Origin of the sequence: Microbacterium sp. K36 (assembly GCF_004794355.1) — a bacterium.
GTDB lineage: Bacteria > Actinomycetota > Actinomycetes > Actinomycetales > Microbacteriaceae > Microbacterium > Microbacterium paraoxydans_D.
Genome location: NZ_SSDN01000059.1, coordinates 1 through 46,379 on the forward strand (window position 1 = coordinate 1; position 46,379 = coordinate 46,379).

Annotated in this window: 44 protein-coding genes; 25 read left to right on the plus strand and 19 right to left on the minus strand. The window is 71.2% G+C overall.

Features of this window, described 5'->3' with window-relative positions; genetic code table 11:
• Nucleotides 1-188: 188 nt before the first annotated feature.
• The gene (locus tag DW296_RS05665) at nucleotides 189-1,121 is read right to left on the minus strand and encodes a DMT family transporter (protein ID WP_240743001.1); all 933 of its coding nucleotides are present in this window, start codon (nucleotides 1,119-1,121) and stop codon (nucleotides 189-191) included.
• A gap of 214 nt (nucleotides 1,122-1,335) precedes the next feature.
• On the opposite strand from DW296_RS05665, the gene DW296_RS05670 reads away from it, so the two are divergent.
• Entirely contained in the window at nucleotides 1,336-2,697 is a 1,362-nt protein-coding gene (locus tag DW296_RS05670) for an NAD(P)-binding domain-containing protein (RefSeq protein WP_136051449.1), read from the plus strand.
• Nucleotides 2,698-2,776: 79 nt separating this feature from the next.
• Here the strand turns inward: DW296_RS05670 and DW296_RS05675 are convergent, their stop codons facing one another.
• Nucleotides 2,777-3,460: a Pr6Pr family membrane protein gene (locus tag DW296_RS05675; protein ID WP_085604286.1), complete on the minus strand. Its 684-nt coding sequence runs from the start codon at nucleotides 3,458-3,460 to the stop codon at nucleotides 2,777-2,779.
• 240 nt (nucleotides 3,461-3,700) lie between these two features.
• On the opposite strand from DW296_RS05675, the gene DW296_RS05680 reads away from it, so the two are divergent.
• The 10 genes from DW296_RS05680 to DW296_RS05725 all read left to right on the plus strand — a co-directional run bounded on the left by DW296_RS05680 (nucleotide 3,701) and on the right by DW296_RS05725 (nucleotide 14,026).
• Nucleotides 3,701-4,987, plus strand: coding sequence for an adenylosuccinate synthase (locus DW296_RS05680; RefSeq protein WP_025104217.1), 1,287 nt, complete (start codon nucleotides 3,701-3,703; stop codon nucleotides 4,985-4,987).
• 5 nt (nucleotides 4,988-4,992) lie between these two features.
• On the plus strand, nucleotides 4,993-6,096 hold the full coding sequence (locus DW296_RS05685; RefSeq protein WP_136051450.1) for a lactonase family protein: 1,104 nt from the start codon (nucleotides 4,993-4,995) through the stop codon (nucleotides 6,094-6,096).
• Nucleotides 6,097-6,164: 68 nt separating this feature from the next.
• On the plus strand, nucleotides 6,165-7,553 hold the full coding sequence (locus DW296_RS05690; protein ID WP_136051451.1) for an MFS transporter: 1,389 nt from the start codon (nucleotides 6,165-6,167) through the stop codon (nucleotides 7,551-7,553).
• A 75-nt stretch (nucleotides 7,554-7,628) separates the two neighbouring features.
• A complete protein-coding gene (locus DW296_RS05695; protein ID WP_136051452.1) occupies nucleotides 7,629-8,207 on the plus strand; it encodes a biotin transporter BioY in 579 nt (192 codons plus the stop codon).
• A gap of 687 nt (nucleotides 8,208-8,894) precedes the next feature.
• Nucleotides 8,895-10,331 (plus strand): dihydrolipoyl dehydrogenase family protein, encoded by a 1,437-nt coding sequence (locus tag DW296_RS05700; RefSeq protein WP_136051453.1) that lies wholly within the window; start codon nucleotides 8,895-8,897, stop codon nucleotides 10,329-10,331.
• 135 nt (nucleotides 10,332-10,466) lie between these two features.
• Nucleotides 10,467-10,769: a DUF427 domain-containing protein gene (locus DW296_RS05705; RefSeq protein ID WP_136051454.1), complete on the plus strand. Its 303-nt coding sequence runs from the start codon at nucleotides 10,467-10,469 to the stop codon at nucleotides 10,767-10,769.
• 45 nt (nucleotides 10,770-10,814) lie between these two features.
• Complete coding sequence (locus DW296_RS05710; protein ID WP_136051455.1) at nucleotides 10,815-11,675, plus strand: ABC transporter ATP-binding protein; 861 nt, start codon at nucleotides 10,815-10,817, stop codon at nucleotides 11,673-11,675.
• Complete coding sequence (locus DW296_RS05715; protein WP_136051456.1) at nucleotides 11,672-12,355, plus strand: ABC transporter permease; 684 nt, start codon at nucleotides 11,672-11,674, stop codon at nucleotides 12,353-12,355. The genes DW296_RS05710 and DW296_RS05715 overlap by 4 nt, the downstream gene beginning before the upstream one ends.
• Nucleotides 12,352-13,071, plus strand: a complete 720-nt coding sequence (locus tag DW296_RS05720) for an ABC transporter permease (RefSeq protein WP_136051457.1) — start codon at nucleotides 12,352-12,354, stop codon at nucleotides 13,069-13,071. Before DW296_RS05715 ends, DW296_RS05720 begins: the two co-directional genes overlap by 4 nt.
• A 34-nt stretch (nucleotides 13,072-13,105) precedes the next feature.
• Complete coding sequence (locus DW296_RS05725) at nucleotides 13,106-14,026, plus strand: ABC transporter substrate-binding protein (protein ID WP_025104208.1); 921 nt, start codon at nucleotides 13,106-13,108, stop codon at nucleotides 14,024-14,026.
• Between the two features lie 168 nt (nucleotides 14,027-14,194).
• Here the strand turns inward: DW296_RS05725 and DW296_RS05730 are convergent, their stop codons facing one another.
• Nucleotides 14,195-15,421, minus strand: a complete 1,227-nt coding sequence (locus tag DW296_RS05730; RefSeq protein WP_136051458.1) for an AI-2E family transporter — start codon at nucleotides 15,419-15,421, stop codon at nucleotides 14,195-14,197.
• Nucleotides 15,422-15,483: 62 nt separating this feature from the next.
• On the opposite strand from DW296_RS05730, the gene DW296_RS05735 reads away from it, so the two are divergent.
• On the plus strand, nucleotides 15,484-15,783 hold the full coding sequence (locus DW296_RS05735) for a chorismate mutase (protein WP_136051459.1): 300 nt from the start codon (nucleotides 15,484-15,486) through the stop codon (nucleotides 15,781-15,783).
• Nucleotides 15,784-15,792: 9 nt separating this feature from the next.
• On the opposite strand, the gene DW296_RS05740 is transcribed toward DW296_RS05735, so the two are convergent.
• The 4 genes from DW296_RS05740 to DW296_RS05755 all read right to left on the minus strand — a co-directional run bounded on the left by DW296_RS05740 (nucleotide 15,793) and on the right by DW296_RS05755 (nucleotide 19,903).
• Nucleotides 15,793-17,499, minus strand: a complete 1,707-nt coding sequence (locus DW296_RS05740) for a long-chain-fatty-acid--CoA ligase (RefSeq protein ID WP_136051460.1) — start codon at nucleotides 17,497-17,499, stop codon at nucleotides 15,793-15,795.
• Nucleotides 17,500-17,566: 67 nt separating this feature from the next.
• Nucleotides 17,567-18,109, minus strand: a complete 543-nt coding sequence (locus DW296_RS05745; RefSeq protein ID WP_136051461.1) for a GNAT family N-acetyltransferase — start codon at nucleotides 18,107-18,109, stop codon at nucleotides 17,567-17,569.
• Nucleotides 18,109-18,702, minus strand: coding sequence for a short chain dehydrogenase (locus DW296_RS05750; protein WP_025104203.1), 594 nt, complete (start codon nucleotides 18,700-18,702; stop codon nucleotides 18,109-18,111). The genes DW296_RS05745 and DW296_RS05750 overlap by 1 nt, the downstream gene beginning before the upstream one ends.
• Before the next feature lie 103 nt (nucleotides 18,703-18,805).
• On the minus strand, nucleotides 18,806-19,903 hold the full coding sequence (locus tag DW296_RS05755; RefSeq protein WP_062766072.1) for an ROK family transcriptional regulator: 1,098 nt from the start codon (nucleotides 19,901-19,903) through the stop codon (nucleotides 18,806-18,808).
• Nucleotides 19,904-20,026: 123 nt separating this feature from the next.
• Here DW296_RS05755 and DW296_RS05760 point away from each other — a divergent pair, with 123 nt between their 5' ends.
• Nucleotides 20,027-21,190 carry an ROK family protein gene (locus DW296_RS05760; RefSeq protein WP_136051462.1) on the plus strand — a complete coding sequence of 388 codons (1,164 nt, stop codon included), beginning with the start codon at nucleotides 20,027-20,029 and terminating at the stop codon, nucleotides 21,188-21,190.
• Nucleotides 21,191-21,381: 191 nt separating this feature from the next.
• Here DW296_RS05760 and DW296_RS05765 read toward each other — a convergent pair whose 3' ends face one another.
• From DW296_RS05765 to DW296_RS05775, 3 genes are read right to left on the minus strand one after another with little or no spacing between them, the layout of a single operon-like run.
• Nucleotides 21,382-22,308 (minus strand): carbohydrate ABC transporter permease, encoded by a 927-nt coding sequence (locus tag DW296_RS05765; protein WP_205807853.1) that lies wholly within the window; start codon nucleotides 22,306-22,308, stop codon nucleotides 21,382-21,384.
• 2 nt (nucleotides 22,309-22,310) lie between these two features.
• Nucleotides 22,311-23,282, minus strand: coding sequence for a carbohydrate ABC transporter permease (locus tag DW296_RS05770; RefSeq protein WP_060923387.1), 972 nt, complete (start codon nucleotides 23,280-23,282; stop codon nucleotides 22,311-22,313).
• 31 nt (nucleotides 23,283-23,313) lie between these two features.
• The gene (locus DW296_RS05775; RefSeq protein ID WP_240743002.1) at nucleotides 23,314-24,564 is read right to left on the minus strand and encodes an extracellular solute-binding protein; all 1,251 of its coding nucleotides are present in this window, start codon (nucleotides 24,562-24,564) and stop codon (nucleotides 23,314-23,316) included.
• A gap of 275 nt (nucleotides 24,565-24,839) precedes the next feature.
• Between DW296_RS05775 and DW296_RS05780 the strand changes: the two genes are divergently transcribed.
• From DW296_RS05780 to DW296_RS05800, 5 genes are read left to right on the plus strand one after another with little or no spacing between them, the layout of a single operon-like run.
• A complete protein-coding gene (locus tag DW296_RS05780) occupies nucleotides 24,840-25,739 on the plus strand; it encodes an SIS domain-containing protein (protein ID WP_136051464.1) in 900 nt (299 codons plus the stop codon).
• A gap of 25 nt (nucleotides 25,740-25,764) precedes the next feature.
• Entirely contained in the window at nucleotides 25,765-26,754 is a 990-nt protein-coding gene (locus DW296_RS05785) for an ROK family protein (RefSeq protein ID WP_136051465.1), read from the plus strand.
• A complete protein-coding gene (locus DW296_RS05790; RefSeq protein WP_136051466.1) occupies nucleotides 26,751-27,695 on the plus strand; it encodes a 1-phosphofructokinase family hexose kinase in 945 nt (314 codons plus the stop codon). Before DW296_RS05785 ends, DW296_RS05790 begins: the two co-directional genes overlap by 4 nt.
• Nucleotides 27,692-28,624 carry a class II fructose-bisphosphate aldolase gene (locus DW296_RS05795; RefSeq protein ID WP_136051467.1) on the plus strand — a complete coding sequence of 311 codons (933 nt, stop codon included), beginning with the start codon at nucleotides 27,692-27,694 and terminating at the stop codon, nucleotides 28,622-28,624. The genes DW296_RS05790 and DW296_RS05795 overlap by 4 nt, the downstream gene beginning before the upstream one ends.
• A complete protein-coding gene (locus DW296_RS05800; RefSeq protein ID WP_025104193.1) occupies nucleotides 28,621-29,397 on the plus strand; it encodes a DeoR/GlpR family DNA-binding transcription regulator in 777 nt (258 codons plus the stop codon). Before DW296_RS05795 ends, DW296_RS05800 begins: the two co-directional genes overlap by 4 nt.
• Nucleotides 29,398-29,653: 256 nt before the next feature.
• Here the strand turns inward: DW296_RS05800 and DW296_RS05805 are convergent, their stop codons facing one another.
• The 4 genes from DW296_RS05805 to DW296_RS05820 are packed head-to-tail and all read right to left on the minus strand — an operon-like array spanning nucleotide 29,654 to nucleotide 34,847.
• The gene (locus tag DW296_RS05805) at nucleotides 29,654-32,101 is read right to left on the minus strand and encodes a CHAT domain-containing protein (RefSeq protein WP_136051468.1); all 2,448 of its coding nucleotides are present in this window, start codon (nucleotides 32,099-32,101) and stop codon (nucleotides 29,654-29,656) included.
• 48 nt (nucleotides 32,102-32,149) lie between these two features.
• On the minus strand, nucleotides 32,150-33,721 hold the full coding sequence (locus DW296_RS05810) for a S8 family peptidase (protein ID WP_025104191.1): 1,572 nt from the start codon (nucleotides 33,719-33,721) through the stop codon (nucleotides 32,150-32,152).
• A 50-nt stretch (nucleotides 33,722-33,771) separates the two neighbouring features.
• Nucleotides 33,772-34,227 (minus strand): hypothetical protein, encoded by a 456-nt coding sequence (locus tag DW296_RS05815; RefSeq protein WP_136051469.1) that lies wholly within the window; start codon nucleotides 34,225-34,227, stop codon nucleotides 33,772-33,774.
• Nucleotides 34,224-34,847, minus strand: coding sequence for an RNA polymerase sigma factor (locus DW296_RS05820; RefSeq protein WP_240743003.1), 624 nt, complete (start codon nucleotides 34,845-34,847; stop codon nucleotides 34,224-34,226). Before DW296_RS05820 ends, DW296_RS05815 begins: the two co-directional genes overlap by 4 nt.
• Nucleotides 34,848-34,966: 119 nt before the next feature.
• Between DW296_RS05820 and DW296_RS05825 the strand changes: the two genes are divergently transcribed.
• The gene (locus tag DW296_RS05825; RefSeq protein ID WP_136051470.1) at nucleotides 34,967-35,185 is read left to right on the plus strand and encodes an SCO4848 family membrane protein; all 219 of its coding nucleotides are present in this window, start codon (nucleotides 34,967-34,969) and stop codon (nucleotides 35,183-35,185) included.
• A gap of 217 nt (nucleotides 35,186-35,402) precedes the next feature.
• The gene (locus DW296_RS05830) at nucleotides 35,403-35,936 is read left to right on the plus strand and encodes a hypothetical protein (protein ID WP_136051471.1); all 534 of its coding nucleotides are present in this window, start codon (nucleotides 35,403-35,405) and stop codon (nucleotides 35,934-35,936) included.
• Nucleotides 35,937-35,951: 15 nt separating this feature from the next.
• On the opposite strand, the gene DW296_RS05835 is transcribed toward DW296_RS05830, so the two are convergent.
• Complete coding sequence (locus tag DW296_RS05835; RefSeq protein WP_136051472.1) at nucleotides 35,952-37,250, minus strand: MFS transporter; 1,299 nt, start codon at nucleotides 37,248-37,250, stop codon at nucleotides 35,952-35,954.
• 70 nt (nucleotides 37,251-37,320) lie between these two features.
• On the opposite strand from DW296_RS05835, the gene DW296_RS05840 reads away from it, so the two are divergent.
• Nucleotides 37,321-37,911, plus strand: a complete 591-nt coding sequence (locus tag DW296_RS05840; protein ID WP_025104185.1) for a winged helix-turn-helix domain-containing protein — start codon at nucleotides 37,321-37,323, stop codon at nucleotides 37,909-37,911.
• A gap of 1 nt (nucleotide 37,912) precedes the next feature.
• Here the strand turns inward: DW296_RS05840 and DW296_RS05845 are convergent, their stop codons facing one another.
• From DW296_RS05845 to DW296_RS05860, 4 genes are all read right to left on the minus strand, one after another.
• Nucleotides 37,913-39,031, minus strand: coding sequence for an FUSC family protein (locus DW296_RS05845; RefSeq protein ID WP_240743004.1), 1,119 nt, complete (start codon nucleotides 39,029-39,031; stop codon nucleotides 37,913-37,915).
• 171 nt (nucleotides 39,032-39,202) lie between these two features.
• Nucleotides 39,203-39,889, minus strand: coding sequence for a hypothetical protein (locus DW296_RS05850; RefSeq protein ID WP_136051474.1), 687 nt, complete (start codon nucleotides 39,887-39,889; stop codon nucleotides 39,203-39,205).
• Nucleotides 39,889-40,806: an ABC transporter ATP-binding protein gene (locus tag DW296_RS05855; protein ID WP_136051475.1), complete on the minus strand. Its 918-nt coding sequence runs from the start codon at nucleotides 40,804-40,806 to the stop codon at nucleotides 39,889-39,891. The genes DW296_RS05850 and DW296_RS05855 overlap by 1 nt, the downstream gene beginning before the upstream one ends.
• A complete protein-coding gene (locus tag DW296_RS05860; RefSeq protein ID WP_136051476.1) occupies nucleotides 40,803-41,192 on the minus strand; it encodes a GntR family transcriptional regulator in 390 nt (129 codons plus the stop codon). Before DW296_RS05860 ends, DW296_RS05855 begins: the two co-directional genes overlap by 4 nt.
• Nucleotides 41,193-41,392: 200 nt before the next feature.
• On the opposite strand from DW296_RS05860, the gene DW296_RS05865 reads away from it, so the two are divergent.
• The 4 genes from DW296_RS05865 to DW296_RS05880 all read left to right on the plus strand — a co-directional run bounded on the left by DW296_RS05865 (nucleotide 41,393) and on the right by DW296_RS05880 (nucleotide 46,298).
• Nucleotides 41,393-42,586, plus strand: coding sequence for a class I SAM-dependent methyltransferase (locus DW296_RS05865; protein WP_136051477.1), 1,194 nt, complete (start codon nucleotides 41,393-41,395; stop codon nucleotides 42,584-42,586).
• A gap of 331 nt (nucleotides 42,587-42,917) precedes the next feature.
• Nucleotides 42,918-44,261 carry a quaternary amine ABC transporter ATP-binding protein gene (locus tag DW296_RS05870; protein ID WP_240743005.1) on the plus strand — a complete coding sequence of 448 codons (1,344 nt, stop codon included), beginning with the start codon at nucleotides 42,918-42,920 and terminating at the stop codon, nucleotides 44,259-44,261.
• Entirely contained in the window at nucleotides 44,261-45,220 is a 960-nt protein-coding gene (locus tag DW296_RS05875; RefSeq protein WP_136051478.1) for an ABC transporter permease, read from the plus strand. Before DW296_RS05870 ends, DW296_RS05875 begins: the two co-directional genes overlap by 1 nt.
• Before the next feature lie 169 nt (nucleotides 45,221-45,389).
• Complete coding sequence (locus DW296_RS05880; protein WP_136051479.1) at nucleotides 45,390-46,298, plus strand: glycine betaine ABC transporter substrate-binding protein; 909 nt, start codon at nucleotides 45,390-45,392, stop codon at nucleotides 46,296-46,298.
• The last annotated feature ends 81 nt before the right edge of the window (nucleotides 46,299-46,379 follow it).

Sequence of the window (46,379 nt, forward strand, 5' to 3'; positions counted from 1 at the left end):
GGCGGCGATCGGCGCGGCGGACGCGGGCGGCGGCGGGGGTGCGGAGATCGTCGGCGGGGTCTGCGCGTCGGCGTCGGTCATCGGTCTTCGTCTCCCTCGGTCACACGCGGGCCCGCACGGCGCGCCCCTCCGCCGACCAGCGTAATCGCATCCGCGCGGACCGACCTGGACCCGCGCGGGCGGCGCGCTCAGCGCGAGCGCCGCCCGCGCATGCGCGTGATGAGCACGCCGAGCAGGCACAGCGCGCCGCCCACGAACATGAGCGGGGTGGGCACCTCCCCGAGGATCAGCCACGACAGGAGGATGGCGAGGGCCGGGACCACGTAGGTCGTCGCTGAGGTCTTCCCCGCGGTGCTGCGCTGCAGCACGTACGCCCAGGTGGTGAAGGCGATGGCGGTGGGGAAGATGCCGAGGTAGACCACCCACAGCGTCGCGTCGAGGGGCGCCGTCTGCACGTCGGCGATCAACGCGCCGAGCCAGGGAAGCAGGGCGATCGTGCCGGCGGCCGCCCCGAGCCAGGTCAGCGTGGTGGCGTCGACCCCCGAGGTGAGCAGGTGTTTCTGCAGCAGGGTGCACCCCGCGTACATGACCGCGGCGAGAAGGGCCAGCAGGAGCCCCGTGAGGTCGGGGCCGGTGCTGCTGGTGGAGTTCATGCCGATGAGGACCACCCCGAGGAAGGCGATGGGGGCGCCGATCACCAGGGGGCGGGGGAATCCCTCCCGGAGGAAGAGACCGCTGAAGACGACGACCATGAGCGGCGCCAGGTTCACGACCATCGCGGCGGTCCCGGCGTCGAGGGTCCGTTCGGCACTGTTGAGGGCCAGGTTGTAGATGCAGAACCATCCGACTCCCCACACGGCGATCAGCAGCCAGTGGCGGCGCTCCGGGAGCCGGATGCCGTGCCGCAGCGCGATGATCGTCAGCACGAGGGTGCCCACGGCCATGCGCAGCAGCGCCAAGGCCCCGGGGTCGTAGTGCGGCCCCGCGCCACGGATCCCGATGAAGGCCGAGGCCCAGAGCACCACCGTCACCGCTGCCGCGAGCAGGACCAGGACGCCGCGCGATCGCGCCGGCGAGCCCTGCGGGTCGAGCCGCTCCGATGCCCTGATGTCCTGTCGCACCGTCCGATCCTGGCACCGGCCGCCGACATCGGCGATGCGCGGAAGCGACAGCCGTCGTCGCATTCCCGCCAGCGTCGCCGCGGGGCACTGCTAACGTCGAAGAGCAGCCACTGTCCGGGCAGGTCGAGCGTTCCGCTCCCACCGGGGAAGAACTGTCCTCCTCTCCCGGATACGGCTGCGCCCGATACATGACGGAAGAGTTTGAGGACGATACGTGACGAACAGTGAACGAGTAGCGATCATCGGCGCCGGCCCCTCGGGGATGGCGCAGCTGCGGGCCTTCGAATCCGCAGCCCGTGCGGGGGCGGAGATCCCCGAACTGGTCTGCTTCGAGAAGCAGGCCGACTGGGGCGGTCAGTGGAACTACACCTGGCGCACCGGGCTGGACGAGTACGGCGAGCCCGTGCACTCCAGCATGTACCGCAACCTGTGGTCGAACGGCCCGAAGGAGGCCCTGGAGTTCGCCGACTACACCTTCGACGAGCACTTCGGACGGCCGATCTCGTCGTACCCGCCGCGTCCGGTGCTGTGGGACTACATCGCCGGGCGCCTCGCGAAGACGCAGGTGCGCGACCTCATCCGCTTCGAGACCGTGGTGCGCTGGGTGGAGTTCGACGAGGACCGTGAGGTGTTCCGTCTCACCAGCGAGCACCTGCCGACCGGGCGCACGACCACGGAGGAGTTCGACCGGGTCGTCGTGGCCAGCGGGCACTTCTCCTTCCCGAACGTGCCGCACTTCGACGGCATCGAGACCTTCCCCGGATCCGTCGCCCACGCGCACGACTTCCGGGGCGCGGAGGCCCTCGCCGGACGGGACGTGCTCGTGATCGGGTCGAGCTACTCGGCGGAGGACATCGGCAGCCAGGCCTTCAAGATGGGCGCCCGCTCGGTCACCGCGAGCTACCGGACCGCGCCGATGGGCTACGACTGGCCGGAGGGCTTCGAGGAGCGTCCGTGCGTCGAGCGCTTCGAGGGCCGCACCGTGCACTTCGCCGACGGCACCTCGAAGGAGGTCGACGCGGTCATCCTCTGCACCGGCTACCTGCACAAGTACCCGTTCCTGCCCGCGGAGCTCGCCCTGTCCTCGCCGAACAACGTCTACCCCGACGGGCTGTACCGGGGCGTGCTCTGGCAGGGCAATCCACGCCTGGCCTACCTCGGCGCGCAGGACCAGTGGTTCACGTTCAACATGTTCGACGCGCAGGCCTGGTTCGTGCGCGACGTCATCCTCGGCCGGATCGCCCTGCCCGACGAGGGCGAGCGTGCCGCGTCCATCGCCGCGTGGCGGAAGCGGTTCGCGGAGATCGACTCGGCGGCGACGGAGATCCGCTTCCAGGCCGACTACATCCGGGACCTGCTGGAGTGCACCGACTATCCGGCGTTCGACCTCGATCGCGTCGTGGAGATCTTCCTCGCCTGGAAGCACGACAAGAAGGCCGACATCATGGGCTACCGCGACCGCGTGTACCCCTCGGTCATGACCGGGACGCTCGCCGCCGCACACCACACCTCGTGGCTGGATGAGCTCGACGACTCCCTCGAGCGCTATCTCGAGGCCGACGCGCTCCTCGTCTGATCGCCGACCCACCCCCTTCCGGCCGTCCCACCCCTTTACGAACGTTCGCAAGGGGGTGGGGCGCACGGGAAGGGGTGGGTCACGGCCTGGCCCGACGCCGCCCGATCCCCACGACGAGCGCGGCCGTGGCGAGGATGATCGCGGCGATGAGGAGCACCCAGAGGGCGACGCCGCCGTAGCCGCCGTTCAGCGCGGGATCGAGGAAGGGGTACGGGTACCACCACGGGTTCCCGGTCGCGGGTGCGGTCACGAGGTTCGCGCGGAGCAGGGTGTAGACGACCCACACGATCGGGAAGATCGCGGCGATCCCCACAGTGCCCCAGCCGAGCGCCCGACGACGCGGCGCGAACAGCACGTCGGCGAGCAGGACGAGCGGGATGACGACGTGCAGCACCTCGTTCGACCAGGCGACCGTGGCCCCCTGCGGCAGCGCGATCCCCCGGAGCAGCGTGTTGTAGACGACGCCCGTGACGATCATGTAGGTGCTCGCGCACACGAGCAGCGTTGCCAGCCACGTCGGCTCGACTCTGGCGTCGCGGTGCGTCAGCCCCCAGATCCCCCCGACGGCCAGCACCACCGCGGCCAGCACGTTGGAGAGGATCGTGAAGAAGCTGAAGAAGTTCGCGAAGACGGTGGGCAGGTGCGCGCCCCACGCGGTGTCCGCGGCGAGGGCGATCTCCAGTGTGCGCACGAGCTGCGCGACGATCGCCGCCACCGCGAGCGCCGCCGCCGAGAGTCGGATGTAGGGCCACCACCGCGTCATCGCCACCTCCGTCGCCACTGTAGCGCCCCCCCCGCGCCGTCCCCGTTACGCGCTCGACCCCGCGCCCCTCCCGGCGCGAGGCGGGGCCGAAAAGGTGCCTCCGCGGCCCCGGGAAGGTGCGTATTCCGTCCCGTATCGGCCTTCCCGGGGGCTGTCCGAGGCCTGCCGATAGGATGGGAGCGCCCGAAGAGGGCCAGCTCATCGGCCGGTGCAAACCCGGCGAAAGCCAAGGGGTTACCCATGCCAGGAATCGTTATCGTCGGCGTGCAGTGGGGCGACGAAGGAAAGGGCAAGGCCACCGATCTGCTCGGTGAGCGCACCGACTGGGTGGTGAAGTTCAACGGCGGCAACAACGCCGGGCACACCGTCGTCGTGGGCGATGAGAAGTACGCCCTGCACCTGCTGCCCTCCGGCATCCTGTCGCCCGGCGTGAACCCGGTCATCGGCAACGGCGTGGTCATCGACCTCGAGGTGCTCTTCTCCGAGCTGGAGGCCCTGTCCGCCCGCGGTATCGACGTCTCGCGGCTCAAGGTCAGCGCCAACGCGCACATCATCACCCAGTACCACCGCACACTCGACAAGGTCACCGAGCGCTTCCTCGGCAAGCGCAACATCGGCACCACCGGCCGCGGCATCGGTCCGGCCTACGCCGACAAGATCAACCGCGTGGGCATCCGCGTGCAGGACCTCTTCGACGAGAACATCCTGCGCCAGAAGGTCGAGGGCGCCCTCGATCAGAAGAACCACCTCCTGGTGAAGGTCTTCAACCGCCGCGCCGTCACCTGCGACGAGATCGTCGACGACCTGCTCTCCTACGCCGAGCGTCTGCGCCCGATGGTCGCCGACACGGGCTACCTCATCGACCAGGCCCTGAACCGCGGCGAGGTCGTCGTGTTCGAGGGCGGCCAGGCCACGATGCTCGACATCGACCACGGCACCTACCCGTTCGTCACCTCGTCCTCGGCTACGGCCGGCGGCGCCTCGACCGGCTCCGGGGTCGGCCCCGGCGCCCTCGACCGCATCGTGGGCATCGTCAAGGCCTACACGACCCGCGTCGGCTCCGGTCCGTTCCCGACCGAGCTGTTCGACGAGCAGGGCGAGTGGCTGCGCAAGCAGGGCTTCGAGTTCGGCACCACGACCGGGCGTCCGCGCCGCGTGGGCTGGTACGACGCCCCCATCACGCGGTACGCCACGCGCATCAACGGCATCACCGACCTCGTGCTCACGAAGCTCGACATCCTCACCGGGCTCGAGAAGATCCCGGTGTGCGTGGCCTACGACGTGGACGGGGAGCGGTTCGACGAGGTGCCGGTGAACCAGACCGACTTCCACCACGCGAAGCCGATCCTGGAGTACTTCCCCGGGTGGAGCGAGGACATCTCGACCGCGCGCACCTTCGAGGACCTTCCGCAGACGGCGCAGGACTACGTGCTCGCGCTGGAGGAGATGAGCAACACGCGCATCTCGGTGATCGGCGTCGGTCCGGAGCGCGATCAGGTGATCGTGCGTCACGACCTGCTCGACTGACCGGCATGACGCGGTTCTGGCTCGGGGGCTACGGCCCGGCGATGGAGGGCTCCGCCGAGGGGATCGGCGTGCTGGCGGGCGACGAGGGCCGTGAGGCCACGACGCTCGCCTACCGCGGACCCGTGACGCAGACGCCGTCGCCGTCGTGGCTCGCGACGCATCCGTCCCTCGACGTCGTGTACGCGGCGTTGGAGGGCGACGCCGCCGTGCAGGCGTTCGCGCGCACGGGGGAGCTGGCGCTGACGCCGCTCGGCGATCCGGTGGCGACGGGGGACGGCGTCTGTCATCTCGCGGTGTCGCCGAACGGCCAGACGCTCGTCGCCAGCTGCTACGGCGACGGGCGGGTCGTCCGTTTCGGACTCGCCGCGGATGGTCGTCTCGTGCCGGCTAAGGAGGATGCGGCGGCAGCCCTGCGTGCCGCCCTCTTCGGCGACGGCGATCCGGATGCGGCCCCGGCCACGCCCGCCGGGGACGGCATCGCGGCGGTCGACCCGTACGGCGCCGCGGGCCGCGCATCTCACGCGCACGCCGCCGCCTTCCTGCCGGACGGCCGTGTGGCGACGACCGACCTCGGCTTCGATCTCGTCCGATTCTGGCGCCTGCAGGGCCCCGGGCTCGTCCTGGATCAGGAGGTCGTGCTTCCGCGCGGCACCGGTCCGCGCCACATGGTCGTGCATCCGAGTGGTCACCTGCATGTCGTGACCGAGTACTCCTGCGAGGTCTTCACGCTCGCGGCCGCCGCCGACGGCACCTGGGGCGTGGTCTCCTCGGCTCCGGCCAGCCCCATCGCGCAGGTCGGCGTGGATTTCCCCGCCGAGCTCACCCGCTCCAAGGACGGTCGGTTCCTCTACACCGCCCTCCGTGGCAGCAACACCATCGCGGCGCTGCGGGTGCGCGGCAGCGGCGAGACCCTGGAACCGGTCGCGCTCGCCGACTCCGGAGTCGACTGGCCGCGACACCACCTCGTCTACCAGGGCAAGCTCCTCGTCGCCGGGCAGCGCTCCGACACCGTGACGCTGCTCGACATCGACGATCGCACGGGAGCCCCGCTCGGAGTTCGGCACGAGGCGCAGGCCCCCGCAGCGACGAGCATCCTCCCGCTCCGCTGACGCCGGGCCGGGCGTACGCCCCTCCGGGACTTGACCTCAACCTTTCTTGAGGTTCTAGCGTCGTCCTCATGACGACCGAGACCGGGCGCACCGCGCCGTCCACGCCCGCCCCGCCCCGCATCCTCGGCGGCGAGTACGTCTGGATCACGATCGGCGCGTGCGCCCTCGTGTTCCTCGGCGCCTTCGAATCGCTGGCGGTCACCACGGTGATGCCGGCGGTCAGCGCCGACCTCGACGGCGAGCGGCTGTACGCGCTGGCCTTCGCCGGACCGCTCGCGACGAGCGTGATCGGTATGGTGGTCGCCGGCAACTGGTCCGATCGGCGGGGTCCCGTGCTGCCGCTGTACGCCTCCGTCGCCCTGTTCACCGTCGGTCTGCTCGTCGCGGGACTCGCGCCGACCATGGAGGTCCTCGTCGCGGGACGCTTCGCGCAGGGGCTCGGCAACGGTGGACTCATGGTGGCTCTCTACGTCGTGGTCGCCCGGGTGTACCCGACGTCCCTGCATCCGGCGATCTTCGCGGGGTTCGCCGCCGCGTGGGTCATCCCCTCGCTGATCGGTCCGACGATCGCGGGTGCGGTCACGGAGGTGTGGAGCTGGCACTGGGTGTTCCTCGGGGTCGTGGTGCTCGTCCTGCTCGCGCTGCTGATGGTCGTCCCGGCCCTCCGCGGCCTCGCGCGCAGCGGAGACGCCACCACGCCGTGGGCTCTCGGGCGGCTGGGGTGGTCGGTGCTCGCCGCCTCCGCGGTGCTGGCCCTCGACCTCGTCGGAGAGGTCCCGGTCGCCGGTCCGTTTCTGTCGGCGGCCGCGGTGGTGGTCGCGATCGCGGCGGTGCGCCCACTCGTTCCTCGGGGCGCGCTCGTCGCCCGCCGGGGCCTGCCGTCGGTGATCCTGGTGCGCGGTCTGGGGGCCGCGGCGTTCTTCGGGGCGCAGATCTACCTGCCGTACCTGCTCACCGATCGGTACCTGCTGTCGCCGACCCTCGCCGGGCTGGCGCTGACCGGGGGTGCGCTCGCCTGGTCGGCGGCGGCGACCGTCCAAGGGCGGATGGGCGAGCGCCTGTCGAGCGTGACGGCCGTGCGGGTGGGGACGGCCCTCGTGGTCATCGGGATCGCCCTGATCCTGGTGATCACGGTCACGCGGGCCATCCCGCTGCTCGCCGCCCTCGCCTGGGTCGTCGCGGGTGCGGGCATGGGGTTGATGAGCCCGCGATCCAGTGCGCTCGTCCTCGCGATGTCCTCCCCGGCGGAACAGGGCTTCAACAGTGGGGCCATGACCGTGGCCGACTCCTTCGGCAGCGCGCTGGCCCTCGCCGTCACGGGTTCGCTCTTCGTCGCGCTCGGGGCCGTAGCCGGAGGGGATGCGTTCGCGGGAGTCTTCGCGCTCGCCGCGGTGATCGGTGCGGCGGCGGCCGTCCTCGCACCGCGCACGAGGAGCGTGCAGCCCGCTGCGGCGTGATTTGCGCGGGATGTACGGGCGCCCCTACCCTGGTGAACGGTGTTCAGGTGAACACCGTTCAGGAAGGAACACCCGATGGCATCCACCCCCCGCGACACCTCCGCGACCCTCGGCCGCGTCGCCGTCTTCGCCGCGCTCATCATCGTGCTCGGCACGGTCGTCGTCCCGCTGCCCGGCGGGGTGCCCATCACCGGACAGACGCTCGCCGTCATGCTGGCCGGTCTCGTCCTCGGCCCCCGGGTCGCTCCGTGGTCGGTCGCCCTCGTCCTCGTGCTCGCGGCGGTCGGACTCCCGGTGCTCGCGGGTGGGCGCGGAGGTCTCGGGGTCTTCGTGGGGCCCACGGCCGGGTACATGCTCGGCTGGATCGTGGGCGTCGTCGTCATCGGACTCCTGATGCGCACCGGTCGCCCGACCTGGTGGCGTACCGCGCTCGCGGCCTTCGTCGGCGGTGTGCTCGTCGTCTACGCCTTCGGCATCCCCGTCCAGGCTCTCGTCACCGGCGTTCCCCTCGACCTCACAGCCCTCTCGACCCTGGCCTTCCTCCCGGGCGACCTCATCAAGGTGACCGCGGCCACCCTCATCGTCGTGGCCCTCCGTCGCGCCTACCCCCGGGCCTTCGCCGACCCCCGCCCCGTCCCCTCCGTCGCCGCCTGACCCTCGGACCGTCCCGTCGACTCCGTCGGTCCCGTCGAGTCCGTCGGTCCCGTCGACTCTGTCGGTCTTGTCGGTCCTGGTCCGGATGCACGACCAGGACACGACTGCCGGCGGATCGCCCCGTCCCGATCGTGCATCCGTCTCCAGGTCGTGCATCAGGAACGTCTGACCTGACCCCTCCGCCCCAACCTCTGACTGGACCCCCAAGAACGCCCCGCTCGGGGACCGATTCACTCCCCGAGCCGCCGGGATACTTCCGGTCGTCCATGTTCCAGATGACGACCGCGGCACATCTGCCGGCGAATCGCCCCGTCCGGATCGTGCGGCCGTCCCCAGGTCGTGCATCCGGAACGTCGGACCCGGTCCCGACCCGGACCCGGTCCCGTAGCACGCCGGGACCGGGTCCCTGGATCCTGGTTCGAATGCACGACCAGGACACGACTGCCGGCGGATGGTCCGTTCCGGATCGTGCAGCCGCACTCCGATCGTGCACCCGGAACGCCGGCGGGAGGAACGACGGATCCGGATCCGGATCCAGGTCGTGCATCCGGAACGACCGATCCGGAACCGGAACCCGACGTCGGGAAGGACGGGCATATCGGCGGACGGGAACAACTCGCCCGTGACTCGACGTTCCTCATGAGCGAGACTGGGCCACGGACCGCCGCGGCCACGAGAGGGGCGAGCATGACTGCTGCCGACAAGACCGACGAATACGACCTCATCGTGCTGGGCGGTGGTCCGGTCGGGGAGAACGTGGCGGATCGTGCCGTGCAGGGCGGTCTCACCGCGATCATCGTGGAGAGCGAACTCGTCGGCGGGGAGTGCTCGTACTGGGCGTGCATGCCGTCGAAGGCGCTGCTCCGCTCGGCCCAGGCGCTCCGCGCCGCGCAGCACGTCGCCGGCGCCGCGCAGGCCGTGACCGGGTCGCTCGATGTGCGCGCGGTGTTCGAGCGTCGCGACTCCTTCACGAGCAACTGGTCCGACGACGGGCAGGTGAAGTGGCTGGAGTCCGCCCACATCGACCTCGCCCGGGGGCACGGCCGGCTGACCGGGGAGCGCGAGGTCACGGTGACCGATCAGGACGGCGGCACCCGGGTGCTGCGCGCGCGTCACGCGGTCGCCATCAGCACCGGTTCGGATGCGGTCATCCCGCCGATCGAGGGCCTGCGGGAGGCGTCGCCCTGGACGAGCCGCGAGGCGACCAGCGCCGAGGAGCTGCCCGACAGTCTCGCGGTCATCGGCGGCGGCGTGGTCGCGGTCGAGATGGCCACCGCGTACGCGGCGCTCGGCTCGTCGGTGACGCTGCTGGCGCGCAGCGGGCTGCTGGGCGGGATGGAGCCCTTCGCCGGGGAGCGCGTGGCCGATGGCCTGCGTGAGCTCGGCGTCGATGTCCGCACCGACACCGGCACGACGGCGGTGCACCGCGACGGGGACCGGGTGACCATCGCCCTCGACAACGGCGAGACGGTGACCGCGGCGGAGGTGCTCGTCGCGACCGGACGCTCTCCCCGCAGCGCCGACATCGGGCTCGACGCGGTCGGGCTCGAGCCGGGCCGCTGGATCGAGACGGACGACACCCTCCGCGTCCCCGGGCACGACTGGCTGTACGCCGTCGGCGACGTCAACGGCCGCGTGCTGCTGACCCACCAGGGCAAGTACCAGGCGCGCGCCGCGGGCGACGTCATCGTCGCGCGCGCGAAGGGCGACGCGGTGGACGACGCGCCCTGGGGCCGTCACGTCGCCACGGCCGACCACGCCGCGGTGCCGCAGGTCACCTTCTCGATCCCGGAGGTCGGGTCCGTCGGACTCACCGCGGCGGCGGCGAAGGATGCCGGGACCGCCGTCCGTGTCGTCGACTACGACCTCGGGTGGGTGGCGGGCGCGAGCCTGTACGAGGACGGCTTCGCCGGGCAGGCGCGCCTGGTCGTCGACACCGACCGCGACGTCGTGATCGGTGCGACGTTCGTCGGCCCCGAGGTCGCTGAGCTCGTGCAGGCCGCGACCATCGCGATCGTCGGCGAGGTCCCGATCGCCCGACTCTGGCACGCCGTGCCCTCGTACCCCACGATCAGCGAGATCTGGCTCCGGCTCCTGGAGGGCTACGGCCGCGACTCGGCCTGATCCGGGCAATCCGATTCCGGTCGCGTGACGAACAGAACGCGCATTGTGTCTCAGATTGACGACCCCGCGCGCAACCCGGTGCCGGATGTCGCACCCGTCTTATACGCTCGAACCCACATCCGAGGAGGCAGGACCATGAAGGCTGTACTCGCAGGAAACGTCATCGCCGAGGCCGACCAGGACGACCTCATCCGCATCGAGGGGAACTGGTACTTCCCGCCGGCAGCCGTCGCGCCGGACGCGCTCGTCGAGAGCCCCACGCCGTACACCTGTCCCTGGAAGGGCGAGTGCCAGTACTACTCCGTCCAGGTCGACGGAGAGCTGCACAAGGATCTCGCGTGGTCGTACCCGCACCCGTACCCGTCGGCGTTCGACCGGGTCGGCAAGGACTTCTCCGGCTACGTCGCCTTCGCCCCGGGCGTCGAGGTCTCGGCCTAATCCCGTACGAACGCACGTCCGCACGACCGTCGGAGAGACACCCTCATGATCGAGTTCCGCAACGTCACGAAGCGCTTCCCCGACGGGACGCTCGCCGTCGACGACTTCAGCCTCGTGCTGCCCTCCCGCAAGACCACCGTGTTCGTCGGCTCGTCCGGCTGCGGCAAGACCACCCTGCTGCGGATGATCAACCGCATGGTGGAGCCGACGTCGGGAGAGGTCGAGATCGACGGGGAGAGCGTGCTGTCGGGCGACCCGGTCGCGCTGCGCCGACGCATCGGCTACGTGATGCAGAACTCCGGGCTCATGCCGCACTTCACTGTCATCGACAACGTGGCCACCGTGCTGCGGCTGAACGGGGTGAAGCGCAAGGAGGCGCATGAGCGGGCCCGTGAGCTGCTGACGACGGTCGGCCTCGACCAGGGGCTCGCCGAGCGGTACCCGAGCCAGCTGTCGGGCGGGCAGCAGCAGCGCGTCGGGGTGGCCCGCGGACTCGCCGCCGACCCGAACATCCTCCTCATGGACGAGCCGTTCGGTGCGGTCGACCCCATCGTCCGCGCCGACCTCCAGCAGGAGACCCTGCGGCTGCAGCACGAGCTCGACAAGACGGTCGTGTTCGTCACGCACGACATCGACGAGGCCTTCCTCCTCGGCGACCAGGTCGTCATCCTCGACAAGGGCGCCCGGATCGTGCAGGTCGGCCGTCCGAGCGAGATCATCGAGAACCCGGCCGACGACTTCGTCTCCTCGTTCATCGGAGCCGACCGCGGTCGCCGTGCGCTGCATCTCAAGCAGACCCCGCGGGGGACCGTGGTCGTCGACTCCGAGGGCCGCACGCAGGGAGCGATCGTCGATGTGCCGGAGGGCGTGGTCGACGGTGCCGACGTGCTGAAGGCGGCCCCGTGAACTGGGTCGGCGACAACCTCGGGCTGATCCTCGAGCTCACCGCGGTGCACCTGCAGCAGAGCGCGATCGCGATCGTGCTCGGGTTCGTCCTCGCGCTGCCGCTGGGATGGGTGGCCTGGCGCTATCAGCTCGTGAAGGGTCCGGTCATCGTCCTCACCGGGCTGCTCTACACGATCCCGTCCCTCGCCCTCCTCATCCTGCTGCCCTCAGTGGCCGGGTACCCCGCACGCAGCCCCGCCAACCTCGTCATCGGCCTGACCATCTACGCGGTCGCGATCCTCGTCCGTGCGGTGTCCGACGGCCTGGACTCGGTCGACCCCGCGATCCGGCAGTCCGCGGTCGCGATGGGCTACGGCGGGTTCCGCCGCTTCTGGACGGTCGACTTCCCGCTCGCCGGGCCGGTCATCCTCGCGGGTCTCCGAGTGGCGGCGGTGAGCACCATCTCGCTCGCGACGGTCGGCATCCTCGTCGGCGTCACGAACCTCGGCTACCTGTTCACGAACGGCCTCCAGCGCCGCATCCTCGCCGAGGTCTTCACCGGCATCGTCGCCGTCGTCGTCATCGCCCTGGTCATCGACCTCCTGCTGGTCCTCCTCGGGCGGGCCCTCATGCCGTGGACGCGGGCGGCGACCACCCCCGCCGCCGCGCGGCGGACGATCACGTTGAGGACGGCCGCATGAACGTGTTCGCCGAGGCCTTCGCCTGGCTGTTCTCGCCCGACCGCTGGGTGGGGACCTACTCCCTCCCCGTCCTGTTCGGCCAGCACGTCTTCTACACGGTGGTCTCGGTCCTGATCGCCGCGGTGATCGCCGTGCCGCTGGGCTGGCTCATCGGGCACACCGGGAAGGGGCGGGAGATCGCGGTCGCCGTCTCCGGAGCGGCCCGCGCCATCCCGTCCTTCGGACTGATGGTCCTCCTGGTGCTTCTGCTGGGCGTGCTGCGCACGCCGCTGGCGGCGATCATCACGTTCGTGATCCTGGCGATCCCGTCCCTGCTCGCCGGCGCCTACACGGGTCTGGAGGCGGTCGACCGCCGCACCATCGACGCGGCGAGGGCGATGGGGATGACCGGCTGGCAGGTGTTCTGGAAGGTCGAGGTGCCGCTCGGCATGCCGCTGCTGGTCGGCGGCCTCCGCTCGGCGCTGCTGCAGGTCATCGCCACGGTGACGATCGCGGCCTACGTGAACCTCGGCGGCCTCGGCTGGCCGATCATCCAGGGCATCCCGCTCCGCCGTTTCGACCAGGTCCTCGGCGGCGCGATCCTCGTCGCCGTGCTCGCGCTCCTCGTCGATCTCCTGCTCGCGCTCGCCCAGCACGCCGCGGTGCCCCGCGGTGTGCGCACGCGTCCGCAACGACGCCGCGCGCGGGCGACCGCCCCCGCGGCTGCACCCGCCTGACCCACAGCATCGTCCCCCAGAGAAGAGGAAGTCCATGTTCACCGCACGAAAGTCCCGCCTCGCCCTTGCCGGCGGCGTCGCCCTCGCCGCCGCCCTCGCCCTCTCCGGCTGCGCCAACAGCAACCCGCTGGACGCCCCCACCGACGACGCCGGCGACGGTGGGGGCAGCGACACCATCGTCATCGGCTCGCAGGCCTACTACTCGAACGAGATCATCGCCGAGATCTACGCGCAGGCGCTCGAGGCCGCCGACTTCGACGTGGACCGTCAGTTCAGCATCGGCCAGCGCGACGCCTACATGCCGGACGTCGAGTCCGGGGCGATCGACCTGTTCCCGGAGTACACGGGCAACCTGCTCGAGTACCTGGACAAGGATGCGACCGCCACCAGCCCGGACGACGTCTACGCCGCCCTGAAGGACGCGCTCCCGGACGGCCTCACCGCGCTCGACTACGCGGAGGCGTCCGACCAGGACACCTACACGGTGCTCAAGAGCTTCGCCGAGGAGAACGACCTCACCTCGATCGCCGACCTCGCAGACGTCACCACCCCGGTCACGATCGGCGCGGCGCCCGAGTTCGAGCAGCGTCCGTACGGCCCGGCTGCCGCCAAGGAGGTCTACGGCGTCGACCTGGCGTTCTCGGCCACCGGTCCCACGACGCTGGAGTCGCTGCTCGCCGGCGAGATCCAGGTGGCGGACATCTACTCGGCCGACCCGGCATTCCAGACCGAGGACATCGTGGCGCTGGAAGACCCGGAGAACATCATCCTGGCCTCGAACGTCGTCCCCATCGCGTCCAGCGACGTGGCCGACGAGATCGCCGACGTGATCAACGGCATCAGCGCCAAGCTGACCGCCGAGGAGCTCGTCGCCCTCAACGTGCAGAGCACGGTCGACCAGAAGTCGGCGGAGGACATCGCGAAGCAGTGGCTGACGGACAACGACCTCATCTGAGTCGTCTCCCCGCGAAGCGCCCGGCCCTCAGGGGTCGGGCGCTTCGTCGTCGTCACCCGCCGGTGTGCACAGCTTCGGAGATCTCGCCCGACACGCCGCGGAGGACCCCCGGCTGACGGCGTGTCGCCCCGGATCTCCGAAGTTGTGCCCGGGGGTGAGGCCCTGGGGTCAGGTGCGGGAGTCCTGCTTCGGCACGACCACCTGCTTGACGATGATGAGGATCGAGGCGGTGACGGGCACGGCCACGAGGGCGCCGAGCAGGCCGAGGAGCGTGCCGCCGGCGAGGGCGCCGATGACGACGAGCGAGCCCGGTACGGCCACCGCCTTGTTCATCACCCGCGGCGTGAGCACGTAGGCCTCGATCTGCATGTAGACGAGGTAGATCGCGGCGAAGACCAGCGCGGCGATCGGGTTCGTGAACAGCGCGAGGATGGTGCCGATCATCCAGAACAGCACCGAGCCGACGAGCGGGATGAGCGTGACGCAGAAGGCGATCGCGGCCATGAGCGGCGGGAACGGCAGGCCCAGCACGGTGTAGAGGAGGAGGGCGAGGGTCGCGTTGCAGAAGGCCAGGACGACCATCCCCATCACATAGCCGCCCACGGAGTCGGTGATCTGCTGGGAGATGTCGCCGGCGCGGTCGCGGTCGCGGGCCGGGACCAGGCGCAGCAGCCCCTGGCGCATGGCCGGCAGGGTCGCGAGGAAGTACAGCGTCAGCACGAGCACCACGATCGCGCCCGAGATCCCGCTGGCGATGGAGGCGCCCACCTGGAGCGCTCCGCCGCCGATCGTCGCGAGGTTTCCGAAGTCGGAGAGGAACTTCTGCACCTCCGACACGAGGTCCTGGAACTGGTCGCCGAACTGGTTATTGAGGGTGGCGTAGAGGTCGGACTTCGTGAAGTCCTGGATCATGCCGGGGACCGACTTCACGAACCCGGCGATCTGATCGACGACGATGGGCACGATCATCCACAGGACGAGGGCGACCACGACGATGAGAGCGAGGATCGTCACCACGACGGAGAGCGCGCGGGAGATTCCGCGGCGTTCGAGGAAGCGGACGGCCGGGTCGAGGCCGAGCGCGGCGAACAGGGCGAGTGCGATGTAGATGAGGACGGTGGAGAGGTTGTAGAGCGCGCTGCCGATCACGATCGCCCCGAGGCCGCCGAGGGTCACGAGGAACCCGAAGACGAACGGCCGATCGATCCGCGTCCAGAATGAGCGACTGGGCGTGGTCGGCTCGATCACCACGGGGACGGACGGCTTCGCGACGGCGTCCGGCGCCTCCACCGCGGCTCCGACCAGCGCGGCGTCGACGGGGGCGGGGACGGAGTCCGGGGCGGGACCGCCCTGCCCGTCGTGCGGAGCGGAGGCCGGCGACTGGTCGTTGCTCATGAGCACACGATAGCGGTGCCCCTCGTCGGAGGCCGGGTGATCCGCGGCTCTAGAGTAGGGGCATGACTGCCGCTGAGGACCCGAAGGCCGAACTGCTCCGGCTGCGTGCGAGCATCGACAACATCGACGCGGCGCTGATCTTCCTGCTCGCGGAGCGGTTCCGCGCCACGCAGCAGGTAGGCCACCTCAAGGCCGAGCATGAGATGCCGGCGTCCGACCCGAACCGCGAGGAGCAGCAGGTCGCCCGGCTCCGCGCGCTCGCGGAGGAAGCCCACCTCGACCCGGAGTTCGCGGAGAAGTGGTTCAACTTCGTCGTGGCGGAGGTCATCCGCCACCACACCGAGGCCGCGGAGGGGCGCTGAGCCCGCGCGTCAGGCTCCGCGCTCGGCGAGCAGCCGGTCGCGCACCTCGCGCCGCAGCACCTTGCCGATGAGCGACCGCGGGAGGTCGTCGACGGCGGTGATCCGGCGCGGCACCTTGTAGGCGGTCAGCCGCGTGCGGCAGAAGTCGCGGAGGCCCTCCATGTCGTCGGCGGCACCCTCTCGGAGGACCACGGCGGCCGCGACCTCTTCGCCGCCGCTCGACCGCGGCAGCCCGACGACGGCGGCCGCCACGACATCCGGGTGCGCTTCCAGCGCGTTCTCGACTTCGCTGGGTGAGACGTTGAAGCCGCCGGTGATGATGAGCTCCTTGCGGCGGTCGACGATGGTGACGAACCCGTCGGGCGAGACCTCGGCGATGTCGCCGGTGCGGAGCCAGCCGTCCGGCAACAGGGCCTCGGCTGTATCTCCGGGACGACCCCAGTAGCCCTGGAACACCTGCGGCCCGCGCAGCAGCAGTTCGCCGGGCTCGCCCGTGGGCACATCGACGTCGGGGTCGTCGGGGTCGACGACGCGGATCTCCGTGCTCGGGAACGGGACGCCGACCGTACCGGGGCGCCGCGTGGGACCCATCGGGTTGCCGAGCGCGACGGGTGAGGCCTCGGTCATCCCGTACCCCTCCACGAGCAGTCCCCCGGTCGCCTCCTCCCAGCGCCGCACCGTCTCGACGGGAAGGCTCATGGCTCCGGAGATCGCGAACCGCACCGTGGAGAGGTCCACCGTGCCGCGTCCGGCCGCGCGGGACAGCTGATCGTAGATCGGCGGGACGGCGGGGAGGAAGGTCGGCGGGCTCGTGCGGGCGGCATCCGTCACGAGTCCGAGGTCGAACGTCGGGAACAGCACCACCTTCGCCCCGATGCTCAACGCGAACGTGAGGCACAGGGTGAGTCCGTAGGCGTGGAAGAGCGGCAGCACGGCGTAGAAGGTCTCCTCGCCGTCGCGGAGTCCGGGCACCCAGGCCCGCCCCTGCATCGCGTTGGCCCGCAGATTCGCGTGGGTGAGGATGGCGCCCTTGGGGACCCCGGTCGTCCCGCTCGTGTACTGCAGGACGGCGGTGTCGCCGAGCGCCGGCGCGGGCGTGCGGCGGGGAAGCCGGCGGTGCGACACGAGCTTCTTCCACGGCGTCAGGTGCCGCGCGCGTGGGGTGCCGGTCAGCTTCGCCCGCGATGCCCGGGCCTTCGGGACCGGGAGTCGCAGCAGGAGGCGCTTCGTCAGGGGCATCGCCGCCGTGAGGTCGACGCTCACGATGTGGCCGACCCGGAGGTCGTCGGGGAACCCCGCGACGGTGTCGGCGACCTTGTCCCACACGATCGCGACGCGGGCCCCGTGGTCCTCGAACTGGTGGCGCAGCTCCCGCGCGGTGTAGAGCGGGTTGTGCTCGACGACGATCGCGCCGAGGCGCAGGACCGCGTAGAACGCGACGACGTGCTGCGGGCAGTTCGGCAGCACCAGCGCCACCCGGTCGCCCTTCGTGACCCCGAGGTGGCGGAGTCCCTCCGCGGCGCGGTCGATCTGCTCGCCGAGCTCCCGGTAGGTGGTCACGGCACCGAAGAACTCGAGGGCGGGGCGGCGCGCATACCGCCGGACGCTGGCGGCCAGCATCTGCGGCAGGGTCTGCGTCGGCTCGTCGATGTCGGCCGGCACGCCCTCGGCATAGGAGCGGAGCCAGGGACGGGAAGACAGCGGCGCGTCGGTCATGCCCTCATCTTCCGACACGGACCTGTGCTCCGCCTCCCCCTTGCGCTCACCACCGCTCGGCGTGCAGTCACCCGTCCGCGAGGACGCCCATGACGATGGCGTCGACCCACTCGCCGTCCCAGCGCAGCGCCTCCCGACGCCGGCCCTCGACGACGAACCCGGCCTTCTCGTAGGCGCGCTGCGCCCGCGGGTTGAACGCGTACACCTCGAGCTCCACGCGATGCAGTCCCACGGTGTCGAAGGCGTGCCGGATGACCGCGCGCGTCGCCTCGGTCCCGTATCCGGCGCCGAACCACCGCGGGCCGGCGAGGGCGATGCGGAAACCGGCCGAGCCGTTGTCCTCGTCCAGGTCGCTGAGGACCACCTCGCCGATGTGCGCGCCGTCGTCGCGACGGAGGATCGCCCAATCCGCCCGGTCGTCCCGGTCGGCGAGCGACCGGAGCCAGGTCTCGACGCCCTCGCGGGTGAAGCGCGCGTGGGTGCCGGTCAGCCGCAGCACCTCGGGCTCCTGCAGGGCCGCCCAGGTGCCGTCGAGATGCTCCGGTCCGAGCGGCACGAGGTCCAGCCGCTCGGTGGTCAGGGTGGGGACGGGAGTGAGGGAGAGCGCCATCAGACGGGGAGCACCCGCCCCGAGACGATGCCCTCGACCGCGCGCACGTACGCTTGGCCGACCTCGTCGTCGGTGACAGGGCGGTGGCCGGGGAAGGTCGAGAAGTACCCGGGGGAGTTCGCCAGCACGTCGGGGGAGACCGCATTGATGCGGATCCCCCGCGGGGCCTCGGCCGCCGCCGTGATCACGAACGACTCCAGGGCGCCGTTGGCCATCGCCGCCGCCGCTCCCGTCGCGATCGGCTCCCGCGCGAGCACGCCGCTGGTGAGGGTGATGGAGCCGCCGTCGGTCACGTGGTCGAGGGCGACCCGCACGACGTCGAGCTGCGCGAGGGTCTTCCCGGTGAAGGCGGCGAGATAGTCGTCGCGGTCGAGATCGGTGAGCGGCTTGAAGGGCACGGAGCCCACGGCGACCACGACGGCGTCGACCGGGCCGACCCGCTCGAAGAGGCTGCGGATGGAGGCGGGGTCGGTCACGTCCACGTTCTGCTCGCCGGAGCGGGACGCCCGCACGACCTCGTGTCCCCGCACGTCGAGGGTGGCGGCGACCACCCCGCCGATGCTGCCGGTCGCGCCGATCACGAGTACCTTCATGCGGATTCCCTCCCAGGACGGATCGAGACGACGGACGGCCGCCTCGCGGGATCGAGTCTCCCATCCCTTCCGGGCGGGAGGGGACGGATGACGGGCGCGTCCGTCAGCGCGGGCTGAACTCGGCGGCCACCACGCGGGTCGCCGCGCCCAGCAGGACGGCGTCGTCGAGAGCGCTCGGCACCACGGTCGGTCCGAGGGAGGGGTGCGAGGCGGCACGAACCGCGGCGGCCGTCGCGTCCACGAACTCCGGGGAGACGATCCCGTCCGGACCGCTCAGGACGATCGTGGGCAGGTCGACGGCGGCGGCGATGACCGAGAGCGACGTACCGAGCCGGGCGCCGGCGGCGGTGAGCACCGTCGCGTGGTCTGCGCCCGGGGTCTCCAGGCGCCGGGCGATCGCGGGAGCCGCCGCCCACGCGTGGACGCAGCCGTCGCGGCCGCACAGGCACAGCTCACCGGGGTCGCCACCCGCACCGACGTGCGCGAGCTCGCGGGCGCCGATGGAGCGTTCCACCGGGGCGCCGTCGTCGCCGACGACGCGGATCGCGGTGCCGATGCGGGTGCCGATGCGGACGAGCAGGAAGTCGGTGCCGACGGAGCCGAACCGCTGCGCGGCGTCGGCCACGAGATCGGCGTCGTCGAACAGGTGGACGGGCGCGTCGAGGACGTCCGCGAGTCGAGGGCCGAGACCGAGCAGCGCGGAGGAGCCGGTGGGCACGCCGATGCCGATGCCGAGCGCGGGACCGTCGGCGAGGGCCCGCAGCTCGGCGACGAGACCGGCGATGGCGGCGGCGGCGTCCGGGGTGCGCGGCCGGCGGAGGCGGTGCGCGATGCGGCCGTCCGGCGAGGCCAGTGCGCCGACGATGTCGTCGGGTGCGGAGAGGTCGAGTGCGATGACCTGGACGGCACGCTGGTCGAACTCGAGCATCACGGCGGGCTTCCCTGGCCGGGACTCCTGGCTGGGTCCGCTCTCCCGGATCACACCGTCGGCGAGCAGGTCGCGCACGACCTCGGAGACGGTGGGGCGGGCGAGGCCGGTGAGCCGGGACAGATCGGCGCGACTCAGGGCGGACTGCTCCATGAGGGTGCGGAGGACGAGGGCGCGGTTCCGCTCCCGGATACCGCGGGCGTGACCGTTGCCCGGTGGCTGCGCGGCTCGTGCCCGATCGGCGGGGCGCTCTAGGATCTGGGGGTAGCGCACGATGCTCCTCCCGATCGACGCTCGGGCTGACTAAGTTCAATGAATAAACTAACGGACCGAGCGTACGGAGCGGTACGCGCGCTGTCAATCGACGCCACCTCGGCCCCGAGAAGGAACCCGCAGATGTTCACCCATGACGACGCGCTGGACACCCAGGCGGCGGTTCGGCGAGCGAACCTGCGACGGGCGCTCCAGCTCGTCTTCCAGGCCTCCGGTTCGCAGACCCGCGCCGGCATCGCGCGGGCGACCGGCCTCACGGCGGCGACCGCGTCGTCCCTCGTCGCCGAGCTCATCGAGAACCGCTTGATCGCTGAGGGCGAGCAGGCGGTGAGCACGGGGGGCAAGCGCGCGACCACGCTCAGCATCGACGCGGAGCACCACCTGATCCTCGTGCTCGTCGTGCAGCCGACCAGTGCGTACCTCGCGCTCGTCGCCCTCGACGGCTCCGAGGTCGAACGACGCAGCATCTCCTACACGATGCAGACCCGGGACCGGGTCCTCGACGAGACGGTCGCGGAGGTCGTCGCCGCAACCGGGTCGCGGCTGCTCGCGGTCGGTGTGCAGGTCCCGGGGACGACCGACGGGCGCACGGTGCTGGAGAGCGTGCAGCTGGAGTGGCACGAGGTGCCGCTGGCGGAGCGCTTCGAGAGCATCGCGGGCGTCCCGGTCCTCCTCGTCAACGACGTCGATGCCGAGGCCATCGCGGAGGCCGGGCTGGACGCCGCCCCCTCGGGCTACCGGCTGTTCATCCACAGCGGCGGAGGCATCGGCGCCGCGGTCACCCTCGACGGGGAGCTCGCACCGGGGCCCCGTGACCGTGCCGGGGAGATCGGCCATGTGCAGGTGGTGTTCGGAGACGCCGCCCGCCCGTGCCGCTGCGGGCGTCGCGGCTGCCTGGAGTCGGCGGCCGCGATGGGACCGATGCTCGGCGAGGAGTTCTCGGATGCCCTGGACGCGTCGGCGGTCCGTGCCCTCGTCGCCCGGGCGGATCAGACCCTGATCGACGACGGCGCGCGGGCGCTGGCCCGCGCCATCAAGCTCATCGGGGCGCTGCTCGATCCGATCGAGGTGGTCATCGGCGGCCCGGCGACGGAGCTCGGTCCCCGGTTCCTGGAACGGGTCCGGGCCGAGAGCGGCTACCCCGCGCGCGGCACCGCCGACGTGCCGATCCGGTATGCCGACCCGCGCGTCGCCCCCTCCGCCGGTCCGGCGCAGGCCGCCCTCACCGCCGTCCTCGGCGTGCGATGGAGCCCCGAGCAGCTCCGCGCCGGCGGCCCCCGCCCCTGATCCCGCCCCCGACCCGCCCCTGACCACTCCCGTCGGATGTTCCGGCTGCACGATCCGGGTACGGGCGCACGACCGGATCCGCCCGGAACCCCTGCCCGCGCGCCGCGGTCGTGCAGGGGCGCCGGACGGGAACCCGGGGGGTGGACGGGAACCCGGGGGACGGGAACCCGGGGGACGGGAACCGGGACGGGCTACTTCACGCTGCCGGCGGTGAGGCCGCCGACGAGACGCTTCTCGATGAGCATGAAGAGGATGATGACGGGCAGGATCGCGACGATCGAGACGCCGAACACGTACTGCCAGCTCGTCTCGTACTGACCGACGAACTTCGTGAGCGCGACCGACAGCGGCTGGTTCTTGTCCGTCGACAGGATCACCAGCGAGGCGGCGAACTCGTTCCAGCAGGCCACGAACGTGAACACGATCGCGGTGACGATGCCCGGCCAGACGAGCGGGAGGTTGATCCGGAACAGGACCGTCAGGCGCCCGGCGCCGTCGATCTGCGCCGCCTCGTCGACCTCCTTCGGGATGCCGGCGAAGAACGAGTGCATGATCCACACGGCGAACGAGAGGTTGAAGGCCGCGTTGATGAAGATCATGGCGGTCCAGGTGTCGCCGAGGCCGAGGACGGTGAACTGCCGGAACAGGCCCGACGTGAGCACCGCCGGCTGCAGCATCTGCGTCACGATCACGAGGAACAGGAACACCATGCGGCCGGGGAAGCGGAACCGGGCCGTGTAGTACGCCGCCGGGAGCGACACGAGCAGCACCAGGAGCGTCGCGAACACGGAGATGACGATGGTCGAGACGAGGTTGTACGGCAGTGGCGTCTCGGGCGTCGACCACATCGTGAGGTAGTTCTCCCAGTGCCACTCCACCGGGAGGTAGGTCGGGTCGACCGAGCGGATCTGCGCCTTCGTCTTCACCGATCCGAAGAACATGATGAGGTACGGCAGCACGAAGACCGCGAGCACGAGGAACCCGGCGGCGGTGCGCAGGATCACCCGGGGCAGCGTCACCTGATCCGCGGTGTAGCGGCGCCGGCGGCCGGGGATCGGCGGGGTGCGTCGTCCGCGGGAGTCGGCGGTGGTCACGAGGGCGGTCTCGGTCACGGTCATGATCAGACCTCCTTCATGGGCTTGACGATCTTGACGTAGGCCGCGACGATCGCGATCACGATGAGGAAGGCCACGACCGACAGGGCGCTCGCGACGTCGACCTTCTTCTGCAGCTCGATGTACTTGAAGATCAGCGTCATGATCGTGTCGGCGCCATAGCCGGGGATCGACCCGGTCATCACCTTGAGGATCGGCAGCGAGTTGAAGACGTTGATGATGTTGATGAGGATCGCCACGGCGAGGGCGCTGCGCAGCTGCGGCAGGACGATCGACCAGTAGGTGCGGGCGGCGCCGGCCCCGTCCATCTTCGCGGCCTCGATCGCGTCGGCGGGGACCGCCTGCAGCCCCGCGAGGATCGTGTAGGTCGTGAAGGGCAGCGACACGAACACCGCGATGACGATCGACCAGGCGAACGCCGTCGTCGGGTTCTTCGTCCAGCCGTAGCCCACCGCGTCGTCGGAGAGCCCGATGTCGTAGAGGAACTTGTTGAAGACCCCGAAGTACGGCTCGAGGCTGTAGTAGAAGACCATCGTGGTCATCACCACGGACGCGGCCCACGGCACGATGACCGCCATCCGCACGAGCTGGCGCCCCGGGAACGCCTTGTTCAGGATCTGCGCGAGGCCGAGCGAGATGACGACCGTGAACAGCACCACCGACACGACCCAGACGATCGTGCGGACGAAGATCGGCCAGAACTCCGGGAACGTGAAGACGGTCACGAAGTTGTCGAAGCCGACCGAGCCCTTGTCCAGGCCCGAGAGCGAGATGTCGCGGGTGGAGTTGAAGAACATGACGCCGGCGGGGAACAGCACCACGCCGATGATGAGCACCAGCGCGGGGGCGATCCACGGCAGCGCCTGCAGGAGGTCCCGCCCGCCGGGGCGACCGCGCACGGCCGTCCCGGCGTCCGGGGTGCGGGGGCGGCCGGTGGCCGCCCCCGCGAGGTTCGAGGATTCTGTCGTCTGGCTCATGGGGGATTCCCGAACCTCTCCGTTCCGCGGGTCAGCCCGCGTCCACCTGGGCCTGGATCTGCTTCAGCACATCGGCCGCCGGCTGATCCTGGATCTGTCCGAACAGCGACTTGAAGGCGCCGTCCGCGGCCGACCACTTCGGGTTGGTCGACGGGTAGAACTGCGCGTCGGGCAGCACGTCGAGGAACGGCTTGAGGGCCTCCTCGCCGGACAGCTCCTCGGCACCGGACTTCGTGACGGGGAGGAAGCCCTCCGCCTGCACCCACGGCACGTAGACCTCGGGCGAGTAGAAGTAGTCGAGGAACTTCGTGATCGCCTCCTGCTTGTCGCCGTCGTTCTCGAACGCCATGAGCTGGTCCATGACGCCGAGGGTGAACGGCGAGCCGTCCTTGGTCGGGATCGGGACGATCGAGTAGTCGAGGTCCGGGTTGTTGTCGGCGATCTGGCCGACCGTCGGCGGCAGGCCGACCTGCATGCCGATCTTGCCCTGGATGAAGATGTCCATCAGCGGGGAGCGCTGTGTGGAGCCGGGGTCGGCCTGGGTCGCCCCGGCGTCGATCATCTTCTTGATCTGCTCGGCGCCGACGAGGTTCTCCGGGGTGTCGATGGTGATCTCCGACGCGTCGCCGAAGGATCCACCGCCGCCCCAGAGCCAGACGGCGGCCTCGGCCTGCGCCTCCTCCGAGCCGAGCGGCATGCCGTAGCCCGCGACACCGCCGCCGAGCCCGGACACCTTGGTCGCCGCGTCGAGCAGGGAGTCCCAGTCGGTCGGCGCCTCGACGCCCGCCTGGGACAGGAGGTCGTTGTTGACGAACAGGGCACGCGCGGAGGCGATCATCGGCAGGGCGTAGGCCGTGCCGTCGACCTCGGCGTTGGCGAGGAAGGAGTCCTGGAAGTCGGAGTAGACGTCGTCGGACACGACCTCCTCGACCGGGTAGAGCAGCTCGTCCTCGACGAAGCCCGCGAAGGGGCCGCCGTTGTAGATGTCGGGCGCCTCGCCGGCCTGGACCTTCGTGGAGATGACCTTCTCGAGGTTGTCCCACGACTGCACCTCGAGGTTGACGGTGATGTCGGGGTTCTTCTCGGTGAACCCGTCGATGACGTCTTCCCAGAGACCCTTCGTGGCGTCGGAGTAGCTGGGGACGAGCAGGTCGAGCGTGCTGGCGTCGTCGCCGCCGCCGCTGTCTCCTCCCGATCCACCGAAACCGCAGGATGCGAGCGACAGCGTGGCGACGGCCGCGACCGCTGCGGCCCCGTATCGCCGTGACTTGTTCATGGGCATTGCATTCCTCACTGTGGGTGCTGCTCCAGCGGGCGGGATCCGCTCTCCGGAGAGGGGGTGGTGCACAGTCGCAGAACACTCCACGCGACGGTGCGTGATGATCACGCCGCCGAGGTGGTCGCGATCGTCCGAGCGGGGGCTCGGGGGAACTCGTCCTGATTATTTGTCAGGCAAACAAACAAATCAAGATGTTGCTCTCTTGGGACGAAATACTATGATCGGATCACGCCCGAAACAATCACAAGTACGCAAGAACTCGTCCGAAAGGCCTCATCATGACCGATTCGCTGCCCGGCGCGCACATGCGCGAAGAGCTCCGCTCCCAGCCGCAGATGTGGGCCACCGCCGCCGAGCTCACCGCAGAGCAGGCGCTGCTGCCGGCTCGCGGGGCACGGGTCGCGGTCGTCGGCTGCGGCACCTCGTGGTTCATGGCCCAGTCGTACGCCGCGCTGCGCGAGTCATCCGGTCACGGCGAGACCGACGCGTTCGCGGCCTCCGAGGCCTTCGTCGACCGCGGCTACGACGCCGTCGTCGCCCTCACCCGCTCCGGCACCACGACCGAGGTGCTGGAGCTCGTCGACCGCATCAAGGGGCGCACCCGCACGATCGGCGTGATCGGCGACCCCGACTCCCCGCTCGTCTCGCTCGTCGACGACGCCGTGCTGCTGCCGTTCGCCGACGAGCAGTCGGTGGTCCAGACGCGCTTCGCCACGACCGCGCTCGCCCTCTTCCGCGCGTCGCTGGGCGAAGACCTCTCCGGAGCCATCGCCGACGCCACGGCCGTGCTCGCCGAGGAGGGTGACGACACCGAGCTGCGCGACGCCGAGCAGTACACGTTCCTCGGGCGGGGCTGGACGATCGGCCTGGCCCACGAGGCCGCCCTGAAGCTGCGCGAGTCGTCGCAGTCCTGGACCGAGGCGTACCCGTCGATGGACTACCGCCACGGTCCGATCGCCATCGCCGCGCCGGGCCGGGTGACGTGGCAGTTCGGCGAGGCACCGGAAGGACTGGCCGCGGAGGTACGCGCCACGGGCGCCCGCTTCGAGCACCGCGCGATCGACCCGCTCGCCGACCTCGTGCGCCTGCACCGGACGGCCCTCGACCGTGCCGTGGTCCGCGGGCTCGACCCCGACCAGCCGCGCAACCTCACGCGATCCGTCATCCTGGATGCATGACGCCAGCGATCCCCGGAGCCGAGCGATGACCCCGAACGCCGCGGACGCGATCCCCGACGTCGCGAGGGACGAGGCCGGTGAGAAGCTCGCCGCAGTGCGCACGCTCGGCGCCGGGTCGCCCGTCCTGGCCTTCGACGTCGGCGGGACGGACATCAAGTCGGCGCTGTTCGATGCGGACGGGCGGGCGCTCGGCCTCCGCCGCACGCCCACCCCCACGGCCGACGGCGACCGCACCCCCGCGCTGATCGACCGGTTGGAGGTGCTCGCCGCCCAGCTCCGCGACGAGCATCCCGACGTGACGCCGCGCGCCGCCGGGCTCGTGGTGCCGGGGATCGTCGACGCGGCCGCCGGGATCGGCGTGTTCGCGAGCAACATGGGCTGGCGGGACGCGCCGCTGCGCGCGCTCGCTTCGGAGCGTCTCGGCCTCCCGGTCGCGTTCGACCACGACGTGCGCGCCGCGAGCTGGGCCGAGCACGAGCTGGGTGGTGCACGAGCCTACGACGACGCGGTGATCCTCGTGATCGGCACCGGGATCGCCGGTGCCCTGCTCGTCGGCGGCCGCCCCTACACGGCCGGGGGTTACGCCGGCGAGATCGGGCACTCCCCGATCGCCGACGGACCGGTGTGCCCGTGCGGTGCCCGTGGCTGTCTGGAGGCCGTGGCCTCGGCAGGCGCCATCGCGCGCCGCTACCGCGAGGCCACGGGGACGACCCCGGACGGCGCCAAGGACGTCATCGCCCGGGCGGCCGCCGGGGACCGGGTCGCCGCCGACATCTGGGACTCGGCGCTGGACGCGCTCACCCTGTCGCTCGCGCAGCTGACGGCCGTGGTCGCCCCCGAGGCCGTGGTGATCGGCGGTGGACTGTCGCGGGCGGGCGGTGCGCTCTTCGACGAGCTGCGGTCCCGTCTCGCCGCCCGCCTCAGCTTCCACCGCCTCCCCGCGCTCGTCCCCGCCGAGCTGTCCGGCAACGCGGGACTGATCGGCGCCGCCCTCCGTGCCAGGGAGCTCGCATGATCCTCACCGTCACCCCGAACCCCGCGCTCGACCTCACCTGGCAGGTCGACCGTCTCGTCGCCGGCGGGACGCACCGCGCCGACACCGGGTCGTCCCGCGCCGGTGGAAAGGGCCTCAACGTCGCTCGAGTCGCGGATGCCGAGGGCGCCGCTGTGCTTGCGCTGACCACGGCGGGCGGTCCGGTCGGGGCGGAGTTCGCCGCAGAGCTCACCGTCAGCGGCGTGCCTCATGTGCTCGTCCCCGTCGTCGCGGACACGCGCCGCAGCATCGCCCTCGTCGACGAGGCCGCGGGCGACACCACGATCGTCAACGAACGAGGGGTCAACCCGAGCGACGCCGAGTGGGGCGGGCTTCTCGCGGAGATCGTCGACCGGCTTCCCGGAGCCGCGGTCCTCGTCATCTCCGGCAGCATCCCGCCGGGGGCCCCGGAGTCGCTCGTGCCGATGCTCGTCGCGGTGGGTGCGGACGCCCGGGTCCCGGTGATCGTGGACACCTCCGGCCCGGCGCTGCTGCGCGCCGCCGACGCAGGCGCGACGGTGCTCAAACCCAACGCCGCCGAACTCGCCGAGGCCACCGGCATCGACGACCCCATCGAGGGCGCGCGGTCGCTGCTGGCCCGCGGTGCCGAACTCGTGCTCCTGTCGCTCGGGGCCGACGGCATGCTCGCCGTCACCGCGACCGATCTCCTGCACGCCCGACTCGACGAACCGCTGGCCGGCAACCCGACCGGGGCGGGAGACGCCGCGGTCGCAGCCTGCGCCGTGCTCTACGCGGAGGGCGAGCGCGATCCCGAGCGCATCCTCCGCCGCGCGACCGCGTGGTCGGCGGCCGCCGTCCTCATGCCGCTCGCCGGCGACATCTCCCCCCGGTGGCGCGCGCTCGAGGAACAGCTCCGCATCTCCCGCCCCGACCCCGCCTCCTTCCGGAAGGACCCTTCGTGACCCTCGTCTCCGCCCGGGAGCTCGTCTCCGCGGCTGCCACCGCCGGCACCGGCGTCGGCGCTTTCAACGTCATCCACCTGGAGACCGCGGAGGGCCTCGTGCGGGCCTCCGCGCTCGCACAGCTCCCGGTGATCCTGCAGATCTCGCAGAACTGCGCGGACTACCACGGCGGTCTGGAGCCGATTGCCCTCGCGACGCTCGCCGCGGCACGACGCGCTGAGACCCCGGTGGCGGTGCACCTCGACCACGCGGAGCGACCGGAGCTCGTCGACGAGGCCGTGGCCCTCGGGTTCGGCTCGGTCATGTTCGACGGCGGCGCGCTGCCCTACGACGAGAACGTGGCGCTGACAGCCGAGGTCGCCGCCCGGGCCCGCGCGGCGGGAGTGTACGTGGAGGGCGAGCTCGGCGAGGTGGGCGGGAAGGACGGCGCCCACGCCCCCGGTGTCCGCACCGATCCGGACGAGGCGCGGGCGTTCGTGGCCGCGACCGGCGTGGACGCGCTCGCGGTGGCCGTCGGGTCGTCGCACGCCATGACCGACCGCACCGCGTCCCTCGACCTCGACCTCATCGCCCGCCTGCGTGCTGCTCTGCGCGGAGCTGCCGCGGACGGGACCGACGTGCCCCTCGTGCTGCACGGCTCGTCCGGGGTGGCCGACGCCGTGATCGCCGATGCCGTGCGCGCCGGGATGACCAAGGTCAACGTCTCCACCCACCTCAACGGCTTCTTCACGCGGGCGGTCCGCGAGGTGCTCGCCGCCGACGAGCGTCTCGTCGACTCCCGCAAGTACCTCGCTCCCGCCCGCGCCGCCCTCGCGGACGAAGCGGCCCGGATGCTGCGACTGTTCGCCCTGCTGCCGTCGCAGAATCCCGCTCAGGTCGCAGAGGTTCCAGGCACGGCTGCGACCTCGACGCGAAACGACGACCGGTGAAGCGCGCGGCCCGACTGCACGCGATCCTCGACCTCCTCGCGGCGGACGGGGAGGTCACGGTGGAGGAGCTGGTCGAGCGGTTCGGGGCCTCCCCGGCCACCACCCGCCGCGATCTCGACTCCCTCGCCGAGCAGCGGCTGCTCACCCGCACGCACGGCGGTGCCGTGGCGCAGACCGTCGCCTACGAACTGCCGCTGCGCTACAAGAGCCATCTCCGCACGCACGAGAAGGAGAGCATCGCGCAGACCGCGGCGGGGCTCGTCACCCCCGGCATGGTGGTCGGCCTCTCCGGTGGCACGACGACCACGGCCATCGCGGCCGCGCTCGCCGCCCGCGAGGACCTGGCGGCGGAGGGCGGGATCACGGTGGTCACCAATGCCGTGAACATCGCCGCCCAGCTCGCCACCCGGCCGGAGATGAAGGTGGTCGTCACGGGCGGGGTCATCCACTCGCGCACCTACGAGCTCGTCGGCCCGTTCGTCGAGCAGCTCCTCCGCGGGGTGCGGCTGGACCTCGCGTTCATCGGCGTGAACGGGATGGACGCGGCAGCCGGGGCGACCACGCAGGACGAGCGCGAGGCGGCGGTGAACCGGATGATGGCGGAGCGGGCGCGGCGGGCGGTCGTCGTGACCGACGGCAGCAAGCTCGGGGCCGAGGCCTTCTCCACCGTCGGCGGGGCGGAGCTCTTCGCCACGGTCATCACGGATCGAGGGGCCGACGGGGCCGCCGTCGACGCGCTGCGCGCTGCGGGCTACACGGTCCTGCTCGCCTGAGGCCTCAGGCCGCACGCGGACGCCCCGAGGGCCTCGGCGTCCCCAGATCGCCGAGGCCCTGCGGGAGCATCGCGGCTGCATACCGCGACGCTCCCGGAGCAGATGGTGTCCGTCTCGTCTTCCCGCTCCCCAGCGGCGTTTCCCCAGAACCGACGGCGCCTCCCTCGTGCCTCTCCCTTCGAGGCCTTTCGCTCGACACCTTCCGAAGAACAGGAGAAGGCGGGTGCGATTCTGATACCCCGATCCGGGAAAAAAGTCAGAATCCGTTGCCGTGACACTGGAACGGGGCGGAAACCCCCGTCCTGAGCGCGGCGCTCGCCAGGGCGTCGGCGGGGGACGCGCCGCCGGCGAGGCCCTCGTGGACCGCCGTCAGGAGCTCGCACGCGTCGTCGTCCGGCACCGTGACGGGAGCCGCGATCACCGCCTCCGCGCCCGCGTGCAACCACACGCGCGTCATGCCCAGGGCCTCCTCGCCCCAGCGCACGGAGGACCGACCCAGCTCGCACGCCGAGAGGATCACGGTCCGCGGCACCCGGTCGATGAGGTCGACGTCGTAGCCGAAGAGCACGCCGTCGGCGAGTTCGAACCCGGAGAACAGCGGATTGTCGACCGCGTGACGCCCGTGCGCGGCGATATGGAGCACGTCGACGGAGGCCGCCAGCGCGGTGACGGCGCTCACGGTCGCGGTGGTGTCCTGCAGCGTCCGGGTCGTTCCCCGTCCCGCCCACGACTCCGCCGCGCGCTGGACCTCTTCCGCCGCCCGCGGCACGCGCGGTCCCGCCGCGAACCCGACGCTCGGGGCTGAGGGAGCAGAGGCCTCCCCGTCGAACCAGCGCGAGACCGAGGTCGCGAGGGTGAACGGCACGCCGTGCATGCCAGGGAGCATGGCCCACGGCACCCCGCCGAGGATCCCGGGAACGGTGATCACGAACCGCGCGGCGCCCGCGGCGGCCCGGCGCATCGGCCCGAGTAGCTCGTCGTCGAGGACAGCGAGACGCGCCGTCAGAGCGCGCGCGGTCACCGGCCCCATCGCGCCGTCCCGGGTGAGGGCGGCCATGTCGAGGTCGGCGCGCAGGCCGTCGAGAGCGGCCCGCACCCGCGGCCAGGACAGGTCGACGAGGGTCGCGCCGTCCGGCTGCACCACGACCCCGTGCAGTCCGGTGCCGGTGTAGACGTAGGCGAGCACCGCGGTATCGGCGGAGAGGAGCGCGGTGGTCTCCGCCAGTGTTCGGCGCTCCCTCGTCGCCCCGGAGCCGGTGGCCGACCACTGCCGCTCGCGCACCCGGTCGCGGAGCGCGCGCACGGTGGGGTCGGTCGTCCAGTCCGCCCCCGCGAGGTCGGCGCGCAGCATCCGGAGCTCGGCGAGGTCGGCGGCGAGGGCGTCATCGTGCGGGGGACGGACCGGGGCGACCTGCTGACTGAGGTGCCGGGCGCGCTCGGACCACTCGAAGAGCGTCGCCGGGTCGCGGCGGCGGACGGCAGCGGCGAGTCCCGTGAACACGAGGTCGCTGGCATGCATGGCGACGGAGGCCTGCAGGTCGAGGGCGCCGAACGAGCGCTGCCATGCCGACAGCAGGTCGAGCCCCGTGGCCGCGGCGCGCAGCGCCTCCCCGTCGCGACCGCGTCCGGCGGCGCGGGCCGCGCGCACCTCCTGCGCGCGGAGTCGGAGCGGCGTCGGGGCCGAAGCGGGGATGCGGGGGAGGCGGCGGCCGGTGCCGTCGCGGCGGGCGCTCAACCGCAGGGCCGTGGCCTCGGTGCGGAAGCCGCTCCGGTCGAGCTCCTGCGCCACCTGCTCCCACGCGGCGGCGTCGAGCGGGCGATCGGGCCGGATCCGCTGTCGGGCTTCCAGCTCCACCGCCGCGGCGCGGGCCGCCCAGCCGCTGCTGCCGAGGGCGGTGAAGCGGCGGGCGGCCGTCCTCGCCGCCCGCGCCGCGGCTCGCGGATCGTGGCGGACGAGTGAGCGGGCGAGGTGGAACTCCGCCTCCCCACGGGCCTGGCGCATCCGCTGGGCACCGAACTGCACGGCCACGCGGGCGAGCAGCGCCTCCGCCTCGGTCGTCAGCCCGGCGTCGCGGAGCACCTCGGCGCGGTCGAGGTCGCTGATGGCGGTGGCGAGGGCGCTGGTGGCGGCGAACGTCGGCCGGGATTCGGCCATCAGGCGCAGCGCCGACACGAGGTCGCCGCCGAGGAGTGCGGCATAGCCGAGGTTGTGCGTGGCCTCGGCGAGCGAGTCCCGTTCGTCGTGCGCCTCGTAGATCGAGATCGCACGGCGGAGATCGGCCATGCAGGTGTCCAGCTGATGGCGCTGCATCCGCACCACCGCCCGGTTCATCAGGCAGTTGGCGAGGGCGGGGGTCTCGGTCCCGGTCGCGGCCAGGGCGTCGATCGCGGTGGTCAGGCTCGCCTCGGCCTCCTCCATCCTGCCCCCGTGCATGAGGAGGGCGCCGAGCTGCCCGCCGAGGAGGGCGACCGTCTCGGCCTGCAGCCCGTCCCTGGCCAGCGCCTCCCGGCACAGCGCCTCCGCGGCCGCGGGCTCACCGGTCTGCGCGAGCACGTAGGCGGCCGTCCCGTCGATGCGGGCGCGGAGGTCGGCGTCGTCGGTGCGGGCGGCGGCCTTCTCCAGTTCCCGCCTGGCACGGGTGAACTGCCGGGCGTTGGCCGCCTCGACGCCGCGTCGGTGCAGCGCGCTCGCGGACAGGGGCATCCGTCCAGGATGCCGTGCCGGAGCGGTCGTGCGGAAGGGTGCGAGGGGTCAGAGCCGCTCGTGCGGCGTCGGCAGGGACTTCAGCACGGCGGCGACGGCCTTCCCGGCGACGGCGGGCTTCACCCCCGCGGCCGGGACGGCGCCGAGCTGGGCCGCGACCCGACCGGCGATGTACGGAGCGGCGAAGGAGGTGCCGCTCCACACCGCGAAGCCGCCGCGGTAGTCGTCCGGGTCGAGCGTCTCGCGCGGCAGCCCGTCGATGTCCGCGCGGGTCGCGGCCTGCGCGCCGCCGACGAAGGCGGGCGAGGTGCTGACCACGGCGGCGCCCGGGGCGTACACCTGCACCCAGGGGCCGACGTTCGAGAACAGGGCGACGGAGTGCGCCGACGGGTTCAGGGCGCCGACCGACACGTGCGGAGCGCCGTCGTCGGACGGCAGCCCGTTGTCGGCGCCGGGCCACGGCCACAGCGAGGCGGGGAACGAGGGCCGATCGATCGCGTCGTTGCCGGCCGAGCAGACGACCACGCAGCCGAGCTCCCTGGCCTTCGCGAGCAGCTCGTACAGAGTCCTGCTGAAGAGCCCGTCGGTCGGGGTCTCGTGGTAGTAGCTGAGGGAGAGGTTGAGCACGTCGATCGGGAAGCCGGTCGTCGGATCCTCGCGGTGCCGCCGCAGCAGTTCCACGACCTGCGCCACGGTCTCCAGGAGCGTGCTCTCGTCGACCACCCCGAGCGCGCCGGCGACGCGGATGGAGAGGATGTCGGCGTCCGGGGCGGCCTGACGCACGAGGCCCGCGATGAAGGTGCCGTGACCGGCCACCGCGTCGATCTCGCCGTCGAGCTGCCCGTACAGGTCGGGGTAGCGTTCGGGGTCGGCGTCGTCCGTGAAGCCCACGGGGACGCCGTCGAGTTCGACGTGCCGGGTGACGATGTCCGACGGCAGCCAGGCGTGCTCGCCGCAGCCGGTGTCGAGGATCGCCACGACCGGTCGTCGTCCGCGCTTCGGAGCGGCGGCGCGAGCCGGAGCGGGACCGAGCCAGGTGACCGGCTGCCGCGCCCCGCGTCCGGGCTCCAGGTAGTCGTCGCTGCCGCCACCGCCGGGAGCGGCACCGCGGACGGGGTTCGTCCGCGTGAACGGGTTCGTCCGCGTGAACGGGTTCGTCCGGGTGAACGGGTTGAGTCCGACCGGGTCGATCGACAGCACGTGCTCCAGGCTGGTCCGCGGCATCGTCGAGCGCGACAGCCGGCGCGCGCGCTGCAGTACCCGCCAGGCGTCGGGTGCCACGGGGGACTCTCCCCTGGTCGGCTCATCCGGCGTGGTCAGGCGCGCCCGCAGGAACCCCGCGACGCCCGGCACGAGCTCGCCGTTCCCGATCTCGCGCTCCGGCGACTCCAGCTCCAACCGCCAGCCGAAGGAGTCCGCGGCATCCCTCAGGGCGCGCAGCTCGCGGTCGTACGCCTCCTCCTCGCCGAGGGCGCGCGTGATGAGCAGGCGCTCCGGCAGGTACGCGGTGGGGAACGCCCGGATCCCGTCCACCGGTTCCGTGCTGGGGTCGAGGGCGGTGCCGCGGCGGATCGAACCCTCCGCGCGGTCCTGCCAGGTCCATCCCTGGGGCTGCTCCATCGGTCATCCTCTCCGTGGGCATCGACGGCGACGGCGCCGGCGATGCGGGGTCACAACTCGAACTGCGGGGTCTCCAGGGTGCGGGTCTCGTCGCCGACCGTCGCGGTCAGGCGCACGCGGCTGAGCCCGGCCGGCACCTCGTCGAACACGAATCGGCCGGTCTCCGCCGGGGTCGTGCCGCGCTCGCGCTCGCCCTGCAGCAACAGGATCTCCGCGGCGGCGGTGTCCACCCAGCCGTCGATCCGCCGTCGCCCGGACGCAGTCGTCGTGACGTGCAGGAGGATGCTCGTGCTGCCGTCGCTGAACTGCAGGGTGAGGGCGTCGGTCTCGCCGCGGACAGCGCCGCGCTGGCCCTCCACGAGGGTGAGCAGCGCGTACTCGCGGTTGAGCCCGTCCGCGGCGACCGCGGCGACCATCCGGTCGATGAGGCCGGCAGGGACCGGATCGACCTCTCTCCAGAGGCTGCGCAGGCGGGCGAACAGCCGGGCGTCGTCCTCATCGCTCATGATCGTCCCTCCGTCCGGGTGGCCGGAGCGTCGAGGAGGTCGCGGAGCTTCGCGAGGCAGCGGCTGCGGGTCGGGCCGATGCTGCCGACCGGCATCGAGAGGTCGCGGGCGAGGCGCGCGTAGTCCGGGCGGTCCTCGAAAGCGATCACCCGGAGCAGACGCTGACAGCGCTCGGCGAGGCGGCGGACGGCGGCCCAGAGCCGCCGGTTCTCGTCGTCGAGTGCGGCGTGCTCCTCGGCGGACGCCTGCTCCGGAAGGAGGGCGTCCAGGTCGTCGGATTCCGTGGTGTCGACCCGACCGACGGCCTTGCCGACCTTCCAGGCCTCGCGGCGGGCGGTGGTGGTGAGCCAGGCGGAGACGGCACGCGAGTCGGCGATGGCGCCGTGGCCGCGCACGAGCTGGAGCCAGGTGGTCTGCACGACGTCTTCCGCGAGGGTGCGTTCGAGGCCGTAGGCGCGCACGACGTGCCAGAGCACGGGCGTCATCAGCCGCACCAGGTCGTCCATCGAGCGGCCGTCGCCATCGCGCCACGCATCGAACAGGTCCGCGGCGCGTTCCCAGCGTGCGCGCCCGTCGTCGGATGCCGGATCGAAGGCGGCGCCGGGGGCACCGTCGATCATGAAGCCCATTGTGATCACACCTACCAGGAGCACGGCAAGGGCTCGGTGATACATGTCGCCGTCCAAGAATTCCGACGGCCCGATCCGTGTTGCGACGCCGCCCTCGCTAGCGTGGAGGGGTGATCGCTCTCGTCGTCGTGCTGTTCCTCAACGCCGGTTTCAACGTGCTCGTCTGGCCGCGGTTCTACACCCGCGTCGCGAAGGACCCGCGTGCCAGGGACGAGAACGGCAAGGCCACCCCGTTCCTCCGTGTGCACGTCATCCTCATCGCGATCGCGCTGGTGCTGGCCGTGGCCTCCGCGGCGGCGGGGATCACCGTGCTCGCGCTCGCGCCATGAATCCGTGGTCTCCTATCGGCTCTGATGTGACCGCGACCGACATCGATCGCGACCACTGTCCCGGGTGAGCCGCCGGCGAGATGTGTTCGGCTCTACGCGTGAACATTTAGTCTCGCACGATGTCTTTGAACAAGACGAGAATCGGGAGAATCGGCACGGCGGTTGTCGCAGGATTGGTTGCTTAAGGGTGATTCGTGCGGATCGGTAGCCTGGGAGCATGCCGGAACTCTTCCGAAGTGCCGCCGGAAGCTTGCAGGAAGCCGGGTGGACGTTTGAGCCGCCGACGTCGATGGAGAACGGCGTTCCCTCCCCGCTGCGCGCGGCACCCGAGACGGTGATCCGCTGGGTGTCCTCGTTCTCACTCCTGTCGAGCGCAGACGAGACGGTGTGGTTCTTGTCCCGCGACGACTACTCGACCGGCGCGGAGGGGGCGTTCGCGTGGAACGAGTGTGAACTGCTGAGCATCCAGGCTGCGACGACGGATGATGAGGCGGTCGCGGTCTCCCGTTTCTGGAGGCGCCACACACCCATCCTGCTTTCCGTTCGCGACGGATACGAGTACCTGGCGGTGCGAGACGACGGAGCAGTCGTCCATGGTTCCGAGCCAGAGTTCGAAGAAGCGGTCGTCGTGTTCTCTCACTTCGAAGATCTGCTGAGGTACACCACCGCGCGGCCGGCCCGGCGCGACCAGGTCGTCGACAGCTTGCTGTTCGGTGCCGCCGACGTCACTGACGCGACGCCAGGCGACTAGCGCAGTGTCTCCACCTCAGTCCCCCTCGTACCGGGCGGCGTGCGCGGCCCAGCGAGACTCGACCGGAAGGCTGCGGAGGGCGCGGTTCCCGATCGCGAGGGCGGCGGCCACCACGCAGAGGGCCGCGCAGATGAGGATGGTGCCCTGTCGTCCGAGCCCGGCCAGGCCGAAGCCGGCGATGAGCGGGGCGAGCGGCATCGCGCCCATCGCGAGGACCCCCATGGCGCTGTTCGCGCGTCCCAGCAGTCGAGACGGCGTGGCCACCATGAAGTAGCCCATCATCCCCGCGTTGAGGGCGGGGACGAGGAGCACCGTGGCACCGAGGACGGCGGCGACGGTCCACGGTGCCGACGTGAACGACAGCACGACGGCGCCGAGGGCGACCACCGCGAGCCCGCCGATCGTGAGCACGCCCGCGGGGATCCGGGGCACGAGGAGCGGGGCGACGATCGCGCCGACGAGCATCACGGCGCCGATGGCCGCGCTGACGGTTCCGATGAGGAGTTCGGAATGGCCCGCCTGCTGCAGCGCATAGACGGCCGTGGTGATCGCGGCGTTGAAGCCGAGGTTGACGATGGTCATGATGAGCATGACGCCGCCGAGGTCGGGGCGGGACAGCAGCCAGCCGAAGCCCTCGCGGAACTCCCGCCAGGCGTTCGGGCGCGCGGGGGGCGCGCCGCCGTCGTCCTCGTCCAGAGCGCCGACGTCGGCGATGCCCGCGCGCCGGACCTGTCGCCCGAGGAGCCAGGCGGTCACGGCGGCGACGAGGTGGCACAGGGCCATGACCGCGCCGACGAGCCAGCCGCCCACCCCGAGGAGCAGGCCGCCGAGGGGTCCGCCGGCGAGCTGAAGGGCCGCATCGCGCCCCTGGTTCGCGGCCTGCGCGCGCCCCATCGCGTCGTCCGGGACGATCTCCTTCAGCGCGCTCTCGCCGGCGACGTCGAAGAGGCCGCTCCGCGCGGCCAGCAGCACGTCGATCACGAGGAGGGTCGCGAAGGTGAGGGCGCCGCCGAGGGCGAGAAGGGTGAAGGCCCCGGCCAGCACGATCCCCAGAATCGAGCCGACGAGCATGAGCACGATGCGCCGGTGCCGGTCCGCGATGATCCCGCCCACGAGGGTGAGCAGCACACGCGCCACCATGCCCGCCCCCGCGATGATGCCGGCCTGTGCGGGGTCGTTCGTGATGACTAGCGCGAGGAGCGGGACGGCGAACCCGAAGAGCGCCGAGGCGAGCCCCTTGCTCGTGTCGCTGACGAGCCAGGTGAGGTAGCGCGTGTTCTGCCACAGGCGGTGCGGCGTGGTCGTCGTGCTCATGGCTCGACGATAGTTCCGCAAGAATAATTGCGCAACTGTTCGTGCGCAATTGGGTGACTAGGATCGCAGAATGGCTGACGACGCGGAGAAGACCTCTCGGGAGGACGCCGCCTTCATGACCTCGGCCATGCTCAAGGCCTACTCGCACCCGCTGCGCCGCCAGATCCTCCGTCTCATCGCGCGGCGCGGTTTCCTGCGCGCCGCGGACATCGCCGGCGCGCTCGACGTGCCGGCCAACAGCGCCAGCTTCCACCTGCGGGTGCTCGCCGAGGCGGGGCTCATCGAGGAGGCTCCGGAGCAGGCCAGAGACCGCCGCGACCGCGTGTGGACGGGACGCAAGGGCGCCCTCACCGTCGGCGGTCCGGAGAATCCGGTCGCGGACGAGGCGCTCGGCGATGCGGTGGTGGCCGCGCTCGCAGAGGACCACGTCGATCTGTTGCGCCGGGTGGTGGCCTGGACGCCCGAGTACGTGTCCGGTCGCACCGCCGAGGTGCATGCGTCGTTCGTGCAGCGCACCATCCGACTGACCGAGGCCGAGTTCGACGACGTGATGCACAAGATCGATGACGTGCTCTCCGCCGCCGACGACGCGCACGACGACACCGACCCCGCGGGCCGTCACTGGCAGCTGGACATCGTCGTCGCCGACGACACCATCTGACTCACTCGTCTTCGTCGTCGAGGCGCTCGCCGCTGAGGATGAGGATGCGGCGGAGGTGCATCGCCGTCAGCACGCCCGGTCCCATCGAGCTGCGCACGTCGAACGTGCGGTCGTCGACCTTCTCCAGCAGGAGCCGGATCGCGCGCGCCGCCTCCGCGCGGCGGCGATGCGCCGCGCTCGAGGCGGGGTCGTCCTCCGCGATGACGTCGGCGACGGCGTGGCAGGCCGCCGACAACGGCTCGGGCAGCGCAGGATCCAGGGGCATGGCCGCCGGACGCTCCCAGATCGTGTCGGCCGTCGCGTCGGCGATGTCCCGGATGAGGTGCGCGATGCGGTCGAGCGTGGAGAGCTGCTCGTGGATGTGGGTGGTGCCCGCATGCCGGCGTCGCGCGCGCGGGTTGTAGCGGACGCTCTCGTCGGCCTCGGCCAGGGCGGCACGGAGGTCGGCGGTGGTCTCGGCGAGCGCTGCGGCATCGTCGGCCCACTGTGCGGTCTCCGGCGGCCAGGACTCCGAGACCGCGGAGCCGATGTCGTGGAGGTGCCCGGCGAGCTGTCGTCGGAACTCCTCCACGCGCGCTTCGGCCGACCCGATGAGCGGGGCGGGGGCGAAGAGGAGGTTCACCACGAGACCGATGACGATGCCGACGCCCATCTGGGCCAGGTAGCCGAGGGAGTAGTCGTCCGCGTTCTGACCGCCGATGATGAGCACGAACAGCGCCGCCATCGGGACGTACTCCTTGCCGACGCCGAACCAGCCGGTGCCGGAGACGAGGACGCCGAGTCCGACCACGAGCGGGATCGTCCACCACGTCGGCCCGACCGTGAGCACGATCAGCGCGGCCAGACCGATGCCGGTGGCCAGACCGAACAGGGTCTGCAGGCTCGACCGCATCGACCCCATGAGCGTGGGGTACATGCTCACGAGCGCGCCCAGGGGTGCGTAATACGGGTACTCGTCGGTGACCCCCGGCATGTGCGGCGCGATCGTCCACGCGAGCCCGACGGCGAGTGCTGTCTTGGCCACGAGGAGCAGACGAGCGGGGCGGACGGCCTCGCGGACGGTGCGGGCGAGGTACGAGCGGCGTTCGCGGACGCGCAGGCGCGAAAGATCGGGCGTCACGGCATCCTCTCCTCGCGGCGGTCGGGTGGTACTGTCCGGCGAGGATAGGGCGGCGCGCGGCGTGCGGCCACCGGGTTGCCCCGGCTCCGGTCGCCGGGTAGAGGGGGAGACACGGATGCCGCGACCGCGCGGGGAGCGCAGCCGCGGCATCCGCGGATTCCGGACCGTCCCTCAGGGCGTGGCTCGACGGAACGCGAGGAACGAGACGACGCTGAGGACGGCGACGACCACGAGTCCCCAGAGGGCGAGGCCCACGGCCCCGAGGTCGAGGATGCCGAGCCACACGTCGCCCCACAGCTCGAGCCGTGTCACGAGGAACACGACCCCGACGAGGAGGAGCGCCAGGGCGACGCCCACGATGGTGAGCACCATCGGACCCCAGCTCTTGTAGATCGTCGCGCCGGTGAACCCGACCACGAAGAAGAACAGCGCGAGCGTGAAGTAGACGACGAAGGCGCCGAGGGGGCCGGCCTCCCACAGCCACGGCAGGTGGAACACCCAGCCGTTCACGCCGTAGCCGTTCGTGGCCAGCTCGATCGCGCCGCCCAGGAGGAAGAGGATGCCGAGCAGCGCGCTGCCGAGGATGGCGGTGAGGAGCGTTCCGATGAAGAACTCCCGTCGGGTGACGCTCATGGCCTGCGAGAAGGGGAAGGTCAGCGTCATGGCCGACAGCCCGATCGCGAAGAAGTACCACAGCGGTGCCTGGCCGCCTCCGCCGTACTTGGGGGCGTCGCCGGGGATCATCGCGTAGATGAGCACCGAGATCACCACGGCCGAGGCGAGGATGATCAGCGGCACCCAGAGGAAGGTCTGCCGGTTGATGAGCTGCAGGCGGATGACGTTGAGTGTGCGTCGCATCAGCGGACTCCTTCCGTGGTGGCGCCGGCTCTGGTACCGGAGCGGGTCTCGGCCTTCTGGGTGAGGCGGACGATGAGCTGCTGCAGCGAGACGGGGGCGAGGTCGAGACCGGCGGCCCGCACCTCCGCGCGGTCGTCGGCGGTGAGCGCGCCGAGCACGGTGACCGAGGCGACGCGACCGAGCTCGTCCCGGTGCAGCACCTCGCGATCGCCGACCCAGGCGTCGACCTTGGCGGCGTCGCCGACGACGGTCACGGCGCGGTCGCGGACGGCATCCGTGTCCTCGTTGAGGAGGATCTGGCCGTTGTCGATCACGATGACCTTCTCGATGAGGTTCGCGACCTCGTCGATCAGGTGCGAGGAGAGGATGATCGTGCGCGGGTGCTCCGCGTAGTCCTCCACGAGGCGGTCGTAGAAGATCTGCCGGGCGACCGCGTCGAGTCCCAGATAGGGCTCGTCGAAGAAGGTGATCTCGGCGCGGGAGGCCAGGCCGATGATGACGCCGACCGCGGAGAGCTGCCCGCGGGAGAGCTTCTTGATGGTCTGCTTCATCGGCAGCTGGAACTCCGCGATGAGCTCGTCCGCGAGGCCCTGGTCCCAGTGCGGGAAGAACAGGCGCGCGGCGGCGAACGCGTGCCGCGGGGTCGCATCGTCCGGGTACTTCTGGCTCTCCCGGACGAAGCAGATCCGGCCGAGCACATGGGCGTTCTCGTACGGGTGCTCGCCGAACACCTTCACGGTGCCGGAGGATTCGAAGTTCTGGGCCGTGAGGATCGACATGAGTGTCGTCTTCCCGGCGCCGTTGCGGCCGAGGAGCCCGTAGATCGAGCCTCCCTCGAGAGCGAGCGACACGTTGTCGAGCGCCCGCTTCTCCTTGTAGCGCTTGGTGAGGTTCTGCACCTCGATGACGGCGGTCATGCGGGGTTGTTCCCTTCTGGGGTGGGGGCGGATGCGGCGCGCTGACGGAGCAGGTCCGCGAGGTCTTCCGCGCCGAGGCCCAGCGTGCGGGCCTCGGCGAGGAGCGGGTCGATGTAGCGGTCGGCGAAGGCCGCGCGGCGCTCGCCGAGGAGCAGGTCCCTGGCGCCTTCCGAGACGAACATGCCGATGCCTCGGCGCTTGTGGAGCACTCCCTTGTCGGTGAGCATGGCGACTCCCTTCGCGGCGGTGGCGGGGTTGATGCGGTAGAACGCGGCGAGCTCGTTCGTCGAAGGGGCCTGCGCCTCCTCGGCCAGCGAGCCGTTGAGGATGGAGTCCTCGATCTGCTCGGCGATCTGGAGGAAGAGCGGCTTGCCTTCTTCGATCACGAGTCCTCCGTGGTTGCTGGGTTACTTACTTGACTAAGTAACCACGGAACCGGTGTCGGTGTCAACCCCGCCATCGAAGCGGGCACAGCTTCGGAGATGGTGCCCGACGCGCCGCCTGACGGGCGGGTCTGGGCGTGTCGGCCGTCAGCTCCGAAGTCGTGCACGGGGAGGGGGTGGCGTGCCCCGCGTACAGTGGGCTGGTGCCGGAGTTCCCCTACAGTCGCCTGCGTCGCTGGCCAGACGTCGAGGCGGACAACCTCCAGGCCCACGATGCGACCGACCTCCTGCTCGTGGAACGCGCACTCGCGCTCGACGTGCCGGGGTCCGAGACAGTCGTGATCGGCGACGAGTACGGCGCGATCACGCTGGCGCTCGCGGCTGCCGGGCGCTCCGGGATCCGGGTGCACCAGGACCTCGCGACCGGACGCCGCGCACTCGCCCGCAACGCCGAGGAGCTCGGAATCAGCGAGTTCGCGCCGCACGAGCTCGACGCCGATCTGCTCGCCGGAGCCAGACTGGTGCTGCTGCAGCTCCCGAAGGCCCTCGCCGAACTGGAGGAGATCGCCGACGCCGTGGCCCGCTGGGCCGTCCCGGACGTGGTGCTCGTCGCGGGCGGCCGTGTGAAGCACATGTCCCTCGGCCAGAACGATGTCCTGGGGCGGAGCTTCGCGCACGTCCAGGCACAGCGGGCGGAGCGGAAGTCGCGGCTGCTCATCGCCACCGAGCCCCTTCCCGTGCCGGAGTCCCCGCCGTTCCCGGTCTCGGCGCGGCACGGCGACCTCGAACTCGTCGCCCACGGCGGCGCGTTCGCCGGTGCCCGCCTCGACATCGGCACCCGTGCGCTGCTCGAGGTGCTCGACCTGGGCGGTCCACAACTCAGGAGAACAGAGGTGACACGCGCCGAGAACGAGCGGAACGGCGGCGACAGCAGCCGTTCTTCCGGAGTTGTGAACGCCGGGCGCCGCGTCCTCGACCTCGGCTGCGGGACCGGCGCGCTCGCCGTCTCCTGGGCACTCGCCTCCCCGCGGGATCGGGTCGTCGCCACGGACCGCTCGGCCGCCGCCGTCGCCTCCGCCCGTGCCACCGCGTCGGCGAACGGGGTGGCCGATCGCGTCGAGGTCACCCACGACGACGCAGGGTCGGCGCTCGCCGCGGGGAGCTTCGACACGGTGCTCCTGAATCCGCCGTTCCACCTCGGCGCGAGCGTGCACACCGGGGCCGCGACCCGCCTGTTCGAGGCCGCCGCGCGCCTGCTCCGACCGGACGGCGAGCTGTTCACGGTGTACAACTCGAGCCTCGGCTATCGGGCCGAGCTGACCCGGCTCATCGGCCCCACCGAGCAGCTCCGGCGCACCCCGAAGTTCACCGTGACGCGCACCGTCCGACGCCCGTGAACACGGTGCGCCGAGATTGCTAGACGCTCGTACTATCCCCCGGTCAGCGGCGGAAACCCGGACACGTCCACAGTGCAGGATTTGCCGCTGACCGGCCATTTCGTTACGTTGGTCTGCGGGCCTGACGGCCCATAGACCAGTCCGCGGTCACGTCCTTCCTTCGATGAGCTGTGCGGCGAAGAGGCGTGGGCGTACGGTCGATCCCCTCTGCGGCGGATCCGAAATCCGCCGCCTGTGCCGCCACAGCGAAGACGTCGAACGGCCTCGTGAGGATCACCCGGACGTGACCGAAGCAGGCTCAGCCACCCGAAGGCCGAGCCGCAGGGGAAACGTGTCCGAAACAGCACTCGAAGCGCGCCATCTGTACAAGGTGTTCGGGAGGAATCCGAGCGCCGCCGTCCGCCGACTGAAGGCCGGGGAGAGCCGTGCCGCCGTCGCCGACGCGGGTACCGCCGCCGTCATCGACGCCAGCTTCACCGTCAACCGCGGTGAGATCTTCGTCATCATGGGCCTGTCCGGATCGGGCAAGTCGACCATCATCCGCATGCTGAACGGCCTGCACGACATCACCGCCGGCACCGTCACCGTGGGGGGCGACCCCATCACGGGGATCCCGGCCGCGCGCCTCCGGGAGATCCGCCGCGACCGGATCTCGATGGTGTTCCAGCACTTCGCGCTGCTGCCGCACCGCACGGTCGCCGCGAACGTCGCCTACCCGCTCGAGCTCAAGGGCGTCGGCAAGGCCGAGCGCCAGGCCAAGGCCGAGGAGATCCTCGCCCTCGTCGGGCTCGAGGGTCAGGGCGACAAGCTGCCCTCCGAGCTCTCCGGCGGCATGCAGCAGCGCGTGGGCATCGCCCGCGCCCTCGCCGCCGACAGCGACATCCTGCTCATGGACGAGGCCTTCAGCGCGCTCGACCCGCTGATCCGCCGCGAGATGCAGGAGCAGCTCCTGGAGCTGCAGCAGAAGCTCCAGAAGACCATCGTCTTCATCACGCACGACCTCAACGAGGCCATGTTCCTCGGTGACCGCATCGCCGTCATGCGCGACGGTCGCATCGTGCAGATCGGCACGCCGGAGGACATCCTCATGGACCCGGCGAACGACTACGTCGAGCAGTTCGTGCAGGACGTCGACCGTGCGCGCGTGCTCACCGCCGCGAACGTGATGGAGCGTCCGCGCCCCGTCGTCGCCGAGTCGGCAGGCCCCCGCACGGCGCTCCGCCAGATGCGCGACGCCTACATGTCGGCGACCTACGTGGTCGGCAAGGACCGTCAGCTCGTCGGCGTCGTCACCGACCGTGACGCCGTGAAGCTCGTGCGGCAGGGCGCCACACGCCTCGACTCGATCATCAAGCCGGTGCTGCAGAGCGTGCGCGAGGACGACGTCCTCATGAACCTGTTCGTCCCGGCCGTCGAGTCGCCGCTGCCCCTCGCGGTGACGGATGCCGACGGCCGCCTCGCGGGCGTGATCCCGCGCGTCACCCTGCTCGCGGCGCTCGGTCCCGGGCCCGGAGCGACCGAGGAGATCCTGCTGCCGATGACCCCCATGCCCCAGGCCGAGATCGACGCCGTGCTCGACGACGGGTGGACAGCCGAGCCCGGCCCTTCGACGAGCTCAGGGACCCAGAGTGGGTTCGGCTCAGGGACCCAGGTCGACACGGAGGAGGTGCGCTGATGGACGGTTTCCGCATTCCAGTGGGCGACTGGGTCGCCGCCGGCGTCGACTGGATCACCGCCAACCTCGACGGACTGCTCGACGCAGTCTCGTTCGTGGTGAGCTTCCTCGTCGACGGCCTCACCCGCTTGCTCCTCACGCCGCACTTCGCGGTCATCATCGTGATCGCGGCGCTGATCGCCTGGCTCGTGCGCTCGTGGCAGCTCGCCATCGGCACGATCCTGTCGTTCGGGCTCATCGTCGCCATGGACCTCTGGGTCCCGGCGATGCAGACGCTCGCCCTTGTACTCGTCGCCGCCGTCGTGGCCGTGCTGATCGCGGTGCCGCTCGGCATCTGGTCGGCGCGCAATGCGACCGTGCGCGCGACGCTGAAGCCGGTGCTCGACTTCATGCAGACCATGCCGGCCTTCGTGTACCTGATCCCGGCGATCGTGTTCTTCGGCATCGGTGTGGTGCCCGGACTCGTCGCCACCGTGATCTTCGCGCTGCCTCCCGGCGTGCGCCTGACCGAGCTGGGCATCCGCGGCGTCGACGCGGAGACCGTCGAGGCCGGACACGCCTTCGGAGCGACGCCGGGGCAGATCCTCCGCGGCATCCAGCTTCCCCTCGCGATGCCGACCATCATGGCCGGCGTCAACCAGGTCATCATGCTCGCCCTGTCGATGGCGGTCATCGCCGGTATGGCCGGTGCCGACGGGCTCGGGAAGATGGTCGTCGAGGCGATCTCGACGATCAACATCCCCAAGGGCGTCGAGGCCGGACTGGGCGTCGTGCTCATCGCCGTGTTCCTCGACCGGGTGACCGCCGCTCTGGGCGCGCCCGGTGAGAACCGCTCCTCGCTCCTCGGCATGCTGAAGCGTCGCGGTTCGTCCCGGCCGTCCGCCCCCGTGGCGTCGGAGCCCTCAACCTCCGCGCCCGCCGAGGAGGCTTCGACCGAATCCGAGCTCGCCCGCGCCTGAGCCCCGTCCCTCGCCCCTGCCTCCGTCCCCCCACCCCCTTTCGTCCGGTGCGGGACGGAAAAGGCGCGCCGGGGCGCGGATCCCGGCACGGTTTCGATCCCGGCACAGCTGTCCCGCGGCATCGTCCGCACCTCCTGAATCACATACGGAACGCAAGAGAGAGAGTCACATGAAGAAGAAGATCCTGACCATCACCGCCCTCGGGGCTGCCGCAGCGCTCACCCTCGCCGGATGCAGCGGCGACGGCGCCGGTGGCACGAGCGGCGGCGGCGACGGTGCCGAGGACAAGGGCACCATCACCCTCGGGTTCCTGCCCTCCTGGACCGACGGCCTCAGCACCGCCTACCTCCTGCAGGACCAGCTCGAGAAGATCGGCTACACGGTCGAGATGAAGACGCTCACCGAGGCCGGCCCGCTCTACACCGGGCTCGCGCAGGGCGATGTCGACATCTACCCGTCGGCGTGGCCGGAACTCACCCACGCCTCCTACATGGACAAGTACGGCGACGACATCGAAGACCTGGGCAAGTACTACGAGAACGCCAAGCTGACCCTCGCGGTGCCGGAGTACTCCGAGCTCACCTCGATCGAGGACCTCGCGGGCAAGGGCGCCGACTTCGACGGCAAGATCTACGGCATCGAGCCGGGTGCGGGCCTGACCGCCCAGACCCAGAAGATGATGCCCGAGTACGGCCTCGACGGCGAGTACGAGCTCGTCACTTCGTCGACCGCGGCGATGCTCACCGAGCTGAAGACCGCGACCGACAAGAAGGAGGACATCGTCGTCACGCTGTGGCGTCCGTTCTGGGCCAACGACGCCTTCCCCGTGAAGGACCTCGAAGACCCGAAGGGCGCCATGGGCAAGGCCGAGGGCCTGCACTTCCTGGGCACCGCGGGCTTCGCGGACGAGTTCCCGGAGGCGGCGGAGCTGATCGAGAAGATCAAGCTCGACGACGAGCAGTACGGCGCGCTCGAAGACCTCGTGGTCAACGAGTACGGCGAGGGCAAGGAAGCCGACGCGGTCGACGCGTGGCTCGAGGAGTACGGCGACCAGTTCGACTGGACCGTCACCAGCTGACACCCGTCGCACGTCTCGAAGGAGGGTCTCCCGCAGCGGGAGAAGTACCTGAGCCAGGTCATCGAGGAGATCGACGAGGAC

What these genes read in the sequence shown, in the direction of transcription:
- DW296_RS05675 (WP_085604286.1), bottom strand. Translation starts at nt 3,460, where the DNA reads ATGACGCGGTGGTGGCCCTACATCCGACTCTCGGCGGCGGCGCTCGCG.
- DW296_RS05680 (WP_025104217.1), top strand. Translation starts at nt 3,701, where the DNA reads ATGCCAGGAATCGTTATCGTCGGCGTGCAGTGGGGCGACGAAGGAAAG.
- DW296_RS05685 (WP_136051450.1), top strand. Translation starts at nt 4,993, where the DNA reads ATGACGCGGTTCTGGCTCGGGGGCTACGGCCCGGCGATGGAGGGCTCC.
- DW296_RS05690 (WP_136051451.1), top strand. Translation starts at nt 6,165, where the DNA reads ATGACGACCGAGACCGGGCGCACCGCGCCGTCCACGCCCGCCCCGCCC.
- DW296_RS05695 (WP_136051452.1), top strand. Translation starts at nt 7,629, where the DNA reads ATGGCATCCACCCCCCGCGACACCTCCGCGACCCTCGGCCGCGTCGCC.
- DW296_RS05700 (WP_136051453.1), top strand. Translation starts at nt 8,895, where the DNA reads ATGACTGCTGCCGACAAGACCGACGAATACGACCTCATCGTGCTGGGC.
- DW296_RS05705 (WP_136051454.1), top strand. Translation starts at nt 10,467, where the DNA reads ATGAAGGCTGTACTCGCAGGAAACGTCATCGCCGAGGCCGACCAGGAC.
- DW296_RS05710 (WP_136051455.1), top strand. Translation starts at nt 10,815, where the DNA reads ATGATCGAGTTCCGCAACGTCACGAAGCGCTTCCCCGACGGGACGCTC.
- DW296_RS05720 (WP_136051457.1), top strand. Translation starts at nt 12,352, where the DNA reads ATGAACGTGTTCGCCGAGGCCTTCGCCTGGCTGTTCTCGCCCGACCGC.
- DW296_RS05725 (WP_025104208.1), top strand. Translation starts at nt 13,106, where the DNA reads ATGTTCACCGCACGAAAGTCCCGCCTCGCCCTTGCCGGCGGCGTCGCC.
- DW296_RS05730 (WP_136051458.1), bottom strand. Translation starts at nt 15,421, where the DNA reads ATGAGCAACGACCAGTCGCCGGCCTCCGCTCCGCACGACGGGCAGGGC.
- DW296_RS05735 (WP_136051459.1), top strand. Translation starts at nt 15,484, where the DNA reads ATGACTGCCGCTGAGGACCCGAAGGCCGAACTGCTCCGGCTGCGTGCG.
- DW296_RS05740 (WP_136051460.1), bottom strand. Translation starts at nt 17,499, where the DNA reads ATGACCGACGCGCCGCTGTCTTCCCGTCCCTGGCTCCGCTCCTATGCC.
- DW296_RS05745 (WP_136051461.1), bottom strand. Translation starts at nt 18,109, where the DNA reads ATGGCGCTCTCCCTCACTCCCGTCCCCACCCTGACCACCGAGCGGCTG.
- DW296_RS05750 (WP_025104203.1), bottom strand. Translation starts at nt 18,702, where the DNA reads ATGAAGGTACTCGTGATCGGCGCGACCGGCAGCATCGGCGGGGTGGTC.
- DW296_RS05760 (WP_136051462.1), top strand. Translation starts at nt 20,027, where the DNA reads ATGTTCACCCATGACGACGCGCTGGACACCCAGGCGGCGGTTCGGCGA.
- DW296_RS05765 (WP_205807853.1), bottom strand. Translation starts at nt 22,308, where the DNA reads ATGACCGTGACCGAGACCGCCCTCGTGACCACCGCCGACTCCCGCGGA.
- DW296_RS05770 (WP_060923387.1), bottom strand. Translation starts at nt 23,282, where the DNA reads ATGAGCCAGACGACAGAATCCTCGAACCTCGCGGGGGCGGCCACCGGC.
- DW296_RS05775 (WP_240743002.1), bottom strand. Translation starts at nt 24,564, where the DNA reads ATGCCCATGAACAAGTCACGGCGATACGGGGCCGCAGCGGTCGCGGCC.
- DW296_RS05780 (WP_136051464.1), top strand. Translation starts at nt 24,840, where the DNA reads ATGACCGATTCGCTGCCCGGCGCGCACATGCGCGAAGAGCTCCGCTCC.
- DW296_RS05785 (WP_136051465.1), top strand. Translation starts at nt 25,765, where the DNA reads ATGACCCCGAACGCCGCGGACGCGATCCCCGACGTCGCGAGGGACGAG.
- DW296_RS05790 (WP_136051466.1), top strand. Translation starts at nt 26,751, where the DNA reads ATGATCCTCACCGTCACCCCGAACCCCGCGCTCGACCTCACCTGGCAG.
- DW296_RS05805 (WP_136051468.1), bottom strand. Translation starts at nt 32,101, where the DNA reads ATGCCCCTGTCCGCGAGCGCGCTGCACCGACGCGGCGTCGAGGCGGCC.
- DW296_RS05810 (WP_025104191.1), bottom strand. Translation starts at nt 33,721, where the DNA reads ATGGAGCAGCCCCAGGGATGGACCTGGCAGGACCGCGCGGAGGGTTCG.
- DW296_RS05815 (WP_136051469.1), bottom strand. Translation starts at nt 34,227, where the DNA reads ATGAGCGATGAGGACGACGCCCGGCTGTTCGCCCGCCTGCGCAGCCTC.
- DW296_RS05820 (WP_240743003.1), bottom strand. Translation starts at nt 34,847, where the DNA reads ATGATCGACGGTGCCCCCGGCGCCGCCTTCGATCCGGCATCCGACGAC.
- DW296_RS05830 (WP_136051471.1), top strand. Translation starts at nt 35,403, where the DNA reads ATGCCGGAACTCTTCCGAAGTGCCGCCGGAAGCTTGCAGGAAGCCGGG.
- DW296_RS05835 (WP_136051472.1), bottom strand. Translation starts at nt 37,250, where the DNA reads ATGAGCACGACGACCACGCCGCACCGCCTGTGGCAGAACACGCGCTAC.
- DW296_RS05840 (WP_025104185.1), top strand. Translation starts at nt 37,321, where the DNA reads ATGGCTGACGACGCGGAGAAGACCTCTCGGGAGGACGCCGCCTTCATG.
- DW296_RS05850 (WP_136051474.1), bottom strand. Translation starts at nt 39,889, where the DNA reads ATGCGACGCACACTCAACGTCATCCGCCTGCAGCTCATCAACCGGCAG.
- DW296_RS05855 (WP_136051475.1), bottom strand. Translation starts at nt 40,806, where the DNA reads ATGACCGCCGTCATCGAGGTGCAGAACCTCACCAAGCGCTACAAGGAG.
- DW296_RS05875 (WP_136051478.1), top strand. Translation starts at nt 44,261, where the DNA reads ATGGACGGTTTCCGCATTCCAGTGGGCGACTGGGTCGCCGCCGGCGTC.
- DW296_RS05880 (WP_136051479.1), top strand. Translation starts at nt 45,390, where the DNA reads ATGAAGAAGAAGATCCTGACCATCACCGCCCTCGGGGCTGCCGCAGCG.